This is a genomic window from Paenibacillus sp. A14 (genome assembly GCF_036864815.1).
GTDB classification, from domain to species: Bacteria; Bacillota; Bacilli; order Paenibacillales; family Paenibacillaceae; genus Fontibacillus; species Fontibacillus sanfengchensis.
This window is the reverse complement of the sequence record NZ_JBAGJD010000002.1, coordinates 230,687-288,357: the sequence shown is the minus strand read 5'-3', so window position 1 is coordinate 288,357 and position 57,671 is coordinate 230,687. Positions and strand designations below refer to the sequence as shown.

The following is a 57,671-nucleotide window of genomic DNA, read 5'->3' as shown; positions in this document are numbered from 1 at the left end:
GACCGTGACTACCATGGCCGCTTCCCGGTCCGGGCTTCCCTCGCTTTCCGCGAAGGCTTCCTCGACATCCCGGTCGTCAACGCATACGCCGAACTGCTGTGGAGCCTGCTGCTTCGCTTATGGCCGGGTTTGGAGGGGCTGCGCCGGCAGCGGCAGGTCCGGAAGGTGGTCAGCCACGATGTGGACCACCCCTTCTTTGCCCACCGGCGCCGCGGCCGGTTCAGCCTGCTCAAGGAGGCGGCCGCCGACGCGGTGAAGCGCCGGGACTTCGAGGCCGCCTGGAAGAAGAGCAGGCTGGTGCCCTGGGCCGCGGGCGGCGGCGACCGGGTCCGGGATATGGACCCGTATAACACGTTCCGCTGGCTGATGGAGCGGAGCGAGCGGGCCGGGGTGCGCAGCAGCTTTTACTTCATTCCGGAGCAGACCGACGCGCGCTATGATGAGGCTTATACGCTGAACGATCCGGAAATCGCCGGACTGCTGCGAACCATTCATGCGCGGGGACATGAGATCGGCCTCCACCCGGGGTACGGAACCTATTTGTCCCCGCCGGCCATCCGCCGGCAGTTTGAGCTGCTGCGGCAGGGGGCGGAAGCGGCCGGCGTGCGGCAGGACGCCTGGGGCGGACGCCAGCATTTCCTGCGCTGGCGGGCCCCCGATACCTGGCAGTCTTGGGAGGAAGCCGGCCTGGACTACGACAGCTCGCTCGGTTATCCCGACTCGCCGGGATTCCGCTGCGGGATCTGCCGGGAATATCCGGTTTTCAACCTGTTAACCCGGCAGATGTTGAAGCTGCGGGAACGTCCTCTGGTCGTGATGGAGCAGACCGTGCGGCATCCGGAGCATGGGGGGGACAGGTCCGAAGCGCGCGCTTTTGAGCAAATCCGCCGTTACTATCGGCAATGTGCCCGCTATGGAGGGGACTTCACCCTCCTGTGGCACAACAGCGAGCTGGTGCATGAAGCCGACCGCCGGCTGTACCGGAAGTGCCTGGATGAACTGAGTTAAGGAACGAATCCGGGTCCCAGGACAGGGGGAGGGCTGGGCGCCAATTAACGGGATTTCTTCCCGTTAATTGGATGTCTGCCCGGCAGTAGTGGGAGATTAGCTGGAAAACCTCCCGCTAATTCATCTGAAATAGGGAGTATCGGCGGTAAGGGTCGCATATTAGATGGAGTTTTTCCAGCTAAATCCGGTCCAAGGGCCCATAGGGATAAATTAACGGGAGGTTTTCCCGTTAATAAGCGGACAGCGATAATAATGGGGGAAGGGGAGGGCGAAGCCAATGAAAATCGCCTATCTGATGCACTGGAATGAAGGGCCGGAGAGCGGGGTGTTTAAAAAAGTAGCCGCCCAAATGGCCGAATGGACCGCGCTTGGCCATGAAGTTCGGCTGTTTTTATTTACCCGGCGCTGGAAGGGTGAGGGGCATGAGGGAGGTGAGGCGATCCTGGCCGATATCCCGCTGGTCACCCAAACCTACGGGAAAGGGCATAACAGGTTTGCCGCTTTCCGGATGCTCCTCACCCGCTTGGAGCAATGGGTCCCGGACGCCGTGTACCACCGGTTTGACCTTTACTACGCCGGACTCCCCCGGTTGCTTCGGCGCTTTCCTTCCATTTTGGAAATCAACACGAACGATTTGGCGGAGATGCGCCTCGGAAGCAAAATCCGCTACCTGTACCACCGGTTGACCCGCGGGCTCGTGTTGCGCAGTGCGGGGGGCTTCGTTTATGTCAGCGGGGAGATCGGAGAGGTGCCCCATTTCAAAAAATACGACCGGCCCAAAGAGGTGATCGGCAACGGTTTTGCGTTGAGCAGCGCCTCTCCGTCGCCTCCGCCTCCTTCGGACCGGGTCCGGCTGATCTTTATCGGCACCCCGGGCCAACCTTGGCATGGCGTGGACGAGATTGCGGCCTTGGCCCGGCTTCGTCCGGATTGGCATTTCGATATGGTGGGGCTTCAGCCGGGGGATGCGGCGGACGGGTCTGCACCGCACAATATGGAGTTTCACGGCAGGCTGGCCCGGATGGATTATGAACCACTGCTGCGGCAGGCGGATGTAGCCATCGGCTCCCTGGCCTTGTACCGGAACCGGATGAATGAGGCCTCTCCCTTGAAAGTCCGGGAGTACCTGGCCTATGGGCTGCCGGTCATTATCGGGTATAAGGATACGGATTTTCCGGAGCCCGTTCCCTTTATTCTGGAATTGGCGAATGAAGCGGGAAGTACGGCGAAGGAGCTGGGGGAAATCGAAAGCTTTGTGCGCAACTGGAAAGGCCGCCGCGTTCCTGCCGGTGAAGTGCTGCATCTGGATACCGCTGTGAAGGAGGCTGCCCGGGTCCGCTTTATGGAGCGGATCGTGAGGAAAGGCGGCGACAAGCCTTGAATCTGCAGCTCATTCTGATCGCGCTCTTGCTGCTTAGCGCAGGGGTGTTCTTGATTCAATGCATTACGCAAGCGGGGATGAAAATCGACGCGGCTTACGTTATCGGGTTTTGTACCTATTTTGATATGTTCGGATTCTTGTACAAAAAGGTATTGCCGGGGAACGCGCTGTTTCTGCTGATTGCCGTTCCGCTCATTCCGGCGCTTCTCGCCTGGTTCGGCAAGAGTCACGCCCCTCGCGCGCTGCTTCGCGATCCCGGAATCGGGTTATGGGGGGCGGTCTTTCTGTTATCGACGGCAAGCGTGGCCTGGGCGCCGGCCGATGCGGGGGGATTGACGAAAATCGCGATCCTGTTCATCCACGCGGCGATCCCGGGGATCTACGCCTACATCCTTTACAGGAGGTACGCGAAATTCTCCTGGACGGTGTTTGCCTTGTTCGGCCTGGCTTTTGCGGCCACGCACCTGGCGCTCGGCGAGTATTCGCCCGAATATCCCGGCCGCTTGTCTCTCCCGGGCAGCAATCCGATCTTCAATGCCCGCATGTCCCTTATCACGATCACCGTTTGCCTGTGGGCGCCGGGAATTCCGCGCCTCCTTCGGTTCGCGGCCATCGCCGCGGCGGCGGCTTCCGCCCTCGCCACGGAGTCCCGCGGACCGGTCGCCGCGTTCGCGATCGCCAATGTGATGATATTCGCTATGCTGCTCTACAGGAAGTACCGACGGGGCGAACTCCGCCACTTGGACCGCTATGCGGCGATCTTGACGGCGCTGCTGGCAGGGACGGGCTTCGCCGCCGTCAATTATTCGGCCGAGCTGGAAGCGTGGATCAGCGGGAGCCGCCTGTCCATTTTTATGAATCTTGGCGAGTTGACGGGGGACGCCAACTTCCTCGGCAGAGTGGATCTGCAGCGGCGGGCGCTGGAGCATTGGACCGAGCAGCCCTTTATAGGGGGCGGAGTGGGCAGCCTCTCGCCGCCGGCCGTCCGCGATCATCCGCACAATGTGGCGCTGGAAATCGCCGGGGAGCAGGGGGTGGCCGGACTATTGGTCTGGTCCTTCGCGTTTCTGTATGCCCTTTGGGCGGCACGCCGCCAGGCGGTGCTGCTGGTTCTTCTCCTGCAGACGATCGGAACCGCGATGATGAGCGGAGACTTCGGCTTTAATTTCGAATACGTCCTGTTTGCGTTTCTCGCCTTGGCGCTGGCCCCGGCCGGAAGAACGGCATCCGTGCCGGACTCGGGGCCGGCAGCCCTGAAGATGACGGCGGACTGGGCGTGTTCGTCGGAGGTGGCCGTGGGAAAGGCTGCCGAATCGGTCCCGGATTTCGCGAACCCGTCCCGGCCCGACTTATGGGCGGAGTGTGGGGACTCACCTTTAATTCCTGAACCAAGGAGATGCTCACGAAAAATGCGAAAAATCATGTTCCTATTAACCGGTCTCAATTATGCCGGCGCCGAAACGCAGGTCGTTCAGCTGTGCAGGGGCTTCCGGGCGCGGGGCTGCCAAATCGAGGTCGTCAGCATGCTTGAGCCCGCGGCTTATTTGGAGGAACTGCATGCGATGGGGATTCCGGTTCATTCGCTCGGCATGAAAAGAGGCGTTCCGGATCTCCGCGCCATCGCTCGGCTGCGCCGGCTTGTCGCGGCCTTCCGGCCGGAGATCGTCCACAGCCATCTGGTGCATGCCAACCTGCTGGCCAGAGTCACCCGCCTGTTTGTGCGGATGCCCCGGCTGATTTGCACGGCGCATAACCGGAACGAAGGTGGGCGGCTGCGGGAGCTCCTGTACCGGCTGACCGACCCGCTGTGCGACCTGACCACCAACGTCAGCCGGGACGCGGTCGACCGCTACATCGAGCGCCGCGTCGTTCCGGCGCGGAAAATCCGCTATGTGCCGAACGGAATCGACACGGCGCAGTTCAGGCAAGCGGCGGGCCGGCATCGCGCCGAACTCCGGGGCAGCCTTCTCCGCGAGCTTGGCGTGGGCGAAGGCGAAGGTGAAGGTGAAGGCGAGGAAGCGTTTCTTTGGCTGGCCGCCGGGCGCCTCGCCCCGGAGAAAGATTACCGCACGATGCTGAACGCCTTCGCCCTCGCCGCTGCCGCCGGAGCGGAGCCGCAAGCGTCCGCTTCCCCGGCGCTGCTCATCGCGGGCATCGGTCCCGAGCGCGCGGAGCTGGAGGCGCTGTGCCGCTCGCTCGGCATAGAGCGGCAGGTGCATTTCCTCGGGATGCGGCGCGACATTCCCGAGCTGATGGCGGCGGCGGACGGCTACGTCATGTCCTCTCTGTGGGAGGGCATGCCGATCGTGCTCCTGGAGGCCGCCGCGAGCGCCCTCCCGATCGTCGCCACGGATGTCGGCGGCAATCGGGAGGTGGTCCGGGACGGCGAGAGCGGCTGGCTCGCCGCCCCGAACGATCCCCGCCAGCTGTGCGAGCGCATGCTGGCGCTGATGGCCCTGACGCCCATCGCCCGCAGGGAGATGGGGGAGCGAGGCCGCCGCTACGTGGAGGAGCATTTCGAGCTGGAGGTCGTCCTCGACAAGTGGACGGACATCTACGAGCAGCGAGGTCATGGCCGCGGCCGCGGCAGGGTTGAACCGCCCACAGCGTCCGCTGTGGAGGAGGCCTGATGGTTTGCAAATTCCTGCAAATCTGCAGGAATTTTTTCTTTCTTCGGCCCGAAAGATGAAATGCCTGCAAAAATACATCAATTTCAACCGCCTGGTCCCGAAACGCTCTGCTGCGCCGGAAAAGGATGCAGATTTGCAGGAATTTGCGGATGGGGCCATCCATTGGCCGAAAAAAGATGCACATTTGCAGGTTTTTGAGCCTCACCCTCACCCCACCCTCACTCACAAACGCAGCATGGCGCCCGGGAGCATGGCGTATTTCACGACATGCTTGCCGCCCCGGCCCGTTATGGGGCTGAGCAGCCCTTTGCGGCAGAGCGACTCAAGATGCCGGACGGCCGTGCGGTGGTTCAGGTTCAACCGGGCCGTCACATCGCGGGGGCGTACGGGCCGGGCGAGGAGGCAGGCTAGCCGGAGAATTTCCCGCTCCGCCACATGTTCAAGCCGGTCCGGCGCTGCCGAATCGGCTTGAAACCGCCCCAGCACCAGCCTGAGTAGAGTCATGCAGAGCTCCGGGCGCTGGGCGACGTCATCATAAGCGAACGAAATGACTTGATACCCCATCGCCGTAAGGAAAGTTTCCCGGTTCAGCTCGTTGCAGTATTTTTGCCGATCCATATCGCGTACGTGCGGTCCAAACCCCTTGATTTCAAAGATCAGTTTAAGCGCCGATGTAATGTAGGCAAAGTCGCAAAAATAAGAGAGCCCCCGCCAATCCAGCACCTCAAACTCCGGGTGCAGCCCCGAAAAATCCCCTTGAACCGGCCACCAGACATTTCGGCAAAATAGCTTCTCGGCCTCCCGGTGGCCGCGTCCCAGGCGGCCTTTGCGTTCTCCCTTTCTTTTTTGCAGGTGTTCTTTGATAAATGCATCATGCGCTTCCTCGAAACGATCCAATCTCTTCATCCTCCTTTGGAAGAACAAAAAAACGTCCCGCTCCATTCGTTAAGAATGAATCGGGACGTGCTTCGTCTTTAAGGCTATTATACCGGCCGTTGTGGCGGCGTGCCAGATAGAAAAAGTTTTTTACTGTTGCTTTTCGTCGGCCGCGGGCTTTCCGTGGAGCAGCTCTTTCGCGAGTTTTTCCCAAGCCGGCGCATCGGGCATCCAGTAATAGAGTTCGTTCTTGACCAGCGGGTCCCACGCTTTGCCGCTATGGCCGGGGAGCTGGTCATACCGGAATTGCTCCTCATTCAGATCTTTGGCGAGCCAGGCCAAGCTGATCAGGTCGCTGTCGCGCAAATTGGTGTCGAGGACGTCCTCGCGGACTTGTTCGATCAACGCGGGAAGATTCTTCAGGTTTTTCGGTTGAATGACGCTGTGGACGATCTCTTTGAGTACCATAGCCTGGTTGGCTTGTCTGCCGGAATCCCCTCCGGGAAGCGACTTGCGCTCCCGGACCAGGTCCAAAGCTTCGGCGCCGCTTAAATGATTGCTCCCTGCGGGCAGGGTCATATGGGCATAGGTCAATTTGACGGGGGCGTCCAGTTGGACATCCAGTCCGCCAAGGGTATCGATAAAATGCTCGAAGCCTTCAAAATCGGTTTTGATGTAGTAATTGATCGTGCAGGAGCAGAGGTTGCTGACGGCCTGAATGGCTGCTTTTGTACCGGAGCGGGTGTTGCCGTGCAGTTCGCCCAGCGCGTGGGCATGGTTGATCTTGGTGTAGCCGATGCCGGAGAGGGGAACGCGGGTGTCGCGCGGGATCGAGACCAGGTTAATGCGCGGCTGTTCGGGATCGACATGCGCCAGCATGATGACATCGGTGCGGGAGGCTTCCCGTTCACGGGCGTCCGTGCCGAGAATCAAAATATTGAACCCCGCCGGCTGTTGTGACCGTATGGACGGGTCTTTTGCCGGCTGGCCGGGACCGTCGGAACCGTCGGAACCGGTAGATCCGTCACTACCGGCAGATCCGTTGCCCCCGGCCCTTGCAGCGGCATCGGCCCCGGCCTTTGCCATAGCGCCCGCCGGTTTGTTCCCGGCGGCATCGGCCGCAGCCGTGTCCGGCGTCGCCAGCACGGGGATCTCCGCCTGGCGGAAATGCCGGGAAGGCTCAAACTTCCCGTACGCATAAAGGCCGGCCCCCAGCAAAAGGAGCAGGAGCGCGGCCCCCCAAAGCATCGCTTTTCTCCGGAATTTCATCCTGGCGGAAATCCTCCTCTATTGATCGCTTTTGTTCCGGCGGTCGTAATAGATCGCGCCGAGCCACTGGCTCGCCGCAAACAGCACAACCAACCCGAGAACGAGCAGAAACCGATGATCTCCCTTTCTTAACAGGAGTTGGAGAAGAAACAGGGCTGCCGCAATTTCGGTCCACATGAGTCCCCGCTTGCGGAGCGCTTTGAAATCGTAGTCGCCCGTTTTCATTTTTCGCAAATTGATCCAGGCCACAACTACCAATATCACCAGAAAAATCAACGAGCCGATGAGGTCTTCTCTCGCAAAGGGGCCCATTCGTGTCAACCTCGCTTTAAGTGGTGTGAGTTACTGCATGTATGCATTGTATCTTATGGCGTAAGGGCCCGCAAACCGGAGCTTGGACAGCGTTAAAGTATCGCCGGACCGAGACCTGCTTCCTTAAAAATGCGAGTAATCATAGGTATGAAATTATTTTTTAAAAAATACCTGCAAAGAAACAAAGGCCAACGTTGTTAATGCTCACCTATTAACGGGAAAATATCCTGTTAAAATGTCCCTCTGGTCCTTTTGATCGGATTTAACTGGAAAAACTCCAACTATTACGTAGCCCGGTCGCCAATACATCCTATTTCATCTGAATTTAGCGGGAGGTTTTCCAACTAATTTACCCCTACTGGCGGGTAGCCACCCAAATAGCGGGAGAAAATCCCGTTGTTCGACGAATTGGACTCCGTTCATATGGAGGGGAACATCCCTTTGTGTAGTTTGTTTTGTCAAGGACTTTTCAGACAGCAGATATTTTAAAAATTAGATACCATCATTTTAAGAAAAGGCGATAGAAGGAATGATAGGAATGGCCATTCGGAAATTTTTCAAATTGGTGGAGATACAGACCAAAGCGGCCAGCATGATCCCGTTTTTGCTGGGAACGGTGTATGCGCTGTTCCGGTTTCAAGAGTTCCGGGCGCTGCATTTCGTGCTGATGCTGCTCTCGCTGCTGAGTTTTGATATGGCGACAACGGCCATGAATAATTATTTCGATTACAAAAAGGCGGCGAAAAAAGACGGCTACGGCTATGAAGTCCACAACGCCATCGTCCGATATAACATGAACCCCGGGGCCGTAGTGGCCGTCATTGTCATTCTGCTGCTCATCGCGACCTTGGCTGGGATCGCCTTGTTTCTCCAAACGGGTCTGCTCGTTTTGCTGCTTGGCGGACTGTCTTTTGCCGTCGGGATTTTGTATTCGTTCGGGCCTATCCCGATTTCCCGGATGCCGCTCGGCGAAATTTTCTCCGGCTTGTTTATGGGGTTCGTCATCATCTTTATTTCGGCTTATATCCACGCGGGTGAAAAGCTGGCTTCCTTGTCGCTTCGAGGCGGCACGGTACTGCTGCAGGTTCATCTCGCGGAGGCGCAGTTGATTTTTCTCGTCTCCATCCCGGCGGTGCTGGGTATCGCGAACATTATGCTGGCGAACAATATCTGCGACCTGGAGGAGGACGTGGAAAACAAGCGGTATACGCTGCCCGTCTACATCGGACGGCCCCACGCGCTGCGGCTGTTCCGGGTTCTTTACTACGCGGCCTACGCCGATCTGATCGTTTTATGGTTCCTGCGGGTGCCTCCGCTGCTTCTGCTTCTGGCTGTACTGACTTTAATTCCGGTATGTAAAAACATCTCCAAGTTCACGGCGAAACCGACCAAGCAGTTTACGTTTGCGCTCTCGGTACAGAATTTCATGCTGACGAATACGGCACGCATCGCCATTTTGGGGCTGGCCGTTTTGTTTACGATCCGGTAAACCGGGCCCGTCTCACGGGTCCCGGTTTTTTTGTAGTACAATGGAGATTAGAGACCAGTCAGTTGCGAAGAGGTTGTAATAAAGGAGATGGCAAAGATGGGGCAACATGAGGACTATGCAATCGGAAAATACGGCGGAAACGGAAGCGGGCAGCCGAGACGTAAAAAGACCGCTTTCGGAATCCTGGGCGGCGGCTGGCGGGCCGAATTTTATTTGCGCATCGCGAAAGCGCTTCCCGACGAGTTTGAAGTCGGCGAAATCTGGGTGAGGGATGAAGCGAAGGCCCGGGACTTGGAGACCCGCTGGGGCGTGAAGGCCACGGCCGATCTTGAAGGCTTTTTGGGCCGCCGCGGCTTCTCCTTCGCTGTGCTTCACGGAATACGGCACCCTCTTACATCGAGCGGCTGGCGGAGCTCGGCATTCCGGTGCTGACGGAGACGCCGCCCGCCGAAAGCCTGGAGGGCCTGCTCCGGCTCTATGACCGGGTCGGGCCGGCGGGCCGGGTGCAGGTGGCCGAGCAGTTCATCCACCAGCCGATGCATGCCGCGCGGCTGGCGGTCGCCCACTCCGGGCTGCTCGGCGGCGTGTCCCATGTCCAGGTGTCCGCCGGACATGGATACCATGGGATCAGCCTCATTCGGCATCTGCTCGGGATCGGCTTCGAAGACGCCGAAATCCGCGGAGAGCAGATCGTGAGCCCGCTGATCAAAGGGCCGAACCGTCATGGCCTGCCGCCGCAAGAACTCCTGACGGATTCCCGTCAGGACCTGGCGCTGCTGCGCTTTGGCGGCCGAACCGCCCTGTACGATTTCACCTATGATCAGTATTTCTCCCGGATTCGGGGCCAGCGGGTTCTCATCCGGGGGCACCGCGGTGAAATCGAGGGGCGTGAGGTCCGTGCTCTCCGCGATTACCGCACGCCTCTGGCCCTGGAACTGCGCCGGATCGACGCCGGGCAGGACGGAGCGTTGGAGGGCTATTTCCACGAGGGTGTCCTTTGCGGTGCGGAATGGGTGTACCGGAATCCGTTCCCGGGGGCGCGCCTAAGCGACGAAGAAATCGCTATGGCCGTTTGTCTGCGGAAAATGGCCGATTATGCCCAAGGCGGCCCTTCCTTCTACAGCCTGGCGGAGGCCTCGCAGGATCAGTACCTGAGCTTGCTTATGGCCGAGGCGATCCAAACGGGCCGTACCGTCGTTTCCGTACGTCAGCCGTGGGCGGCTACATAAGGCTGTGCCGGTGGTGGCCGGTAAAAGGCTTAAAAAAAGCCGGCCTCCCTTATAAAAAGCAGGAAACCGGCATTCCGCGCCGATGATTCGCTATCTGTTATAGTGCCTTTTCTTGGGGGCGATCATCACGCCCGCGCCGATGATAATTAAGGCAATCGCCAATACGGGTTGTCCGAAAATCATCCGGTTGTACAGCGTACCGAACGAAAATACGGCAAAGAAAAGCAAGGACAGCACGGCCAGAATGTTAATCGGGATCAGCAGGTATTTATTCCGGTTGCCGAACCAATAAAATTCAAACAGACCGACGGCGGGGGCGAGGATAAATCCGGGCCATAAATACTGCCAGCTGTCGAAGAGGGTGGCGACTTGGCACACTAAGCCGACCGTAAACAGAATACCTCCCGGGATCAACAACCCGGTGGCTCTCCTGTTCGTCATCGAGAAATACAGCCAGTGGAAGAGCAGCCCCAGCGGAATAATGAACAGGGTGGCCCAAAATGTCCCGAACAGCGTGCCCGTACTGATCGCTTCCTTGCGGAAGAAGAACAGGTAAAAACCGAGCAGGATCAGCACGGGACCGAGCCAGGTGGTTTTTTTACTCATCAAATTCGATCGCTCCTTTAGTCTTGATTCATCTTGTCACAGCATACTACAAAAATAGTAAGTCATCTTCGGTCTCTGGGGAAGTAAAATCCTGGACCTAAGTCCAGTTCATCCCGGCCTGATACCACAAACTATATAACCCTAAAAGGCCGCTATTATGATTTTCTGCGGACGCACACCGCTTTAGGGCGGAATAAAATACCCCTCCCTTTCAAATGCTAGAACCAGGCCAGAGTGCATGGAGGCTTGGTTCCGCAATGAATTGATCTCGGGAGGGCAAAAGCAAATGACGAACAAAGTCGAGAAGTACAACCGGCGGGTGGGCAACGGCAGCAGCAACGCTCAGAACGCCACTACCGGCAACGGGGGAGAAGGGCGGTCCGGAAGGCTGAGCCAGATCAAGAATCATTCCTCGACCAGCGGGGACACGCCGGACGAATTTATATCCGGCCGGGACAGCTATGATCACACTTAATTATCGGCAAAAAGCCGCCTCCTTCGCTTTATGCGGGGAGGCGGCTTCTCTTATCCTCGGCGTTCCGTTATTTTTGCGTACCGTGCTGTTTGGTCGGCAGCTGGCCCGCCGGGTTGCCTTTGGCGCGCTTGCGGTTGCGGTCGTCTTTCTCCTGTTTGTCGTGGACCTTCTCCACGAATTCATGCAAGTTTTCCACGCTGGTTCTCCCCTTTCGCAAGGATCAAAATAAGTGCTTCCCTGCGTTACTATGCCACAAACCAGCGGGTTTCATCCGTTAGCGAGGCCGTGGCCTGGCGTTTGGCGTGACCGGCGCATCAGCGGTCGGAACCGCCAGGCGCAACGCTCGGCTCCGGGGCCGCGTCCGAGTCTTCGCCGTGCCAGAGGCGGCGGAAGCTGTCGCTTGCGGCGAGCAGCTGCGGGGCCGTGCCTTCGGCCTCAATCGTGCCGTCCTTCAGCACGATGATGCGGTCCGCGTGCGAGAGCGCGGCCTTGCGGTGCGACACGACGAGGCAGGTCGCCTCGCCGCGGTCGCGGAAGAGCCGCTCCCACAGCTGCCGTTCGGTTTCGACGTCGAGCGCGCTCGACAGGTCGTCGAACACGTACAGCTGTGCGTCGCGCACGAGCATCCGCGCGGCCGCGGTCCGCTGGACCTGGCCGCCGGAGAGCTTGACGCCGCGCGGCCCGACCATCGTGTCGAGGCCGTCCGCGAGCTGCGCCACGTCGTCTTCCATGACGGCGGCGTGAAGCGCCCGCGGCAGGCTGTCCGCGGCTTCGGGCAGCCCGAGCAGGATGTTGGCGCGCAGCTTGTCGCTGTACAGGCGCGGAATCTGCGCCGTGTAGGCGCTCTGCGGCGGCACGAAGAAGTCGGCCGGCGCCTCCACCGGGCGGCCGTTCCAGCGGATCTCGCCGGATTCCGCCGGCAGGAGGCCGAGCAGCGATCGCAGCAGCGTCGTTTTGCCGGAGCCGATCATACCGGTGATCACGGTGAACGATCCGCGCTCAAGCCGCAGATCGATGCCCTCGATGCCCCGGCCCGTCTCCGGATAGCGGTAGGTGAGTCCGCGGACCTCCAGCACCCGCAGAGGCTCCGCCTGAACCGGTGCCGCCGCGCCGCCGTCTCCGGCGAACTGGCCGCCACTGCCCACGTCGGCCTCATCCTCGACAGGCCGCCGCTTCCCGATCCCGATATAGGCCGGGACGGTCAATATCCGGGCGGAGGCTCCCTGCAGCATGGTTTTCATGCGGCTGAAGCTGATCGCCATCTGTTTGTAAAAGGTCATAAAGTTGCCGACGTTCGAGATCAATTGGGTGACGAAAGTCAAATAATACACGAACAGGGACAAGTCGCCCACCGAGAACGTACCGCTGCGCATTTTGTAGCCGGCGAGAACCAGAATCAGGCCGGTGCCCAGGTTTACGGAATTCGTGAAGACGGAGGACAGCGCCTCGGTCATCAGCTTGTCTTTAACCATCGTCTGCCGCCGTTCGTCGCTGAGCACTTCAAACCGGCGCACGATTCGCGCTTCGGCCCCGGCGACCTGGATCGCCTGGACGTTCGAGAACATCTCGCTGATCGAGCTTGTTACCTTGGCCGTGGCCGCGCGGCTGGCCGCCCGGTATTTCTGGATGCGTGCCGTGGCCGCCTGCGCCGCCGTCACAACCAGAATCAAGGGGACGAACACAAAGAACGTCATCTGCGCGTCAATGGAGATCAAAATATAGCTGGAAACGATGACGAAGCCGACCAGGCCGAGCGTATCGACCGACCAGCTCACCGCTTCCTCGGTCTGATCGACATCATCCCGGAAGTTGCTGATCCCTTCGCCGGGCGAGAAAGGAATGGCCTTGGCGCCGGGCTGCTTCAGCACATGGGCCAGCATGTTCCGGCGCAGTAGAGTGCTGATGCGGAAGCGGAAACTGGCGTCGGTCCACATGCCCGCGGCGATCAGCACCACCCGCGCAAGCGCCGCTCCGACGAGCAGGGCGGCGATTCCCCACACGCCGTAAGGGAAGTCGTAGCTACCTTCGAGATCATCGAAGAAAGCCTTCGTGATCAGACCGGGAAGCAAGGGGGCCATATGAATGACGGTCCAGGCCAACAGATTGGCCAGATAGTAAACCGGTCGATAGGCCAGCAGTCTCCAGAAAAAATGCCGCGTCTTCATACCAACACCTCCTCGAGTCCGACGGCCAGCATCCGGCTGAACCGGGAATTCGGATCGGCGGCCAATTGTTCGCGCGGGCCGTGTTCGAGAATCCGCCCGTGCTCCAGGATCACAATTTCGTCGGCGCGCTGCACCGTCGCCAGCCGATGGGCGATCATAATGCACGTCCGCTCTTCGAGCAGACGGCTGATCGCCGTTTCGATCCGGTGTTCGGTCAGCGGATCCAGCCGGGACGAAGCCTCGTCCAGAATAACCAGCCCCGGATCGCTGAGGAAGACCCTGGCGAAGGCGAGCAGTTGGGCTTCGCCCGCCGAGAGGCTCCCTCCGCCGGAGGAGAGGACCGTGTCCAAACCGTCCGGCAGCGAACGGTACCACTCCTCCAGGCCGATTTCCTTCAGCACGGCGAGAATATCCTCGTCCCGAATCCGCTCGTCGAACAGGGAGAGGTTGTTGCGGACGGTCCCCTCCATAATTTCGATGTTCTGCGTCACCATCGCGACCCCGCTGCGCAGCTCATGCAGCTTGCAGCGGCGGATATCGACGCCCGCCAGCTCGATGCCGCCCTCCTGCGGGTCGTAAAACCGCAGAAGCAGCCGGGCGAGCGTCGACTTGCCGCTGCCGGTGCGCCCGAGCAAGCCGAGGGTTTGACCCGGCTTGAGCGCAAGATTTAGTCCGTGCAGGGTGGGCGCCTCGCCTTCTTCATAAGCGAAGGTCAGGTCACGGAAACGCACGGACAAGGGGCCGGGCGGCAGCGGAGCTCCCGGCCCGTCGGAAATCCGCGGCTTCGTGTCGAGCAGCTCGCGGACGCGGATCAGGCTGGCGTCGGCTTTTTGCAAATCCTCCAGTTGGCTGCGGATTTTCTCGATCGGCTTGGCCAGCAGCTCCGTATAGTAGAAGACCAGATAGATGGAGCCGATCGTCAGCTCGCCGCGCTTCCAGAGCCAGGCGCAGACGACAAAGGCGGCGGCATTGCCGAGCGCGAACACTACGATGGTGGTGCTCCACATCAGGCCGAAGCCGAGAAAAGCCCGAATCCGGACGGGAAGCATGCGCCGCGACAGTTCGTAGAAGCGGTTCATGACATAGCCGGCGGCGCCGTTGGCCCGCGTATCCTCAGTGCCCTCCAGATGCTCGCCGATGAAGCCGTACAGCTCGGCGTTTTGCGCCCGCCATTTTTTCCAGACGGGGACGTTGATCTTGCGGATCCATTGCAGAACAAAGCCCGCTCCGATGACGAACAGGGTCATGACGACGCCGATCCGGATATCTTCCCGGAAGAGCAGGAGAAGAATGCCGAGCATGAGGATCAAGTTGCCGAGTAAATGGATGATAAAGCTCGAAAAAAAGTTCGCGAGCGAGTTCACGTCGCCGTCCACCCGCTCGATCAACGTTCCTGACGTATGTCTCTTGTGAAAAGACATGTCAAGGGAGAGACAATGCCGCACCAGATCGGCCCGCAGCCGGTTGGTCGTCGTCCAGCCCAGGTTCTCGCTGTAGTAGGCGGCCCAGACGGACACGAGCTGCTGCACCAGTGAGAAACCGATGAAGACCACGGCAGCGTAATACAGCGCTTTCAGGCTGCCTTCCCCTTGGGCCGTGTCGATAAAATAGCGGATGATTTGCGGATTCACCAACTGCAGGACGATGGATGCCGTTAGAAGTACGGCAAGGGACCCAAGCAGCTTCCGCTGAGGAAAAACATACTTCCCAAGCATTTCCCGGTAATGGGCAAGGGAGCGCGTCCTTCGCTTCCGGGCTTCGTCAAGATTCTCGTTTTGTTCCGACAAAAGCGGACACTCCTTCCTCTTAATGGGGTTCCCCTATGTATGGCGATATCGAGGCACACGAAGGGCCTTCCTGATTTCTCCAATTCATTGTTCATTGTAATCAAAAACATATGTTCGCACAATAGATTATATAACCCGGTTTCCGGAACCGGGATAAAATTTTCGGGCGAAAACAATTGACAGTCCGAAAAACAGGACGGTATAATTCAATCTAGCTAATTGATAATGAATATCATTATTAATTAAAAGATCGTCTGTTCTGCCGGCAGCTCATCACTTCACCTTCCTCCAGGCCAGAGGAAGCCTAGTAAGGACGAATTCACGATGAAAAGAATATTGGCATCCTTGTTAATCCTACTGTCCGTTGCCTCCCTGTTGATCGGGGCGCAGCGCATATCTCTATCCGAACTGTTTCCATTCGGCGGAGAGGCTTGGGAATTGCTCATGATCAGCCGGATTCCGCGGCTGGTGAGCATTGTGATCGCCGGCGCGAGCATGAGCATCGTCGGTTTGATTATGCAGCAGCTGACCCGGAACAAATTTGTGTCGCCTACGACAGCGGGCACGCTGGATTCCGCCAGCTTCGGCATCATGGTGTCGCTTCTGGTGTTTACCTCCGCGGGACCGCTCGCCAAGATCGCGGTAGCCTTTGTCTTTTCCTTGGCCGGAACTTACATCTTCATGAAGATCCTGGACCGGGTGAGGTACAAGGACACGATTTTTATCCCGCTTGTCGGTTTAATGTTCGGCGGCATTGTCGAGTCCGCCACTACTTTTTTCGCTTATAAATACAACTTGATTCAAAGCATGTCCGCCTGGTTAAACGGGGATTTCTCCATGATCATGCAGGGGCGCTACGAAATGCTTTATATCAGCGTGCCGCTTGTCGCCGTCGCTTATGTCTATGCCAACAAGTTCACGGTCGCGGGGATGGGCGAGGAGTTTTCCGTCAACCTGGGCTTGAATTACAGGCAGGTCGTCAATGTGGGGCTGGTTTTGGCGGCGCTCGTCACTTCGGTCATCGTCCTGACGGTAGGCTCGATCCCTTTTCTCGGACTGATCATCCCGAATCTGGTCACGATGTACCGGGGAGACAATTTGAAAGAAAACCTGCCGCATACGGCTTTGCTGGGCGCGGTCTTCGTGCTCGCCTGCGATATTTTGGGCCGTGTGATCATTTATCCGTATGAAGTGCCGATCGGATTGACGGTCGGTGTGATTGGGAGCGGCATCTTCCTGTATTTGCTGATGAGGAGAAGGACCTATGAGCAATAGAACCAAACTTTGGCTCCTTGCCGGCATCGCCGTTCTGCTGACGGTCGTGTTTATGACGATCGATGCGGGAGGGCACTGGGATTACATTCTCCCGAGGAGGGGAAAGAAGCTGATTGCCATCCTTCTCACCGGAACGGCGATCGCCTTTTCCACGGTGGTGTTTCAGACGATTACGAACAATCGTATTCTGACGCCCAGCATCATCGGTTTGGATTGGCTGTACATGCTGCTGCAAACCTTGATCGTCTTTCTGCTCGGCGGAACGACCCTGACTCTGATGAACCAGAACCTCCGGTTTGTGGGGACCGTCGCGCTGATGGTGGTGTTCTCCCTGCTGCTGTACAGGATGCTTTTTAAGAAAGAGGGCCGCAACATTTATCATCTGCTTTTGATCGGCCTGATCTTCGGCACTTTTTTCAACAGCGTTACGTCGTTTATGCAAAAACTGCTGGATCCCAACGAGTTCATGGTCGTTCAGGACAAAATGTTCGCGAGCTTCAATAATGTGAACTCCGATCTCCTGCTGCTGTCGGCGGTGGGGGTAATCCTTACGGGGATATACTTTGCGGGCTTTACCAAGTATCTCGATGTGCTTGCTCTAGGTAGGGATCATGCGGTGAACCTGGGCATCAGTTACGAATATGTCGTCAAACGCATGCTGATTGTGGTTACGGTGCTCATTTCCATCTCCACCGCATTGGTCGGACCGATTACGTTTCTCGGACTTCTGGTGGCGAATGTCGCTTATCAGTTTCTGAACACCTTCCGCCATAAAACGTTGATCCTCGGCGCGTCCCTGATCAGCTATATCGCCCTTGCGGGCGGTCAGCTGCTGGTTGAACGAGTGTTTACCTTCTCCACTTCGCTCAGCGTAATCATCAACTTTATCGGCGGGGTGTACTTCATCTATCTGCTGCTAAAGGAGAATAAATCGTGGTAAAGGTCAGAGGAGTTTCCAAACAATATGGCGGCAAAAAAGTGATCGACAACGTTTCGCTCGACATCGCCAAAGGCAAAATCACCTCTTTTATCGGGCCGAACGGGGCCGGCAAAAGCACGCTGATGTCGATGATCAGCCGGCTGATCGCCAAGGATGCGGGCGACATTCTGATCGAGGACCGGGAAATCGGGAATTGGAAGAGCAACGACCTGGCGAAGAAAATTTCGATTCTCAAGCAGTCCAACCATATCAACATCCGGCTTACGGTCAAGGACCTGGTCAACTTCGGACGTTTTCCCTATTCCCAGGGCAGGCTGACGAAGGTGGATGAGGCCCATGTCCAGGAGGCGATCCGCTATATGGATCTCGAGCCGATGCAGCATAAATTTCTCGACGAGCTCAGCGGCGGGCAAAAGCAAAGAGCTTTCATCGCCATGGTCATCGCCCAGGACACGGAATATGTGCTGCTGGATGAGCCTCTCAACAATCTCGACATGAAGCATTCGGTGCAGATCATGAAGGTGCTGCGCAGATTGGTCGATGAGCTTGGCAAAACGGTCGTGCTGGTCATTCACGACATCAATTTCGCCTCCTGCTATTCGGACTACATCGTGGCGTTGAAAGACGGCGTCGTCGTCAAAGAGGGCACCACGGAGGAAATTATGGACACCGCGGTGTTGCGCGAGGTTTACGATATGGAGATTCCGGTGCAGGACATCGGGGGCAATAAGATTTGCGTGTATTTTGCTTAAAATAACTATGGAAAATATGGGGGTATTACAGGTGAAAAAAGGGAAAAAAATAGCTTTGATGCTCAGTACGGTTCTGATGATCGCTGTTTTGGCGGCGTGCGGGGCCGGCAAGAACAGCGGCAATGCGGGCGCAAGTTCTACGGGGGCTAAAGCCGGTACGGCCAATACGGCCGGGTCGACGGAAGCGGCTGCGACGGGCGAGGCCGGTGAACTGACGATCAAACATCAGTTGGGTGAAGCTAAAGTGAAGAAGAATCCCGGCAAGGTTGTAGTTTTTGACTACGGCGTGCTGGAAACGCTCGACAAGTTGGGCGTGGAAGTTGCCGCCGTGCCGCAGGCCAGCTTACCGACGCATCTGAAGAAATACGAAGACAGCAAATACACGAACGCGGGAACGTTGTTCGAGCCGGATTTCGAGAAGCTGAACGCACTGGAACCGGACGTGATCTTTATTTCCGGCCGCTCCTCCGAGGCTTATGAAGAGCTGAACAAGATCGCGCCAACGATCTATATGGGCGTGGACACCGCCAATTATATGGCTTCTTTTACGGAGAACGTCAAAACGCTGGGCGAGATTTTCGGCAAGGAGGCTGAGGCGGAGAAGGAGCTTACGGCGCTGAATGACTCGATCAAGGCGCTGCATGATTCGGTATCGGGCAGCGGCAAGAAGGGCCTGGTCATTCTGACGACGGGCGGCAAAGTCAGCGCCTATGGCCCGGGCTCGCGCTTCGGCATCATCCATGACGTCTTCGGCGTTCCGGCGGTCGACGAGAATATCAAGGCGGACACGCACGGGGATTCGATCTCTTTTGAATATGTCGCTGAAAAGAACCCGGACTACTTGTTTGTCGTGGACCGCGATGCGGTCGTTACGGAGGAAGGCAAGCAGGCCGAACCCGCGGCCAAGCTGGTGGAGAACGACCTGGTGAAGAAGACGAACGCGTACAAAGACGGCCACATTGTTTATCTGGACGCGAACTATTGGTATCTGTCCGGCGGCGGCCTGTTGTCCGTTCCGGAAATGCTGAAGGAAGTGCAAGAGGGAATCAAGTAACTTAATTTGGGCTATAAGTGTAACCCGGACCTGTTGGCGGTCCGGGTTTTCTCTTGTTTGGCGGCGTTTGTGGTCGTAGCGGGCAGCCCGGTGGAAATAAGAGCTGTTATTTTAACGTCCGGTTCACCTCATCTTTGAAGCTTCGATTGGTCAGGTATTCCCGCAGGAACAGATCCAGCTTGTGGTTCAGCCAGAGCAGTTCCATCCCATCGGGATCATGGATAAATACGGCAAGCTGAGCTTGATTCCCCAATGCATCCTCGCAGTACAGCGCCTGGTTAAGGATCGTCAGGGTCGAACCGCCTTTTCCGCCCAACGTTTTAAACGGAGAGTCGGGGGATTGGGGGCGGTCGAGCAGGTCGAGCAGGATCCCGGTCGCCTGGGGAGACAGCAGTTCACCACGCCGGATTCGGCAGAGCAGATTCGCATATTCCCGGGCTGTGGATCCGGGGAGCTTGGCGGACCAAATCCGCTGGGCGGCCAGGGGCGACCTGGTCCGGCTAAGTCTCGGTATCCAGGCGGAATCCTGCGAGATTCGCGTAAAAATGTCTTTCGCCAGCTCCGACATTTCCTCATAAGGCAACCTCTTCATCGCCTCCAGGACCTGGCGGTGCGACAGTTCCCGGGTCTCCATCAGATAGCTGTAGACCAGCATGGAAGAAGAAATCGGGTAGATCGGATCATGTTCTTTAAGACCCAGCAGCCCGATGCGCCGATTGACCCGATCAAGCCCCAGCTTTTCCAGCAAAAACTCGGTATTGGCGTTGGAACTGAAACGTATCATGCCTCGGGCCACTTCGAGCAGGGGGACTGTAGGTTCGTCGGGTGATAAGCTCCCCAGGCTCTTCAACCATCCGGGGTGGGCGTTTCCATCCGTACCGGGAATATAAAACCGCTCCAGATTTCTTAAGGGAACCCTTTCCTCCGCTATAATCTTCCCTTCCGCCGCTTGCTCGGCAAATTCGGCCGCAATGACAAGTTTGACTACACTGGCCAGCGGACGCTTGTGATCCGACCCGTAGGACACGGTATGTTCCCCGTTTTCGATCACGTGGATGGAGACGCGCTCGGGATGGTTCGCAATAAACTTCAGAACGTCCTGTTCCGTTTTTTGGTCGTCTTTCTTCTTAATGTACCTGCCCAACCCCATGAAAAGAAGCAGGGCAAGAACAATGAAGACAACGATGAGAACAAAAACAACCAATATAAAGCCTCCTTAATTTTGTTAAATTTATTAATATACGGTGCCGGATTAAGGAAAGATTCAAATTTTAATTTCTTTTATTCCTCATCTAACCTTCATGCAACTGGAACGTAGAGCATGTTAAAATCTATTTTAGAACTTAGATCAAGTCTAAATTCAATAATAAGCATGAAAGGATGATATAGATGAACAACAGATTGACGACAAATCAGGGGGCGCCGGTCGGCGATAACCAAAATTCGCGAACGGCGGGACAGCGCGGGCCGGCCCTGCTGGAGGATTACAATCTGCTGGAGAAGCTGGCGCATTTCGACCGGGAGCGGATTCCCGAGCGGGTCGTGCACGCGCGCGGAGCGGGAGCCCATGGTGTATTTGTGACGGACCACAGCATGTCGCGGTTCACGAAGGCGCATTTTTTGCAGGAAGCCGGGCGGGAGACACCGGTATTCGTCCGGTTTTCCACGGTGATCCACGGCCAAGGTTCGCCGGAAACGGCGCGGGATCCGCGGGGATTTGCGGCGAAATTTTACACGGAGGAAGGGAACTACGATCTGGTCGGGAATCATCTCCCCGTATTCTTTATCCGTGATGCCATCAAGTTTCCGGATATGGTTCATTCCCTGAAGCCTGCGCCGGATACCAATATCCAGGATCCGGCCCGGTACTGGGATTTCATGACGCTGTCGCCGGAATCGACCCATATGATGACCTGGGTTTTCTCCGATAATGGAACGCCGGCGAACTATCGGCAAATGGACGGGTTTGGCGTTCACGCCTTCAAATGGATCAATGCAGAGGGGAATATCACTTACGTTAAATATACCTGGAAATCAAAGCAGGGCGTGGTGAATCTGTCCGCGGACGAAGTGCGCGAGGTCCAAGGCGGCGATTTCAACCATGCGACCCGCGATCTGTACGATCAGATCGATCAAGGGAATTATCCGCAGTGGGAGCTGAACGTCCAATTGATGCCGGTGGAAGATCTGGATCAATGGGGGTTCGATCCGCTCGACCCGACCAAGGTGTGGCCGGAATCCCATTACCCGCTTATTCCGGTGGGGACGATGACGCTGAACCGCAATCCGGGCAACTTCTTCGCTGAAGTAGAGCAGTCGGCCTTCTCGCCGAGCGCCTTGGTGCCGGGCATTGAGCCGTCGGAAGATAAACTGCTGCAAGGACGGCTGTTCTCGTATCCGGATACGCAGCGATACCGCTTGGGGGCCAATTACCTGCAAATTCCGGTGAACTGCCCCTACGCCCCGGTACGCAATCATCAGCGGGACGGCTTGATGAATGTGATGCAGGATCCGTCGCCGGTCAATTACGAGCCGAACAGCTCGGAAGAGAGTCCGAAGGAAGATCCGCGCTACCGCGACAGCGTTAGTCCGGTTAGCGGACAGATCGGCCGGGAGCGGATCGCCAAGACGGATGACTTTACGCAGGCGGGAGAACTGTATCGCAGCTTTACGCCGGAAGAGCAGGCCCATTTGATCCACAACCTCGTCAACGACCTGCGTCAAACGCCGGAACAAACGCAATTGCGGGCGATCTGCAACTTTTTCCGGGCTGATATTCAGTACGGGATGCGCGTAGCTCAAGGTCTGGGCGTTGACATCAGCGGGTTTATGCCGGGTGCGGGAGCGCAGGAGTAATCGACAGAAACACCATAACTATAAAAGACGGAGCCGATGCGGGTTCCGTTTTTTTATGCGCTATGTAATTGATTTCCTTATATCGATTCGGGATAATTGGTTTTAATTGGAGTTCCCCTGAGGAGTAGTGGAAGGAGAAAAAATAAGGCGTAAAAATCACGTAGAAAGGGTTGAGAGAATGGTTGTCGCTAGCGAACCTATCATCACTATGCGGGATTTAAGAATGCGATTTGGCGAGAAATATGTGCTGAACGGGATTGATCTGGATGTGCATCCCGGACAAATTATCGGATACATCGGGCCGAATGGGGCGGGCAAAAGCACCACGGTCAAAATTATGCTGGGGCTGGTCGAAGGGTACGCCGGGGAGGTGCGGATTTTGGGGGCCAGTCCCAGGGACGGCGGTGTGGAGTACAAAAAGCGGATCGGTTACGTGCCGGAGACGGCGGAAATTTATGATACGTTGACGGCCAGGGAATATTTGACGTTTATCGGCGAGCTTTACGGCCTTCCGGGGGAGTTGGCGGAGCGGAAAGCCCGCCGGCTGATGGAACAGTTCGGTTTAAAAGACGTGTTCAATGTTCGCATTGCCACGTTTTCCAAGGGGATGAAGCAGAAGGTGCTTCTAGTCTCCAGTCTTTTGCATAATCCGGATATATTGTTTTTGGACGAGCCTCTCAGCGGGCTGGATGCGAACAGCGTGATGGTGGTGAAGGAAATCCTTGCGCGTTTGGCGGCCCAGGGGAAGACGGTTTTCTATTCCTCGCACATTATGGACGTTGTGGAAAAAATCAGCCACCGGATCATCCTGCTGGACGGCGGGCGCATCGTGGCCGACGGCAGCTTTGAGGAGTTGAAGGGACAAGGCCGGGAAGGGTCGCTGGAGCAGGTCTTTAACCAGTTGACCGGGTTTAATCAGCATCGGGAGATCGCGGATCAATTTGTGGCGATCGTGCAAGAGGTGTAGCCGATGGGTGAGATGAGACTACTAAAATTTCTCGATGGATTCCGCGGTCTGTTCGAGAGGTTTGGCGTGGATTATCCGATGATGCGCCGCATCCTACAGATCAAGCTGACGATGGACGGCCGCAGGGTGCCGACGATTATCGGGAAAACCCGCAAGAAGGCGAATAGGGACGGGCGTAGACTCTATGACGGCCAGGAACCGGAGAAAAATCAGTTCTTCAGCTCACTTTGGCTCTACCTTATTTTTGGGGCGCTAAGCTCGATGTTTGTGGCGTTGGGAGATAACTTTATTTTTCAGATGAGTCTGGTGTTCGGCATTCTCATGTTTATGGTCATGACTTCGCTGATTTCGGATTTTTCCTCCGTGCTCCTGGACATACGGGATCGGCAGATTCTGTTCAGCAAGCCGGTGGCCCGCAGGACGATCGGGATGGCGAAGACGCTGCATATCTTCATCTACATGTTTTGTCTGACCGGGGCTCTTGGCGTTGTTCCTCTCGGAGTGGGACTGTATCGACACGGGATCGGTTTCGCGCTGTTGTTTGTGGCGGAGCTGATATTAATGGATTTGCTGATCGTGGTGTTTACGGCGCTGATTTACCTGGCCGTGTTGAAATTTTTTGACGGGGAGCGGCTGAAGGATCTAATCAACTATGTGCAGATTGGCCTGACCATCGGTCTGGCTCTCGGTAACCAGCTATTGATCCGGGTGTTTGATTTTGTCGATTTGCAGTCCGCCTTCCAGCCTAAGTGGTGGCAGTTTTGGGTTGCCCCGATCTGGTTTGGAGCGCCTTATGAAGTGCTGCTTCACGGTGACGGTAACCGTATGCTTCTGGTTCTTTCGCTGTTGGCCCTGTTCGTGCCCGTGGCGGCGATTTTGATTTACGTTCGGGTGATGCCTTCCCTGGAGAAATATTTGCAAAAGCTGGCCGATCCCGGGAACCGGAAAAAAGAGGGCGCCGGAAAAAGGGTGAAGGCCATCTCCCGTCTGCTCTGCGCAAGTGCGAAGGAGCAGGTATTTTTCCGCTTTGCCTGGACGATGATGGGGAACGAGCGGGAGTTTAAGCTGAAAGTGTATCCTTCTCTCGGTTTTTCGCTCGTTTTTCCATTGATTTTCCTGTTCGCTATGGGCGAAGGCCAGGGCTTTGCCGGATTGCCGGGAACCTCGAAATACTTGTTCATTTACTTTTGCGCTTTGCTGGTCCCTTCGGTTCTGATCATGCTCCGCTACTCGGGAAGTTACAAGGCGGCCTGGATTTACCGGGCTCTTCCACTGGGAGAGGACGTGGTGCCGATCTACCGCGGCACGCTGCTCGCGGCCTTGGTACGGCTGGTTTTGCCTGTCTATGCACTGGAAGCCGCCCTGTTCGCGGTGTTGTTCGGATGGAGAATCATCCCCGATCTTATCGTGGCCGGGCTGGCGATTCTCGTGTACTCGGTGCTATGCTTCGCCTATCTGAGCAAGGCGCTGCCGTTCTCGGAAAGGTTCGAAACAGCGCAGCAGAGCGACGGCCTTCGTACGATTCCGCTCATGCTGCTGCTCGGCGGCCTGGCGCTCGTCCATTATGCGGCAACGCTGCTGAGCTATGGCATCTACCTCTACGCCGCCCTTCTATTGGCGGCCAATTGGCTGCTGTGGCAGCGGGGCTTCGCGATCAAGGAGCGCGGTTAGACGCCGGCATTCCGGAGCGCCGGGCTGGCGGGATTCCCGAGAGCGCCTGAGGGACCGCCGGGACATGCCTTGGCGAAGCCGGGCAAGTCTGGCCCAAAATGACCGTTATTTTGCGGGCCAAACTTATCATGACTGAAACTACCTACGATCGGAGGATGAGAACGATCATGAACCACATGAAAAATACGCAGCAAGCGTTGAGCCGGGAGCGGGAAGGACCGCGAATCCTCCGCGAAAAAAAGACGGTTCAGCACATGATCGCCATTTACTGCAGAAGCCGACACCGCTCGCGGGTACAAGAAGCGTATGAAGTGCAGGCGGCGGAAGGCGTGAGCGCGTCTGCGTCCCCGACATCGGCAAGTGATCCAGCGGTCCCTTCAACCCGGTTATGCCGGGAATGCGAGGACTTGCTGACTTACGCTCTCAAACGTTTGACGCACTGCCGCTTCGGCGAAAACAAAACGACTTGTGCCGCCTGTCCGGTTCACTGCTATGCGCCGGAGCCCCGGGAGGACATCAAGAAGGTGATGCGCTTTGCCGGCCCCCGGATGCTGTGGACCCACCCCGTGCTGACCGTCCGGCATTTACTGGATGGAAGGTCCCGCGTTTAGCGGGTCTTTTTTTTACCCTCTTTTACCCGGACACATATTTTTCACACATCGACATCAATGTAAAAAATACCGTCCCATCAAGGTTTTTTGCAATTTGTTCACCATTGTGACATCTGTCATGTGATTCTTGTCACAAAATTATTACTTTTATCCCGTGTATCCTCACAATTCCGTGATAGAATTCACATTAGTTAAGAATTATTAGAAAGTAGGGAAGAAAAATGTTGGATCCGTTAATGCTTGCACGACTTCAATTTGCGGCGACCACTATTTTTCACTTTTTCTTCGTGCCTCTGTCTATCGGGCTCGTTCTGCTCGTGGCGATTATGGAGACGATGTACGTCGTCAAAGGCAAAGAGGAATACAAGAAGATGGCAAAGTTTTGGGGGAAGCTGTTCCTGATTAACTTTGCCGTCGGCGTGGTCACGGGGATTATTCAGGAATTCCAGTTCGGTATGAACTGGTCGGACTATTCGCGGTTCGTAGGCGATGTGTTCGGAGCTCCTCTGGCGGTGGAAGCCCTGTTCGCGTTCTTCATGGAGTCTACCTTTATCGGTCTTTGGATTTTCGGCTGGGACCGCCTGTCGAAGAAGGTTCATTTGCTTAGTATCTGGCTGGTAGCCCTCGGGACGACGGTATCCGCGTTCTGGATTTTGGCCGCCAACTCTTTTATGCAAAGACCGGTCGGTTTTGAAATCAACAATGGCCGGGCCGAGATGAACGACTTCTTCGCCTTGATCACTAACGGCCAACTGTGGGTCGAGTTCCCTCATACGGTATTGGGGGCCTTCGCCACCGGCGCATTCATGATCACGGGGATCAGCGCTTATAAACTGCTGCGCAAGCAGGATGTTCAATTTTTCAAAAAATCGTTTACCATCGCCGTGATCGTCGGCTTGATCGCTTCCTTTGGCACGGCTATGTTCGGCCATCAGCAGGCGCAATACCTGGTGAAGACCCAGCCGATGAAGATGGCGGCGTCCGAAGGACTTTGGGGCAAGAGCGGGGATCCCGCGCCTTGGACCGTATACGCCCACATTGATCCGGGGAGCGGGAGCAATACGTTTGAAGTTAAAATTCCTTACCTGCTCAGCTTCCTGTCCTACAGTAAGTTCTCCGGTGAAGTGAAAGGGATGCACGAGCTGCAGGCGGAATACGAGCAGACCTATGGTCCCGGCGATTATATTCCTCCGGTAAGAACGACGTTCTGGAGCTTCCGGATTATGATCGCGGCCGGTTGCTTGATGATTCTTCTCGGTATGTACGGGGCATTTCTGGCTTGGCGGAAAAAGCTGGAACAGCCGAACAAATGGTTTTACCGCTTTATGCTGTGGGGTATCTCGCTTCCGTTTATCGCGAATACTTCGGGCTGGATCATGACGGAAATCGGGCGTCAGCCTTGGACGGTGTTCGGTCTGATGCAGACGAAAGACAGTGTCTCGCCGAGCGTAAGCTCGGGGCAACTGCTGTTCTCCCTGATCGCATATTGTGCGATCTATACCGCCCTGGCGATCGTGATGGTTTACCTGTTCGTGAAGACGATCAAAAAGGGCCCGAATGCCGAAAACACGAGCGACGATCATTCGTCCGATCCTTATGCGAAGGAGGGTTACCATGCTGTCTCTTAATGAACTCTGGTTTGTGCTTGTAGCCGTCCTGTTCATCGGTTTCTTCTTCCTGGAGGGGTTCGATTTCGGCATCGGTATGAGCACGCGTTTCCTCGCCAAAAATGATATGGAACGCCGCGTGCTGATCAACTCGATCGGTCCGTTCTGGGACGCCAACGAAGTGTGGCTGCTGACCGCGGGCGGCGCCATGTTCGCGGCCTTCCCGAACTGGTATGCCACGCTATTCAGCGGATACTATACTCCGCTCGTCGTTCTGCTGCTGGCCCTGATTGCACGCGGGGTGGCCTTTGAATTCCGGGGCAAAGTGGCCAACGGAAAGTGGAAAGGCACCTGGGATGTCGCGATTTTCGCGGGCAGCCTGCTGCCGCCATTCCTGCTCGGCGTCGTATTTTCCGGCCTGCTCAAAGGACTGCCGATTGACGCGGACATGGAAATGAAAGCCGGATTGTTCGACATGGTCAATCTGTATACTTTGGTCGGCGGCATTACCGTCGTCGTTCTGTGCCTTGTTCATGGTTTGATGTTCGCTTCGCTGCGTACGACCGGAAGCCTGAGAGAGCGTGCGCGCAAGCTGGCGCAAAAACTGCTGATTCCGCTGGCCGCCTTGTTCGTCATCTTCGCCGTCATGACCTACCTCCAAACGGATGTGTTTAAAGTGCGCGGCGCTATTCTGGCCGCCATGGCCGTCGTTGGCGTCGTTTGCTTCCTGCTGGCGGGCATGTTCATGTCGAAGCAGCGGGACGGCTGGGCGTTCGGGATGACGGGGGCGCTGATCGCGCTGTCCGTCTCCGGCGTATTTGTCGGATTGTTCCCGCGCGTGATGATAAGCTCGATTAATGAGACGTTTTCGCTTACAATTGATAATGCGGCATCCGGTCCATACTCTTTGAAGGTGATGACCATCGTGGCGCTGACGCTGCTGCCGTTCGTACTGGGATATCAGATTTGGAGCTACTTTGTTTTCCATAAACGGGTTCATGAAAAGGAGCATCTGGAGTACTAATGGGTCGCGGACTGATGAAATACAGGGGGATCAAGCCGGTCATGGCGATCATGGCCGGGCTGACCCTGATTCAAAGCATCGCTATCATATTGCAGGCAACCTGGCTGGCGGAGGTCGTCTCCGCCCTGTTTGCCGGCGCCAAGCTGCAGGAACAAGCCGGCGGGGTCGGTTTGTTCCTGCTTGCGTTTTTGGTCCGGCAAGGGTGCGGCTTGCTCATGCAAAAGACGGCCTACCGTTTTGCCGAGCAAACCGGCCAATCACTGCGCAGGCAAGTGCTGGCCAAGTTGTTCGAGATGGGGCCGCGGTTTGCCGGCCGGGAAGGGACGGGGAATTTGGTCACCCTCGTTTTGGAGGGAGTGACGAAGTTCCGAAACTACCTGGAGCTGTTTTTGCCGCGGATGCTGGCTACGGGGATTACGCCGGTGCTGGTGTTGGCCTATGTGTTCACGCTCAACACGACATCGGCGGTCATTCTGATGATCACGATGCCGATCCTGATCGTGTTCATGATTCTGATCGGGCTGGCCGCCCGGAAGCAGACGGAGCGCCAGTGGCAGACTTACCGGACCCTGTCCAACCATTTCGTCGATTCGCTGCGCGGTCTGGAGACGCTGAAGTTTCTGGGGCGCAGCAAAACGCATATCGATTCCATTGAGCGCGTCAGCGATTCCTACCGCTCCGCGACGATGCGGACGCTGCGCGTCGCGTTCCTGTCCTCGTTCGCGCTCGATTTCATCACGATGCTGTCTGTGGCTTCGGTGGCCGTCAGCCTCGGCCTGCCGCTGATCGAGGGACGCATCGGGCTGCTGCCGGCGCTGACCGTGCTGATCCTGGCGCCGGAGTATTTCCTGCCGGTGCGGATGGTCGGCGCCGACTACCATGCGACGCTGGACGGTAAAGAGGCGGGCGAAGCGATGGAGGCGATTGTCGGAGCCGCCGGGGAAGAGGCGGCGAAGGCGTCGCCGGTGCCGGCCGGCGCTGATTTGGCGTGGACCCCGCAGAGTACGCTAGTGCTGCGGGGGATCGGGGTGCGCCACGAGGAAGAGGGGCATCCCTCCCTCGACGGGGTAGATTTGACGTTCAGCGGGATGGGCCGGATCGGCATCATCGGCGAAAGCGGGGCGGGCAAGTCGACGCTGATCGACGTGCTCGGCGGCTTTCTGCGGCCGACCTCGGGCAGCTTCGAGCTGAACGGCTCCAAGCTGGGCGACTTGAGCCCGGAGCGGTGGCGGGAGCAGATTACGTACATCCCGCAAAAGCCATATATTTTCAGCGGTACGCTGGCTGAAAATATCCGCTTTAACAAGCCGGCTGCCGAGCCGGGCGATGTGCTGCGGGCCGCGGAAGCCGCTGGGCTCGGCGCCCTGGTGGCCAGTCTGCCGCGCGGACTGGACGAGCCGATCGGCGGCGGCGGGCGTCCGCTCAGCGGCGGGCAGGAGCAGCGCGTGGCGCTGGCCCGGGCGCTGCTCAGCGAGCGGCCGGTGATTTTGCTCGATGAGCCGACTGCCCATCTCGATATCGAGACGGAGTACGAATTGAAAGAGACGATGCTTCCGTTGTTTGCCGACAAGCTCGTCATTTTGGCTACCCATCGCCTGCACTGGATGCGGGAGATGGACCGGATCATCGTCATGGAGCAGGGGCGGGTGGCCGAAAGCGGCACCCACCAGGAACTCATGGCGCGTCGGGGAGTCTACTACGAAATGGCCAGCTTGCAACAGGAGGGGATCAAAGCATGAAGCGGCAGGAAAACTGGATCAGCCCTTATTTTAAAATGTACAGCGGCCGGTTTGCCCTGTATCTCCTTCTGGGTGTGCTGACGCTTTTGGCGGCGTCCATGCTCATGTTTACCTCCGGATTTTTGATCTCCAAATCGGCTACGATGCCTTACAATATTCTGCTCGTATACGTGCCGATCGTCGGCGTTCGCGCCTTCGGGATCGGCCGCGCGGTGCTCCATTATGTGGAGCGGCTTGTCGGACATGACGCGGTGCTGCGGATCCTTTCCAAAATGCGGGTGCGCTTGTACCGGATCCTCGAACCGCAAGCGCTGTTCATCCGGTCCCGGTATCGGACCGGCGATATACTCGGCGCGTTGGCCGACGATATCGAACAATTGCAGAACGTTTATATCCGCACGGTTTTCCCGAGCCTGATCGCCTTGGTGCTCTATGCTGCCGCTGTGATCGCGTTGGGCGCGTTTGATGTGCGGTTTGCGCTATTGGTCGCCTTGTACATTTTTATTCTGGTCGCGGTGCTGCCTTATATTTCGCTGATGCTGACGCGGAGAATGGATGCCGAACTCAAGCGGGAGCGGAACGGGCTGTATCAAAAGCTGACCGACGCGGTGATGGGGATCGGCGACTGGGTGATCAGCGGAAGATCGGCCGATTTTCTAAGCGAATATGAACGCGATGAGGAGGCTGTGCTGCGCAAGGAGCGGAAGCTGAGAGCCTGGGCGCGCTGGCGGGCCCTCATCGGCCAAATTGTCGTCGGGCTTACGGTCGTGTCGATGATATACTGGTCCGGCGGCCAAGTGGCGGCCGGACAGTTGAACCCGACGCTGATCGCCGCTTTTGTGCTGATCGTGTTCCCACTGGCGGATGCGTTCCTGCCGGTATCCGAGGCCGTCCAGCGTCTGCCGGAATACCGGGAATCGCTGAACCGGCTGGAGCGGATTTCGGGCGGAGGCGCTGGGGAAGGGGCCGCTGCGGCGGTTCCTTCTGCCGCCGAGCTTGACGCGGTGGCCCGGCGCGCGCACGTTAGGCTGGAGGGGACCTCCTTCGCCTACGGCGAGGAAGGGCCGCGCTCCGTGGACGGCGTGATGCTGGATCTCCCGCAGGGCAAGCGGGTCGCCGTCATCGGCCGCAGCGGAGCGGGCAAGTCGACGCTGCTGAAGCTGATCCAGGGGGCCCTGGTCCCGGGGGCCGGGGCCGTCACGATCAATGGGGTGCCGTCCGCTGCGTATGGGGACGGCATCCCCCGCATCATCTCCGTGCTGAACCAGAGCCCGCATTTGTTCGACACGACGGTGGCGAACAATATCCGGCTGGGTCGTCCGGACGCGGAGATGGAGGGCGTTCGCCGAGCCGCGGAGCGGGCGCAGCTCGGCGGGCTGCTTGCCGGTCTCCCGCAGGGGCTGGATACGCCGATGCGGGAGACCGGGCAGCGCTTCTCCGGCGGGGAGCGGCAGCGCGTCGCCTTGGCGCGCGTGCTGCTGCAGGACACGCCGGTGCTGATCCTGGACGAGCCGACGGTCGGGCTCGACCCGCGGACCGAGCGTGAGCTGATGTCGACCATTTTCCGGTCGACGGCAGGCAAAACGCTCATATGGGTCACCCACCATCTCGCTTTTGCGGAAGAGATGGACGAGATTTTGTTTATGGAGGAAGGCCGCGTCCTCATGCGGGGGACCCACGCCGAACTGATGGAGCGAGAGCCGAGGTACCGGAACCTGTATGAGCTCGATCGTCCCCAATGGTGAATTTAGAAGCCCAAAGGATATCGTTTCCTTTGGGCTTTTACGATGATATGCTGCGAATTGGCGCTATGGTGCCAACCTGACGCCGCTGATCCATAATTATTATCGGGAAAAACTCCCGTTAATTATGCCTTAATCGGCTTCAGTGAATCAATTAGCTGGAATTTCTCCAGCTAATTGTTCCCCCGGAGGGGAAAAGAGCTCTATACGCCCAATTTAACTGGAGAAATTCCAGTTAAATCACGGATACAGCGGGTTGGCCGCAAATTAGCGGGAGGAAATCCCGTTAATTTCCGGCAGGCGGCACTCCGCCCGTCCGCGCATCATCTCCGCCGCCCCCGTGCATCATCTCCGCCCCCCGCGCATCATCTCCGCCCCCTGCGCATCATCTCCGCTCCCCGCGCATCATCTCCGCCCCCCGCGCAGCGGTTCCGCTCCCTGCGTTGGCAGCTCCGCCCCCCCGTGCATCATCTCCGCCCCCCGCGAAGCCCGTGCAGCAAATCCGCCCGTCCGGCGCTTCATCCGGCCTGCCGGCGCGGCTCTGCCCGCCCTGGCGATTGCCCCTTGAGCGCACGATCCCGCCGGGCTTTTTTATGTGCGAATCCCGGAAGCTTCCGTTCCGGGCGCTAAGCCTATATAATGAGGATTAAAAACCTGAAGAACCTGACGTTCTTTGTTAGGGGAGGTGCGGAAAACGTGGAACTTAGGCAAATTCAATATTTTATAGAGGTCGCGAAGCTGGAGCACGTCACTGAGGCGTCGTATGCGCTTCATGTTTCGCAGTCGGCGGTGAGCAGGCAGATTTTCAAGCTGGAGGCCGAGCTGGGGGTGGACCTGTTCATTCATGAGGGACGCAAGGTGAAGTTGACCCCCATTGGCCGGTTATTTCTGGGGCACATGGAGCACTTGATGAAGGTGATTGAAAGTGCGCAGCAGGAAATCAGCGAATATTTGGACCCTGAAAGAGGAACGGTGCGGATCGGCTTTCCGAGCAGTATGGCGGCGCAAATGATTCCGAAGGCGGTTTCAAGCTTCCGGGAGCGGTATCCGGCGGTGCATTTTCAGCTGCAGCACGGTTCTTACCGGGAATTGGTGGATTGGGTGGCCAAAGGCGATCTGAATCTGGCGATTATGGGTCCCGTACCCCAGCAGGAAGCGCAAATTAAAGGGACGGTGTTGTTCAGGGAAAAATTTGTCGCGCTGCTCCCGGAGAATCATCCGCTGGCGGAAGAAGACTCCGTCAAGTTGAGCGAACTGAAGGAGGACTTGTTCGTGTTGTTTCCCGAAGGGTTCGTCCTGCGCGACATCGTTGTGAAAGCCTGCGACAATCTTGGATTTCAGCCGAAGGTAGCCTTTGAGGGAGACGATCTGGACGCGATCAAAGGACTCGTTTCCGCAGGACTTGGACTGACCGTTCTTCCGGAAATCGCCCTCAGCGAGCATATTGCCTCCAGTATCGTGATTCTACCTATTACGGAGCCGCAGGTCACCCGGGACGTAGGTGTTATCGTGCCAGCGACGCGGGAGCTGCCGCCCACGGAAAAGCTTTTTTATGATTTTTTACAAGAGATCGCGACCGGGTTTGGGTATCAAAATTGAGCAGCACCGCATACTCCTCTTAAAATCGGACAAACTATGATAAAAATCTCAGATTATAGTCATTAAGTTAAAACTTAATGACTATTTTTGTTGAAAGTATGTTACAATCTATATCGGGTTGTTTACTGATTAAATGTTCAATTTTTCACTAACTCTAGCGAGTTTGGTGGGGGAATTGGGACCCTATTAACCCAAAATTCAAGCACTGTGGCTTAATGTAAAGGAGAATTGGTATGTCGGAAGCGAACACGGAAACAAAATCTGTACAAGAAACGACGGTCACGTCCAGCGACCAGGCTCAACGCGATATCGTTGATCAACTGCTCAAGCCTGAGGTTCAGGAATCCTTGACAGTCCTGGTTCAACAGCTGCCGAAATTAACCGAGCTGGTGAATATTCTGACGAAGTCTTACGATTTTGCCAAAACCGTTGCGACGGATGAAACTTTAAAGAGCGATACGGTGGGTGCGATTTCTGAAATTGCCGGTCCAGTTGTAGGCACGGTTAAAAATATTGCAGCCACCGTCATTGAGGCCAAAGACCGCGCTGATGCAAGTCAGGAAGTCATCGGTCTGTTTGGGCTGCTCAAAATGCTCAAGGATCCGGAAGCGCAAAAGCTGTTCCGTTTCGTGAACGCTTATCTTCAAGTCGCGGGTGAGAAGAGCAGACAACAAAAATAGACGCGCTATCTTTAAGGTTTTACCATCTTAATTTGTCAGAACGGAGGACGGAGAATTACTATGTCTAAACATATTGTCATCCTGGGCGCCGGTTACGGCGGCGTACTGAGCGCTTTGAATATTCGGAAATACATGACCAAAGAACAAGCACGGGTTACGGTTGTCAACCAATATCCGACACATCAAATTATTACCGAGCTGCATCGTCTGGCTGCGGGAAGCATCGCGGAACGCGCGGTGGCGCTGCCTCTCGAGAAACTGTTCAAGGGCAAAGACATCGATCTTCGCATCACCAAGGTCGACAGCTTCTCGGTCGACAACAAGCAAGTCAAATTGCACGACGGTACGGTTTTGACTTATGATGCATTGGTTGTAGGGCTTGGCAGCATCACGGCTTACTTCGGGATTCCGGGGCTGGAGCAGTACAGCATGGTGCTGAAATCGGCCGACGACGCCAACCGCATTCATCGCCATATCGAAGAGAAGCTGGCTGAATACGCGAAATCGAAGAATCCGGCGGACGCTACGATTCTGATCGGCGGCGGCGGTTTGACCGGGGTCGAGCTGGTGGGCGAAATCGCCGACAAGCTGCCTGAGCTGAGCAAGAAATACGGCATTAAACAAGAAGAAGTTCAGTTGATGCTGGTCGAAGCCGGTCCTAAAATTTTGCCGGTACTGCCGGACAACCTGATTGAGCGAGCAACGAATAGTTTGGAGAAGCGCGGCGTCAAATTCCTGACCGGGTTGCCCGTTACGAATGTGGAAGGCAATACGATCGATCTGCAGGATGGGCAAAAAATAGTGGCGAACACGTTCGTATGGACAGGCGGTGTGCAAGGAAATCCGCTGGTCGGCGAGTCGGGCCTTGAGGTCAACCGCGGCCGGGCCACGGTCAACGAATTCCTGCAATCCACGTCGCATAAAGACGTATTCGTCGCTGGCGACAGCGCCGTATACTTCGGTGCGGACGGCCGTCCATACCCGCCAACCGCACAAATCGCTTGGCAAATGGGCGAGCTGATCGGCTATAACCTGTACGCTTACCTGACCGGCGGACATCTGGAAACGTTCAGCCCGGTAAACTCGGGTACACTGGCAAGCCTGGGCCGCAAGGATGCGGTAGCTACGATCGGCGCAAGCAACAGCCAATTGCGCGGATTGCCGGCAACGCTGATGAAGGAAGCGAGCAACATCCGCTACCTGTCTCATATCAAAGCCCTGGACGCTTTGGCATACTAATTCAATAGCCAAACCCCAAAAGAGCCTTCCCTCGTCAGTTAGAGGGGAGGCTCTTTGTGCAGACTTGCCAATAATCCAGCGGGAGGTTTTCCCGTAAATAAAAAGTGTCCGCCAGCCTGATTGGCCGACGGACACCCTGTCTTATTATGATATTAGATGACGCCGTGCGCTACCATCGTGTCGGCTACTTTCAGGAAGCCGGCGATGTTCGAGCCAACCACCAGGTTGCCCGGATGGCCGTATTCTTCAGCCGCGTTTACGCTGTTTCTGTAGATGTTCTTCATGATGTCTTTCAGTTTGGCGTCCACTTCCTCAAAGGACCAGGCGAGTCTTGCGCTGTTTTGCGCCATTTCCAGAGCGGAAACGGCAACCCCGCCGGCATTGGCCGCTTTGGCCGGTCCGAAGTACACGTCATTGCTGAGGTAAACTTCGATCGCTTCCAGGGTGGAAGGCATGTTGGCGCCTTCGGCCACGAATTTTACACCGTTGGCTACCAAAGTTTTGGCCGCTTCTTCGTTAATTTCGTTTTGCGTGGCGCAAGGCAGAGCGATATCGCAAGGAATGCTCCAGATATTTTCGCAGCCTTCATGATATTCGGCCGACGGATGCTCGCTCACATATTCCTTGATCCGTTTTCTTTCCACTTCTTTCAGACGCTTCACGGTATCCAGATTGATGCCGTTCTTGTCGTATACGTATCCGTTCGAATCGCTGCAGGCCACGACTTTGGCGCCGAGCTGCTGCGCCTTCTCGATCGCATAGATCGAAACGTTGCCCGAACCGGAGACGACGACCGTCTTGCCGGCAAAGCTTTCGCCCTTGGTCTTCAGCATTTCGTCCGTGAAGTAAACCAGGCCGTAGCCGGTTGCTTCGGTCCGCGTCAAGCTTCCGCCATAAGTGAGGCCTTTGCCCGTCAGGACGCCGGCTTCGTTGCCGCCGCGGAGGCGTTTGTATTGGCCGAACATAAAGCCGATTTCACGCGCGCCTACCCCGATATCGCCCGCCGGTACGTCGGTGTCCGGACCGATATATTTGGACAGTTCCGTCATGAAGCTCTGCGTGAATTTCATGACTTCATTATCCGATTTGCCCTTCGGATCGAAGTCGGAACCGCCTTTACCGCCGCCGATCGGCTGCCCGGTCAAGGAGTTCTTGAAAATTTGCTCGAAGCCGAGAAATTTGATGATGCTGGCATTCACGGAAGGGTGGAAGCGAAGTCCGCCTTTATAAGGGCCGATGGCGCTGTTAAATTGCACGCGGAAGCCGCGGTTGACCTGCACGTTCCCTTGATCGTCAATCCAAGGAACGCGGAAGGAGATCAGTCTTTCGGGCTCGACGATTCTTTCCAGAATCGCATGGTCCTTATACTTGGGATTCTTCGCAAAAACCGGCACAAGGGAGTCAAGAATTTCCTTTACGGCCTGGTGAAATTCGCTTTCCCCCGGGTTGCGCTTCTTGACGGTTTCATACACTTCATTCACATAGGACTGGGCCACTTGAAGTTCAGGGCTCGATTGTGTTGTAATAGCCAATCTTTTCTCCACCTTTCGTTTTGTCACAATATGGTTTGTTCCATTTTTCACGATTTTTCTAACTCCTATTGTAATATCCATGTAAGATATAAACAAAACTTTATTTAGATGAAGTTGATGACCATTTGAGATGAACTTCACAGTCTATGTCAGCTTTTTCCGGGAATTTAAACGTTCATGAAGGAGAGAACGGCAGGTTTTTACCGTTATTTTTTCTCCTTTATTTATCCGTATGCTTCCCAATGTTCTCATTTATCCTGTTAAAAATGGAAAAAGAAAACCGGCCCCCATTGGCCGGTTTTTGGAGTTTATTTCATATTTATTGATATCCGCGACTTATATTGCGTTCCAATGCGTGATCTGCCCGATCGGCAAGCGAACCGTGCTGTGTGCCGGTTTGGCCGCCTTGCCCACGGCGATCAGCAGAATGGGTTTCAGCGTTTCCGGGAGGTTGAAGGCTTCGGCAAATTTAACGGCGTCGTAGCCGCCCATAGGAATGGTATCATAGCCCTTTGCTTTGGCAACGAGCATAAATTGCATCGAAATAAGGCCCGCGTCAAGCACGTTCACCTGGTGGAGAATCTCGGGTTTCAGTCCGCCATACATGGTTTGCAGCCGTTCCACAAAGGAACTTTTCGTTGGTTCGTCCATGTACCCGGCTTCGACCGCTTTGGAGTAAATCGCATCCGCCTGTTCATAGGATTTCAAGTCTCCAAGCACGGCAACGACCGCCGCGGCGTCGACGACCTGCTGCTGGTTGTTGGCGATAGGCAGCAGCTTTTCCTTCAAGCTTGGGTCGTCGATGACCAGAAAGCGCCAAGGCTGCAGATTGGAAGAGGAAGGGGCGGACGAAGCAAGCTCCAGCATCTCCGTCATTTCTTCTTTGGAAATTTTGACGCTGGGATCGTAAGCTCGAACCGAATGCCGCTCTTTCAATACCGTATAAAAATCATGCAAATTTACGTTCTCTGTAACTCTCATCTCTCCGCATCCTCCTTGATATTTATAATTCAATTTTTAAGGTAAATTTAGTATAAGGTCTAACTGTTAACTTTTCAAGTACAGTTCTGAGGAAAGCTGATAAGTTTTTGGATTTCTCCGCTTGTGATTCTGCGACAGAATCGCTACGCTTAAAGAAACCTATATATCGAGACAAAGGAGGTTATCGATTGGAATTAAATATCGGAATCATTGGGACGGGCTGGTTCAGTAAAGTTCACGGCGACATATTGGCCGGAATGGACGGGGTGCGGGTAGCCGCCATTTTGGGGACAAGCGGGGCGAAGGCGGAAGAGATGGCAAGCCGGTACCCCGGGGCTCGCGGGTATGCCGGCTTGACGGATATGCTGGACCGTGAAAAGCTCGATGCCGTCTATATTTGCGTCCCGCCCATGGCGCACGGAGAGATCGAGTCTGAGCTGATCGGCAGGGGCATTCCGTTTCTGGTGGAGAAGCCGGTCGGCACGAATCTGGATACCCCGTCGGAAATTCTCGGCAAGTTGGAGGACAAGCCGTTAATTCATGCGGTAGGATATCACTTCCGTTACAAAGCGACCATCCAAATGCTCAAAGAGCGTATGGCCGGACAAACGCTCGCCATGGCTTTAGGCACCTGGATGGGGGATATGCCGCAGGTTTCCTGGTGGAGACGACAGGAGGGCTCCGGCGGACAGTTTATTGAGCAAACGACTCATATCGTCGACTTGTTGCGCTATCTGGCCGGTGAAGTGGAAGAAGTGTACGCCACCTATGCCAACCGCGTAGTCCATACCCAATTCGAGCAGGTGGGTGTTCCGGATGTAGGCACCGTCACTTTGAAGCTGCGCAGCGGAGCCATCGCCAACATTTCCAACACCTGCGCGTTACCCGGCGGCGTTGGGGAAGTCGGCTTGAAGCTGTACACCGGGGCGGGAATGTTGGATTGGAATCCCGACCGGCTGAACATCATCGGAACGGGTGAAAAAACTTCTTATACCATTGGAGATAGTCCGTATCTTAAGGAGAATGAAGCCTTTATTCACGCCTTACGGACCGGCGATACCTCCGGGATTCTATCCGACTACGCCGATGCCGTGAAGACCCAGCGCGTGACTTGCGCGGCTCTGGAATCGGCTTCGGCCGGCAAACCGGTTAGAATTGAAGCTTAATACGCAAAAGGGGCGATTCCGCGCACTCGCGTGCTTACGGAATCGCCCCTATTTTTTAGAAGGACAAGTCGTAATTGAGGAAGTAAGGACCGTCCGTTTCCGTTTCGGTCACTTGGCCGCCCAGCAGTTCGGTGATTTGCTTCACCGGACCGACCAACCGCTCCTTAACGATGACCGCCGGTGCCTTCAGGTCGACAGCCTGTCCATTCAGACTGGCGATCGGATCGCCTACGCTGAACACAAGCTCGTTCCCTCCCTTAACAAGGGTCGCTTTTTTGGTGCCGGTATCGTAATCGAACTCCGCTCCGATCCCCTGCGCAAATTCTTTCAGCGGAACCCGCACCTGGTCTTTGGAGGTCGTCGGGACTTGACTGAAGGTGGCTGGCTGCCCGTTCACCGTGAGCGTCAGCGAGAAAATCGGCCCGTTCTCATTGATGACCAAAGTTTTCACCTGCTGCTCCAAGTCCTGATTAATCTGCTCCAGATTGGAGGCGGTAACCTTGTGCGTCCCCGCGGCAATTTCATCGACGATCCGCTGATTGATCGACCCCGAGTGGTGAGACAGGTCTTTATACTTCGTAAGGTCGTAAGTGATCTTGCTGTCGCTTTGGAAATCATGGATGCTGACATTGTCAAAAGCGCTTAACTGCTCGTACATATATATTTTCATTTCCTGTTGATTGGCGAAACGCTGCGGGTTCAGGCTGTACCAAACCTGCTGGCGGATGACGGAGTACGGCGGATAATAGAAAATAAATTCGATTTCGGGATGCGCCTTGACCAAACTGAGAATGTTCTCCTGGAACCGCTGCTTGACGAGGTCAAGCGAAGGTTCGCTTTCTCCGGAAGTCTGCTCGGCGAGCCAGGCCTCCTTCCATTTGGCCATCACCCGCTTCGCTCCATAGTAATTCATGGAGCTCCAGTTGTTCAGCGTCTCCAAATTGCGGTACTGCGGCTTCTTGTCTTTGGGCAGGAACAAGGCGCCAAAGGCATGTTTTACGTTCGAAATGTTAAAGATGTATTTATAGTCATTCAGCAGATTGTCATCATACAGATAGAACGGAAAGGACGCTTCGTCCCTTACCGAATTTTCGCGGAGGGAGAAATAGTCCAGCCCCCAGAGAATTTTTTTGACCTGTCCCGTCCCTACGGCCAAGTCGGCCATCATCCGCTGCTCTTTGGCGGTCGATCCTTCTGTGGAGAGCTTGAGCACGTCGCCGCCCAGCTTTTTGCCAACCTCGGTGGGCAGGAAATTCTCCGTCATGGAACTGCCGATAATGACCATGTTGTAGTCATAATTTTTGGCCAGGCCCGGGTTCTGATATCGCTGCTCTCGCGAAAAAAGAGGCGGATAGGACGCCTTACGATACAATTGCAGAGGATCCACGGCAAAGACAAACGTTCCGACAATGGCCCCAAACAGCAGCACAAAGGCCAGAAACGTAACAATAAAACGCAAGTTCTTCAAGAGGTGATCTCCCTTTCTAAATCACAGAGAATTTATACGTCCAAGCGCGCATTAAAAGGTAAAGTACAGGAATTCGCTAACCTGGTTAAAATAAAGCACTGAAAATACGAACAGAAACGCGATGAACGCGGCATACCGGACATTGGGCCGGAATTTCATTTTCATCTCCATCGAGTTCCGGGCGAACACGGCAACCAGCAGGGCGGCACCGACCAGGGCAACCTGTCCCAGCAGCGACGTGGACACGCCGATATGGCCGAAATTGAACATGCCGCGGAGCACCTTGAGCGCGTCGTCCCAATCCTTGGCGCGGAAGAACACCCAACTGAAGTTGATAAACATAAAGGTAATAAACCAGGCAATCCAATGTGGAAGGACGATGCCGGTTTTTTTCCACAGCCGCTGAATCACCTGCGCGATCCCGTGCAAGAGCCCCCATATAATAAAGGTCCAGCCGGCTCCATGCCAAATCCCGCCGATGACAAAGGTGGCGACCAGGTTGAAGTAGGTGCGGTAATGCCCTTTGCGGTTGCCGCCCAGCGGGATATAAATGTAGTCTTTTAGAAAACGGCTTAGGGTCATATGCCAGCGGCGCCAAAAGTCCTGAATGCTGACCGCTTTATAGGGCGAGTTGAAGTTGATCGGCAGCTTGATATTAAAGAGCAGGGCGATCCCGATCGCCATGTCGGAATAACCGCTGAAGTCGAAATAAAGCTGCATCGTATAGGCCAGCGAAGTCGTCCAGCCTTCCACTAGACTCAGGTTCTGCGACACGTCAAAACCTTGGGTGGCGATAGGCGCCAGCGTGTCGGCGATCACCACTTTTTTGAACAGGCCGATACAGAAGATGAACAACCCCCGGGCGACGTTGCCGGGAATAATGACTTTGCTGCGGGCGCGGTCAAACTGGGGCATCATCTCTTTATGATGCAGAATAGGTCCCGCGATCAGATGCGGGTAGAAGGTCACGAATAGAACATAGTTAACGATGCTGTATTCTTTGGCCGTTCCCCGGTAAGCATCGACCAGATAGGCGATTTGCGTAAAGGTAAAGAAACTGATTCCGAGCGGCAAAGCCAGCCGAAGCAATTCGATCTGCGCGGAGAACAGCGAGTTTACGTTGTCGATCAGGAAGTCGGCATATTTATAATAGCCCAGGAAAAGAACGTCCCCGACGATCGCCAGCGTAAGAAGCAGCTTTCGAGTTCGCATCTGGCGGGCGTGGCTGATGCTTCGTCCCATAATGTAGTTAAAAGCAATCGAAGCGAGAATCAGAGGCAGCGATTTGATGCTCCACCAGGAATAAAAGAACAGAGATGATGCGGCGAGCCAAATTTTGCCCGCAATAGGCGGACAAAAACGGTTCATCAAAAAGTAGACGACAAAGGTAATGGGCCAAAAGGCGAATAGAAATTCATAAGAGTTAAAAAGCAAACTTTAGTACACCTCTTTACTGGAATCAAAATCATACCCAAATAATATGATCATACCCTAGTTGGCCCGATTCGACAATGTGCGAGCGCCAACGGGAGCGATACATATATCTAGACAAAAGGAACCCGCAAAAAGTTCCCTTTTTTTTAAGAAAAAAGTGTGAACTTTGCGGGTTCGTTTATTTTTTGTTCAGCTTGTCTCTAGCCTATTTTTTTACGGTTTTGTTGTAGTTGCCGATTTTCTCCGTAATCGCCTTGGCCGCGTCATCGAGGGCTTGCCGGGTCGTTTTGGAGCCGCCGAGCGCCTCTTCGATCGCACCCTCCACGATTTGGCGGGCCTCCGGGAATACGCCTATGACAGCGCCTTGTGTGGCCTGGCTTGGCTTGCTGGCATGGAGTTGGTCGATGGCCGTTTGGAACTGCGGATACTTGGCGAGATTGTCCTTGACGATCTGCTCGTCGTAAGCTTTTTTCGTAATCGGGAAGTATCCTGTAGAAATATGCCATTTTGCTTGCGTTTGCGGTTCGGCCAAATATTTGATAAACTCCCAGGCCGCTTTTTGCTCGGCTTCCGGCTTGTTGTTCAGAATCCACAGGCTGGCCCCGCCGACCACGACCCCGCCGTCCGCCGCACTGTCCGGCTTCGGAAGAAACGCGGTCCCGACTTCGAACTTGTCGGCTACGCCGTCGACGATGCCTCTGAGGCTGGCCGTGGAGTCCAGCGTCATGCTGACCTGCCCGGCGATGAAGGCCTTCTTCGTGTCGTCCGTTTTCCGGCCGAGGTTGATGGCCGCTTTACTGTCGATCAAACTTTTCCACCAGTCCAGGGTCTTAACCCCGGCATCGCCGTTCACCAGGGATTGCCCGGCCGGAGCCGTCCGCCCGTTGCCGTTATCCACGTACTCGGCCCCTTGGCCTGCGAAGAACTGCTCCATAAACCAGCCGTAGATCGCAAAGGAGGCCGGCGTTCCTTTTTGAGCCAACGCCTCGGCCGCTTTCTTCACTTCCTCGTAAGTGGCGGGAGCTTTGTCCGGATCAAGTCCGGCGGCTTTGAAATGATCCTTATTATAATAGAGAATCGGATTCGACGTATTGAAAGGCATCGAATACTGCTGGCTGTCGAACGTATAGTAGCTGGCGATGTTTTCCTCCAGTTGGCTGACATCGTAGTTTTCTTCATCGATAAATTTCTGAACCGGCGTAATGGCCCCGGAATCGATCATGAAGCGTGAGCCGATCTCGTATACCTGAATCAGGGAGGGACCGGTTTTGGAATCCATAGAGGCTTTCATTTTGTTCAAACTTTCGTCGTAGGTGCCCTGATAGATCGCTTCGACTTCGACCCCATCCTGGGAAGCGTTGAAATCGGCGACCAATTGATCGGCCGCTTTGCCGAGTTCCCCGCCCATGGAATGCCACCAGGTTACTTTCGTCTTGTCGGCGGGCGTCCCCTGCGTCGTCCCTTCCGAACCGCTTTGAGCGCCGCCCTGGTTGCCGGCCGCACCCGCGGTTTCCGCCGTATTCGTGCCGGCACCTCCTCCGCAGGCCGAAACCACCAGGGCCAGCAAAAGTACGGTTACCAGTAAGAATGAACTTTTCAGCTTGGATTGTTTCATTTCGGTTTATTCTCTCCCTTGGATTATGGATTATTGTCGGAATGTATATAAACCGTCCTTGAGCGGACGGGGATTGTAAGGCATACCCTTTATCCTTTGACCGCGCCCGCCGTAAGACCGCGAACAAGCTGCTTTAATCCGATAACTATGAGCAGGAGCGAAGGCAGCAGCACCAAGGCGACTCCCGCCAATACAAGGTTCCAGGCGGTAAATTCTTCGAATTGAAGCATGCTGACTCCGATTTGGACCGTTCGCATCTCCGGTGTGTTGGTGATGAGCAGCGGCCACAGGTACATATTCCATGTGTTCAAAAAGACATAGACGGCAAGCGTAGCCATTCCCGGGCGGGACAGCGGCAGAACGACGGATGCGAAATAGCGAAAGTGACCGCACCCGTCGATTCGGGCGGCTTCAAACAACTCCTTGGGCAGCTGCAGATAAAACTGGCGCAGCAAAAACACGCCGAACGCCGTGGCCAAGAACGGAAACACGAGTCCGGGGTATGTATCCAGCCAGTTCCAGGATCTGATCAGCAAAAAATTGGGAATCATCGTGACCTCCCAGGGGATCATCATCGTGGACAGGAAAACGGCGAACCAGATCGCTTTGCCACGGAACGAGATGAACGCGAAGGCGTAAGCCGCCAGACTGGCGGTCACAAGCTGGCCCAGCATCACGATGGCCGAGATGATAAAGCTGTTCCATATGAAGCGGCCCACCGGAATCAAGTTGAGGACCGTCTCCAGACTCCCCAGGTACAGGCTGGAAGGAAAGAGCTTAGGCGGATATTGGCTGGCTTCCTCCGGCGTCATAAATACGGACAGAAACGTATAAAGCAGCGGATACACAATAAACAGCGACAGAAGTCCGAGCACAAGATAGATCAGGCTGTTGCGCAGCGGGCGGGCAAGTGTCATTGGTAATGCACCTTCTTTTCCACAAAGGTAAATTGGAGAATCGTGAATACCAAAATGATCAGGAACAGAACGATCGCATACGCGCTTCCCGTGCCAAACTGGTAGTTGACGAACGCCTCTTTATAAATGGAGTAGACGAGCACTTCGGTGGACCCCGCCGGGCCTCCTTTGGTCAAAATGTGCATTTGGCCGAAGGCTTGAAAGGCTCCGATGAGCGAGACCACCGTCAGGAAGAAAATGACGGGGGAGAGCAGCGGCAGGATAATGCGTACATAAGTCCGGATCGGCCCGGCTCCGTCCACCTTGGCGCTGTCGTACATGTCTTCGGAAATTCCTTGAAGTCCGCTGAGCAGGACGATGAAGTTAAAGCCTGAATTCATCCAGACCGTCATGATGGAAATGGAGAGAAGCGCCCATTTCGGATCGGTCAGCCACTGGATCGCCGGCATTCCGGCCAAATCGAGAAAGTAGTTGAACATGCCGAGCGTAGGATGAAACAACATCATCCAGATGACGGCGGACGTACTCACCGATAAGGCCAGCGGCAGCGAAAATATAAACTGGAACAACCGCATCCCCTTTAGCCGGGAGTGTGCCAGCGCAGACATGACGAGTCCCAGCAGAATGCCGCCGGGAACGGTCAATAAGGCGAATTTGCCGGTGACCGCCAGGCTGCTCCAGAAGGAGGGCGAAGCCAGAAGCTGCCTGAAGTTGTCCAGTCCCACATAAGCGGCGATTTGGCCGCGGGGGTCGGTCAGGAACAGGCTGAGATAGATGGAGCGGGCCAGGGGGTACAGCAGGAATAATCCGAACAGCCCGATCGACGGGGCCAGGAACAAGTAAGCTGTGGCGGGTTCCTTTATCCGGGAGATCCAGCGTTTTCGCTCGACCGGATAGGCTGGGGCTATGGTTTCAGTTGCGGATGCGGATGTTGCAGCCGGGGAAGTCGTGTTTTGGAAAGAAGTGTCCACGGATATTTCTCCTCCCTTAGAGTAAGATCTCTCTCAGTTTAGAGAAGGGGGGTTATCCGGGCGTCAACGCGAAGTAAATCGATCGTTAAATTACAAGAGAGATCCAAAAATGCAGGAGTCTATTAAAATCGTAAAAATATGCAAATATATCAATCAACTCGTCCATTCCGAATCTAGTGGCCCTTCATAGAATGTAGTAATTCCAGGAAGGAGTTGAAGAAAAAATGGCAGAGCTTTTGGATCATGTCGTTAACGTCCCTACCCCAATCACAAACGGTGCCGCCATTAACGTGCCGCAGACGCCGGCGGGGCAAGGGATTGCCCTTGTACGGGTGACGATTCCGGCGGGCCGTCCGGTGAACAAGGTACAGTTGGACGCTACAGTCGGCTTGCAGGGAATTACGGGAATTCCGAGAGTGCTTTTCCGCATTTTCCGGGATGGCCAAGAGATTTATTATGCGGTTCAAGCGGTTGAAACCGACTTTGAAAATGTGAACCTCACTTCTCTGATTGCCGCTGACGTGAATGTAGCCCCAGGGGTTCATGACTATGTACTGTCCGTAGAAAACCTGGTGGCAGGCACGCAAGCCAGAGTCATCGGCCCGATTGTCTTTACGGCTTTGGCTACGGCTTAAGACGAGCATCGGATTGACGATGGACCGCACCACAGGGGCCGCGCTTTCTAGCGCGGCCCCTGTGGTTTTTGCTTCACCGATGATTTCGACAGCATTTTGGCGAAATAAGGCCGCAAAAATCACTGACGTTGCATTGCATCAAACCTTCCCTGGTGCTGCCCATTGGGGCCTATCCGCCGCTTCGGCAAGCAACGTGGCGAACTCAGGTCCCCGTCTCCACCTCTAAACCATTCTAACGGTCGTCACAGCCGTTATTTGCCCAGTTTACGCTGACTCCAAATTCTAACGGCCGCCACAGCCCCTATTTCATATAAGCATGGCTGGTTTGGTCGAAATGAAGGTAAATAACGGCCCACACGACCGTTAGAATCCCAAAACGCGATTCAATCGCAAAATAACGGCTCTGACGACCGTTAAACTTCCTGCAGGAATTCGCACCATGGCCGAAGGCGCAAAATAAAAAATGACCCCGCCAATAGCGGGGTCCATAAGAGAAATCTATATGCTAAACATTAGGAGGAAACAATAGTTGTACCGTACTTAACGAAGCAATACGGAAATCAGCACCGGGGCAACGCCCAGCGTGAACAGGGCGGCGACAATCATCGAGATGCTGGAGATCGTGCCCGTAAGCGAGCTGAGCTCAAACGCCTTGGAGGTGCCGGTGCCGTGAGCGCTGGTGCCGAACAGTACACCGCGGGCCACCTCGCCTTCGATGCGGAACATTTTTACGACCAGCGGTCCGAGCATCGCGCCGAGCAGACCGGTTATGATCACGAAGACAGCCGTAATGTTCGGTACGCCCCCGATGACCTGGGACACGCTCATCGCGATCGGCGTCGTGACCGAACGGGGGACTAGGCTGCTGATCAGCCGGCTGTCCAGGTGCATCCACTCCGCCAAAATCACCGAGGTGCACATGGCGACGACAGAGCCGGTCAGCACGCTGACGAGAATTTCGACGGCGTGTTTTTTCAAGACGTTATAGTATTTGTACAGGGGAACGGCAAAGGCGATCGTTGCCGGCTGTAACATGGCGCTGAGCCATTTCCCCCCGGCGTGGTAGGTCTCGTAAGGAACATCGACCAAGAGCAGGCCGATCACCAGCACAAGCGGCGTAATCAGCAAGGGCGACAGGTAGACCCGCGGCCGGATGCGGTAAATCTGCTTGGATACGGCATAGACGGCAAGGGTTACGATAAGGCAAATCCAGCCCTGAATCATGATGTCTTATGCTCCTTTCTTTTGGCGATGCGCGCGGCGATTAGCCCCGAACTGACCATAACGGTCACCGTACTGAGAATGACGACGGTCAGAATGCGGAACCCGTCATGCTCCAAAAGCGGAATGTATTTCATCACGCCGACCGCGGCCGGAATGAAGAACAGCAGCAATTCGGCAAGCAGCCAATTGGCCCCCTGCTCGATCCAGACCAGCTTGATCACGCCCGTCTTCAATAAAGCAAACAGAATAATGATGCCCAGTATAGAGCCCGGAATCGGCAAATGAAGCGCCTGCGCAAGGAAGTTCATGGCCAGGGAGAACAAGACGAGAATGGCGATTTGCAGCACAATGCGGCAGATCATTTTTAGATTTCCCATGATACTTACGGCTCCTTTGATGTTGTAAACTTGGTAATGAAATATTACATCAATTGCTTTCATGAGTAAAATGAATATACTGAATAGATAAGATTCGATTTGGTTATGGGAAAAGAGTTAATAAAGGAGTTGTTTGGCGATGGATATTCGGCAAATGCAATGCCTGATCGAGGTGGCCCGCCTCAAAAGCTTTACCAAGGCGGCCGATGCCCTTTATATTACGCAGCCTTCCATCAGCAAAACGATAAAAGGGATGGAAGAGGAACTCGGGGTCGTACTGTTTGACAGGGTCGGAAAAAGAGTCGAGTTGACCGACGCGGGACAGCTGATCGTGGCCCAGGCCCAACAAATCGTCGCCTCCTTTCAAAACTTGACGGCCGAACTGGACGATTTGCGCAATCTGAAAAGGGGCCATATCCGGATCGGCCTGCCGCCCATGGTGGGTTCGAGTTTTTTTCCGCGGGTCATCGGCCAGTTTCATCAACGTTACCCGGAGATCACGATTCAGCTGTTTGAAGACGGAGCGAAAAAAGTCGAGTCCGATGTGGCGGACGGGCTCCTGGAGGTCGGCGTGGTCGTGCTGCCCACGGTGCAGGAGGGGCTGAGCAGCTTCCCGTTCGTGGAGGAGAAGCTGAGGCTCGTTGTGCCGAGAGATCATCACCTCGCGGACAGGAAACGCGTCGAGCTGTTCGAGCTCGCGGAGGAGGGATTCGTCCTGTTCCGCGAAGATTTTACACTGCATGACCGGATCATCGGCGAATGCGGGAAGGCGGGCTTTCAGCCGCGCGTGATTTACGAAAGCTCGCAATGGGATTTGATCAGTGAAATGGTGGGGGTTGGGCTGGGGATTACGCTTTTGCCGGAAACCATCTGCCGTGAAATCGATGAAGAGCGCGTGCGGATCCTATCTTTAATTAACCCGGTGATTCCCTGGAAGTTGGGCATTGTTTGGCGGGAAGACCGGTATTTGTCGTTCGCGACCCGGGAATGGATCCGATTTGCGCAGGAGGTTCTTTCCTCTCCTTCAAGCGGCTCGGGAGAAATTTACAAGGGTAAAAAACCATAAAATGTTCACGTATTGGAGAGACTACCCATGAAGTTTGAACTTTCCACACGGGCTTAGTTTTTATATAATAGCGGAATGTGATTTCAAATCCGGTTAACTAGGGGACAGAGCCTGAATGAGTTTTTTTAGAAGAAAATCAATTACATCCATGCTACAAGAAAAAGAGGCGGCGGGTACCGGAGGATTGAGAAAGGAACTCGGCGCGTTCGATCTTACGATGCTCGGTGTCGGTTGCGTCGTAGGAACGGGGATCTTCGTGCTGACCGGGGTGGCCGCGGCCAAACACGCGGGTCCCGGGTTGGTTCTATCCTTTTTGCTGGCCGGGATTGTCTGCGCTTTTTGCGCACTGTGCTATGCCGAATTCGCTTCGATGGTTCCCGTATCGGGCAGTGCATACACCTACAGCTACGCGACTTTTGGGGAGATCATCGCCTGGGTGCTCGGCTGGGACTTGATTCTGGAATACGGCTTTGCCGCTTCCATGGTCGCCAGCGGCTGGTCCGGCTATTTCCAGGGCCTTCTGGCCGGATTCGGTATGGAGATTCCCAGGGCGCTGAGCAGTGCCTTTAACCCGGGGGCAGGCACGTATGTCGATTTGCCCGCCGTCATTATCGTACTTCTGCTGACATATATCGTATCGCGCGGAGCCAAGGAATCGACGCGGCTTAATTCGATCATGGTGATCCTGAAGGTGGCCGTCATTCTCCTGTTCATCGTTATTGGAGCCTTCTTTGTGAAGCCATCCAACTGGACACCGTTCATGCCGTTCGGCTTCGGAGGCGTCGTGACAGGGGCAGCTACCGCATTTCTGGCATATATCGGCTTCGACGTTGTGGCCACGGCCGCCGAAGAGGTGAGAAATCCGCAAAAAGATTTGCCCAAGGGGATCATTTGGTCGCTGGTCGTTTGTTCTCTGTTGTACATTGCGGTGACGGCCGTTTTGACGGGAATCGTTCCTTATACTTTGCTCGATGTAAAAAATCCGGTCGCCTTTGCCCTCCAGTTCATCCATCAAAACTGGGTGGCCGGCTTTATTTCGCTGGGGGCGATCGTCGGCATCACTACGGTGCTGTTCGTTCTCCTGTTTGGACAGACGCGGCTCTTTTTCGCCATCGGTCGCGATGGCCTGCTTCCGGAGAAACTGTCCCGGCTGAATCCGAAAACCGGGGTGCCTTCGGTGAGCACCTGGGCTACCGGGATCGTTGTCGCCGTGTTTGCGGGAATGATTCCCCTGAACAAGCTGGCGGATCTGGTCAGCATCGGAACATTGTTCGCGTTCGTTTCCGTTTCGATCGGGGTCATTATTCTGCGCAAGACCCGTCCGGACCTGAACCGTTCTTTCAAGGTGCCGCTTGTGCCCTGGATTCCGCTTTTAGCGGCGGCGGCCTGCGGTTACTTGCTTATCAGCCTGCCGGGAATCACCTGGATCGCTTTCCTGGTGTGGATGGCGCTGGGACTGATCGTTTATTTCTCTTACGGGCGCAAGCATAGCCACTTGGCGGACAAGCCGGCAGAATAATGCATATTCCGGAAGAAAAGTGTTGAAATTAAGGCGAGTTACGAACAATCCAAGAAGATGAGGAGAGAACTTTCCTAATGAAAGGATCCTTGATTTTGGGGCTGCTCGCCGCTTTTCTTCTGGGCCCGGTGACCGGAGGGGTCGCATACGGTGCTGGAGCCCCGGCTTTGCCCGACAAACCGGATCAGGCTGTCGCCCTCGCGGCCTCCGCCGATCATCCTTATCACTTCGGCTTCAAAAAAAGCGTCGGCGGACAGCTTCCCTCCATCGACCAAGAGGGGTTTAAAGAGATCGTGGACAAGCACGGGGCGGTCTTTCTCGCAGACACGACCCGCAAAGATCTGTTCCTTACCTTTGATAACGGGTACGAGAACGGTTACACCGCGCCGATTCTGGATACCTTGAAGACGAAAAAGGTGCCGGCGGTCTTCTTTATTACAGGCCATTACGTAAAGGATCAGCCGGAGCTGGTCAGACGTATGGCCGCGGAAGGTCATTTGGTGGGGAATCACTCCTGGAGCCATCCGGACATGACGACGATTTCCGACAGCCAAATCAAGGAAGAATTGGACCGGGTGAAGGAGGCTTCCGCCAAGCTCACGGGGACGGAGCGTATGGCCTATCTCCGGCCGCCGCGGGGAATATTCAGCGACCGGGTGCTGAGGGTCACCAAGGAGCTCGGATATACGAACGTCTTTTGGTCGGTCGCTTATAAAGACTGGGACGTGAACGACCAGAAAGGGGCGCCCTATGCCTACCGGAAGGTCATCGACCAACTGCATCCCGGGGCGGTGATCCTGCTGCACTCGGTATCCAAGGATAACGCCGCCGCGTTGGGCGCGATCATCGACGAGGCCCGACGCCAGGGCTATGAGTTCCGCAGCCTGGATGAGCTGATGCGGAGCCGGTCGGAGAAACAACCCTCCGCGGGCCCCGGACAACCGACAAACTGAATCATGGACCGCTTGAGCCGGATGACCGTTGAATCCGCGCCAGGCGGTCTTTTTTTGTGGGAAAATCCGGTTTCTTGACATTGGTTTGAACGGCTCCTATAATTAGGTTTGCTAATAAATATTGTACCTAATTATTAAATTGTATAAATAATAGGAGGGATCGAGTGAATATGGGCGATGAACCGGGAGCCCAGCGGTTAATGGAGGCGATAGCCCGATTCCGAAGGGCGGACTGGCACAAGAAGGTGCTGGAAGGCTATAAGCCTAGCGAGCTCCGCGTCCTGTCCATGATTGAAAAAGGGGGCTTGGAAGACGCGCGGGGCGTCACCATTTCGGCGATCAGCGAGATGATGCGGGTCAGTGCCCCCACCGTAACTCCGCTCGTCCGCAGTTTGGAGTCCATGGGCCTGGTCGTCCGTTTGCATGACGAGGAGGACCGGCGGGTTGTCCGGGTCAGACTGACGGAGAAGGGGGAGCGGATCCGCGAGGAGAGCCGGGAAGTTTATACCCGTCATTTCAAGGAGCTGCACGATTATTTAGGCGAAACGCGGAGCGATCAACTGGCCGATTTGCTTGAACTCGTATATCGCTTTTTGGAACAGAAGCATGAGCGGGATCGCCGTACGGAACAAAACGAAATATAAAGAAAAAGTGGAGATGATGGAGAATGATCAAACTTTTCCGGCATTTGAAACCATACTGGCTGCTGGTGGGGGCGGTTTTGGTCCTCGTATTTTTTCAAACGCTCTCCGAGCTGTACCTCCCGACGCTGATGTCCGATATTGTGGACACCGGGGTCGTCAAGGGCGACACGCCGTACATTTGGCGGGTTGGACTTTTCATGCTGCTGGTGGCGCTCGGGGGAATGGCCTGCTCGATCGCGGCCAGCTACTATTCGTCCAAAGCGGCTTCCGGGTTCGGCATGAGCCTGCGGGCCAAGGTGTTCGGCCATGTGACCAATTTTTCGCTGGAGGAGTTCGATAAGCTGGGAACAGCCTCGCTGATTACCAGGACGACGAACGACATCACCCAGGTTCAGCAGGTGCTGATTATGATGCTGCGGATGATGGTCATGGCGCCGATGATGTGCATTGGCGGGATCATTATGGCCGTATCCAAGGATGCGAAGCTGTCGCTCATCTTCGTCGTTATTATGCCCGTGCTTGCGGGCGCCATCTTCCTGATTGCCGGCAAAGGGATCCCGCTGTTCAAGGCGATCCAGAAAAAGATCGACCGCCTCAACCTGGTCATGCGCGAAGCGCTCACCGGAATTCGGGTCATCCGGTCCTTCAACCGGATCCCGCACGAGCAGAAACGGTTTGCCGCGGCGAACGCCGATTTGACGGAAACGTCGATCAAGGTCAACAAGATCATGGCGTTCATGATGCCGGTGATGATGCTGGTGTTGAACGTGTCTTCCGTAGCGATCATCTGGTTCGGCGGGTTAAGAATCAATGGGGACCATATGCAGGTCGGCGACCTCATCGCCTTTTTGCAGTATGCCATGCAAATCATGTTCTCGCTGATCATGGTTTCCATGATGTTCGTCATGGTGCCCCGAGCTTCGGCCTCGGCGGTACGGATCAATGAAGTGCTGGAAATGGCGCCGGTCATCAAGGACACGGGGGTAACGAAAACGCCGGAGTCCCGCAAAGGCTATGTGGAATTCCGCGATGTGACCTTCAGTTACCCGGGGGCTGAGGAGCCGGCGGTACAGCAAATTTCCTTTAGCGCCAGCCCGGGAGAGGTCACGGCGATCATCGGCGGAACGGGCTCGGGCAAATCGACGCTCATCAGCCTGATCCCGCGGTTCTACGACGTGAAGAGCGGCCAGGTGCTGGTCGATGGCGTAGACGTCAGAGAGATGCCGCAGGCGGATCTCCGGGCCAAGATCGGATTTGTGCCGCAGAAGGCCGTTCTGTTTACGGGGACGATTCGGGAAAATATCCGCTACGGCAAGGAGGACGCCACGGACGAGGAATTGCGGCATGCGGCGGAAATCGCCCAGGCGGCCGATTTTATCGGTGAAATGGAGAACGGATATGATTCCGTTATCGCCCAGGGTGGCACGAATGTTTCGGGCGGCCAGAAGCAGCGTCTGTCCATCGCCCGCGCGCTGGTGCGGGGCGCTGAAATTTACATTTTTGACGACAGCTTCTCGGCGCTGGATTTCAAAACCGATGCCAGGCTGCGCGCCGCCTTGAAGGCGGAAACCCGCGAATCGACAGTTATCATCGTGGCGCAGCGCGTCAGCACCGTCATGGATGCGGACCGGATTATCGTGATGAACGAGAGCCGGGTGGCCGGGATCGGAACGCACCGCGAACTGATGGAAACTTGCGACGTTTACCGGGAAATCGTGTATTCGCAGCTTTCGGAGGAGGAGATCGCATGAGCCGGGAACAATCGGAAAAGATGCCGCAGCGCAGCGGAGGAAGACGCGGAGGACACGGCCCGGGCGGGCCCGGCATGGCGATGCCGGTGGAGAAGGCCAAAGACTTCAAGGGGACATTGAAGAGACTCATCCGCTATTTGCGTCCCCATAAAGTGCAGCTCGGCGCTGTTTTGGTGATGGCTATCCTGAGCACGGTTTTCAGCATCCTCACCCCCTGGGTGATGGGGAAGGCGACAACCAAGCTGTTCGAAGGATTTTACGGAAAGCTGCAGGGAGTACCGGGAGCAAGCATCGATTTTCAATATATTTGGGAAATCATTCTATACCTGATCGGTTTATATGTGCTCAGTTCCCTGTTCAGCTATTTCCAGCAGTACTTAATGGCCGGCGTGGCGCAGAAGACCGTCTACGATTTGCGCCAGGATGTGAACGGGAAGCTGAACAAGCTGCCTCTTAAATACTTCGATGCCCGCACACATGGGGAAATTTTAAGCCGGGTGACGAACGACGTGGACAATATCAGCAACACCTTGCAGCAGAGCTTGACCCAGTTGATCACTTCAATTCTGACGATCATCGGCGTCATCGTTATGATGCTGAGGATCAGTCCGCTGCTGACGTTGATCGCCGTTCTGACTTTACCGGTCAGCGTGCTCGCGATCACCTCGATCGCCAAGCGCTCGCAGAAGCAGTTCGTCCGGCAGCAAAAAGAGCTGGGCCAACTGAACGGCCATGTGGAGGAAATGTACACAGGGCACAAAATCATTAAAGTGTTTGGCCGCGAGCGCAAGTCGCAACAGCAATTCGACGAGATCAACGGCCGGCTGTACGAGGCCGGCTGGAAGGCGCAGTTTATTTCCGGCGTGATCATGCCGATCATGAGCTTCATCGGGAACATCGGCTATGTGCTTGTCTCGGTGGTCGGCGGTATTCTCGTCACCAAACGGACGATCGAGATCGGCGATGTGCAGGCGTTTATTCAATACGCCCGGCAGTTTACGATGCCGATCACCCAGACCGCGAACATCGCCAATATTATTCAATCCACCGTGGCTTCGGCGGAACGCGTGTTTGAAATCCTTGACGAGGCCGAGGAGACGCCGGAAGCCGCGAAGCCGGCCCGGATCGGGGAGCCGAAGGGGAACGTCGTGTTCGATCATGTGAAATTCGGCTATGAGCCGAACCAGACCTTGATCGAGGATATGAACATCCGCGTGTCCCCGGGGCAAACCATCGCCATTGTCGGACCGACGGGAGCGGGCAAAACGACGCTGATCAACCTGCTGATGCGCTTCTACGAAGTGAACGGCGGTGCGATCACCATCGACGGCGTGAACATTACCGAAATGAAGCGCGGCGATTTGCGCAGCCTGTTCGGTATGGTGCTTCAGGACACCTGGCTGTTCAACGGTACGATCCGTGAAAATATCGCCTACGGCCGGGAGGGAGCTACGGAGAAGGAGGTGGTCCAAGCCGCCAAGGCGGCCCATGCCGACCACTTCATCCGCACGCTGCCCGGCGGGTATGACACGGTGCTGAATGAAGAGGCGTCCAACATTTCGCAGGGACAAAAGCAGTTGCTGACAATAGCGCGGGCGATTCTGGCCGACCCGGCGATTCTGATTCTCGACGAGGCGACCAGCAGCGTCGATACGCGGACGGAAGTCTACATCCAGAAAGCGATGAACGAGCTGATGAAAGGCAGAACGAGCTTCGTCATCGCCCACCGGCTGTCGACGATCCGGGATGCCGATCTCATTCTCGTGATGAACCACGGAACGGTGATCGAGCAGGGGACGCATGAGCAACTGCTGGAGCAAGACGGATTTTACGCCGACCTGTACAACAGCCAGTTTACGAAAGGCGGCATGGATCAGGAGGCCGGGTAACCTGCCTCCCCCGTCCGGTTTTATAGGACAATGAATAACGGAAGACCCCTGGACGATGAACTAGGCACGGCATACGTGTGTCCATCTAGGGGTCTTTTCTTTTTTGTCTGAAAAAGGAGTTGGCGTAGCCGGCCGCGCTCCGGGTGCTAGTCCTCCCCCGCGAGGCGGCGCAGCTCGGTCTCCTTCCGAATCCGGATCAGCCTACGGTTGACGGACACGATTCCCGCGTCTGTCAGCTGTCCCAGCTTGCGGCTGAGGGTTTCCGGCGTGGTGCCGATCACTCCCGCAAGCTCTTTTTTGCTGACCGGCAGCTTGAATTCTTCCGCGCGCGGGGCGGACTTTTGCCGGAAATAGAGCAGCATCTTGGCCAGCCGCCGATCGGCCTCCAGCAGCGTCAGCACGGAAGCCCAACTGTCAGCCTCCTCCAACTGGGCGCTCAGGGCACTCATAAACCGGGCCGCCGTGTCGGGACTCCGCCGCAGTACCTCCAGGAAATCCGTCCGATGGATGCGGCAAATATCGGCCTCATCGATCGTGCTTGCGCTGGCATAGTGGGGCTTCTCCTGCAGCAGCGAGAATTGACCGAAGAAATCCCCGGGAAAAAGCAGGCGTAAAATATGCTCTTTGCCGTTGTCCGCCATTTTGGTCAGCTTGACGACTCCCCGGCTTAAGACATAAAGGGTATCCGATCGCTCCCCTTCCCGGAAGATCACCCGCCCCTTGGGCGCATGCCGGGACCGCATCAGGGAGTGAAGCATATGAACCTCCTCCGGCCGAAGCTGACTGAAGACCGGAACCCGGGAGAGGCAGGAGGGAACGGAATGCTCGGAGCAGCGGGAGATCGCGCAGGCTGTCGAAAACGAAGGGGCCCCCGTATTATCAAGGCCGGCAATAGGGTCATGAGTGTGAGTATCAACCATTTTTCATCATCTCCGATGGCATCTTTTCCTTAAATCTATCAGCGGATATGCCATGCCCTTGTGACTGGAATCACAAAGTAGATGAAACAGCCATACCGCTAAGAGCGAGCCAGCAGGTACACACCCACAAGGATGACGGCCACTCCGGCCAGCTTGGTCGGCGTAATCGTCTCGTTGAACATGAAATAGGCCGGTATCATGGCCAGTACGTACGCAAAGGCCTGCATCGGATACGCCACACTTAACGGCATCCGCGTCAGCACCGCGAACCAGAGCAGAGTGGCGATGCCGTACAGCGCGACCCCTCCGATTACGGCGGGCGACGTCGCCAGCTTGGCCCAGTTCAGGCCGCCCGAACGGCCGAGCCCAATTTTAAACAGCATCTGGCCGGTGACCAGAAGCACAATATTGCCGAGCAAAAGAAGGTAACTAATCGTTTTGTCCATGAAGAGCCTCCTGTTCCTGAAGAATCGCCGATTCCAGAGTAAGGCGCAGGGCCTGCGCCCCATTATATCAGTTTATATCCATAAAAGAAGGGGCGCAATGGTACAACGCTCGGGAACGTCATGGGATGGGAATCAATCGACCATGGCCAAGTACTGCTCCAGCATCGCGTCGATCATGCTGAAGCTCATCGCGGGCCGCCTGCAGCTCGGTCAGCTGCCCCGCGTCGCAGGCGGCCTCCGGCGCCAGCATGGCGGCGTCGATCGCGGCCAGCTCCACCTCGGCGGCGTCGATGTCGCGCTCCAGCTTGCTCACCGCCGCCGGATTGGCCTTCGGCCTGCCGTTCCCGCCGCTGTCGCCAGCCCTCGGCCCGTTGCTAGGCCCGTTGGTTTCGCTGTCCGCCCGCCGCTCCGGTTCCGCGGGGCGCAGTGCCGTTTCCGCCACGGCTCCGGCCGTCGCTGTCGCCTCCTGCTTCATCCGCTCCGCGCGGAAGTCGTCGAAGTTGCCGATCGTGACGCCAAGCTGCCCATGCTCCAGATGCCAGACCTGCCCGGCGATTTTATTGATGAAATACCGGTCGTGCGAAACGGCGAGCAGGGTGCCGGCATACTCCTCCAGCGCCTCTTCCAGCGCCTCGCGCGAGTCGATATCCAAATGGTTGGTCGGCTCGTCGAGCAGCAGCAGATTTGGCTTGCGGTGCATCAGGATCGCCAGCCTTAGCCGCGTCCATTCTCCGCCGGACAGGCTGCTCACCTTTTTGAACACGTCACTGCCGTAAAAGAGGAAGCGCGCCAACTGATTCCGGGCCTCTCCGGTTTCCATGCCGAGCTCGTCGCGGAAATATTGCAGCACCGTGCCGTCCTCGTCGGCAGGGGCGGATTCCTGCGCCAGGTAGCCGGTTTCCACCCGCGACCCGAGCCGGATTTCCCCTTCGTCAGGGCTTTGCCCGCCAAGGATGCTTTTCAGCAGCGTACTCTTGCCGGTGCCGTTGGCACCGATCAGAGCGGCAGCTTCCCCGTACCGCAGCGTTCGGGTAATCCCCCGATACAGCACGCGCCCGCCGGCGGATTGGCCGACCTCGGACAGAATGATCGCGTCTTTGCCCGAGCGGTCCGACTGTTCCAACTGAAGATCGATTCGCTTGCGCTCCAGAATCGGCTTTTTCAGCTTGACCATCCGGTC

Annotated in this window: 51 protein-coding genes (2 of these 51 running past the window's edge); 30 read left to right on the top strand and 21 right to left on the bottom strand. The window is 56.0% G+C overall.

Annotated elements, in window-relative coordinates:
- The 3 genes from V4U88_RS05740 to V4U88_RS05730 form a co-directional block, all read left to right on the top strand.
- Positions 1-1,008, top strand: partial view of a polysaccharide deacetylase family protein gene (locus tag V4U88_RS05740; protein ID WP_334072304.1) — the 3' portion only. The gene continues 450 nt to the left of window position 1, outside the view; the window shows 1,008 of its 1,458 coding nt (coding positions 451-1,458); its start codon lies beyond the left edge, outside the window; it ends in the stop codon at positions 1,006-1,008.
- Between the two features lie 277 nt (positions 1,009-1,285).
- Positions 1,286-2,389, top strand: a complete 1,104-nt coding sequence (locus V4U88_RS05735; RefSeq protein ID WP_334072303.1) for a glycosyltransferase — start codon at positions 1,286-1,288, stop codon at positions 2,387-2,389.
- Complete coding sequence (locus V4U88_RS05730; protein WP_334072302.1) at positions 2,386-5,019, top strand: glycosyltransferase; 2,634 nt, start codon at positions 2,386-2,388, stop codon at positions 5,017-5,019. Before V4U88_RS05735 ends, V4U88_RS05730 begins: the two co-directional genes overlap by 4 nt.
- Before the next feature lie 222 nt (positions 5,020-5,241).
- Here the strand turns inward: V4U88_RS05730 and V4U88_RS05725 are convergent, their stop codons facing one another.
- The 3 genes from V4U88_RS05725 to V4U88_RS05715 form a co-directional block, all read right to left on the bottom strand.
- Positions 5,242-5,925: a DUF559 domain-containing protein gene (locus V4U88_RS05725; RefSeq protein ID WP_334072301.1), complete on the bottom strand. Its 684-nt coding sequence runs from the start codon at positions 5,923-5,925 to the stop codon at positions 5,242-5,244.
- Positions 5,926-6,045: 120 nt separating this feature from the next.
- Positions 6,046-7,164, bottom strand: coding sequence for an LCP family protein (locus V4U88_RS05720; protein ID WP_334072300.1), 1,119 nt, complete (start codon positions 7,162-7,164; stop codon positions 6,046-6,048).
- Positions 7,165-7,182: 18 nt separating this feature from the next.
- Positions 7,183-7,476 carry a hypothetical protein gene (locus tag V4U88_RS05715; protein WP_334072299.1) on the bottom strand — a complete coding sequence of 98 codons (294 nt, stop codon included), beginning with the start codon at positions 7,474-7,476 and terminating at the stop codon, positions 7,183-7,185.
- A gap of 538 nt (positions 7,477-8,014) precedes the next feature.
- Between V4U88_RS05715 and V4U88_RS05710 the strand changes: the two genes are divergently transcribed.
- The 3 genes from V4U88_RS05710 to V4U88_RS05700 all read left to right on the top strand — a co-directional run bounded on the left by V4U88_RS05710 (position 8,015) and on the right by V4U88_RS05700 (position 10,194).
- Positions 8,015-8,965: a 1,4-dihydroxy-2-naphthoate polyprenyltransferase gene (locus V4U88_RS05710; RefSeq protein WP_334072298.1), complete on the top strand. Its 951-nt coding sequence runs from the start codon at positions 8,015-8,017 to the stop codon at positions 8,963-8,965.
- A gap of 96 nt (positions 8,966-9,061) precedes the next feature.
- Entirely contained in the window at positions 9,062-9,397 is a 336-nt protein-coding gene (locus V4U88_RS05705; protein ID WP_334072297.1) for a hypothetical protein, read from the top strand.
- Positions 9,391-10,194, top strand: a complete 804-nt coding sequence (locus V4U88_RS05700) for a gfo/Idh/MocA family oxidoreductase (protein ID WP_334072296.1) — start codon at positions 9,391-9,393, stop codon at positions 10,192-10,194. Before V4U88_RS05705 ends, V4U88_RS05700 begins: the two co-directional genes overlap by 7 nt.
- A gap of 90 nt (positions 10,195-10,284) precedes the next feature.
- Here the strand turns inward: V4U88_RS05700 and V4U88_RS05695 are convergent, their stop codons facing one another.
- Complete coding sequence (locus V4U88_RS05695) at positions 10,285-10,800, bottom strand: hypothetical protein (RefSeq protein WP_334072295.1); 516 nt, start codon at positions 10,798-10,800, stop codon at positions 10,285-10,287.
- A gap of 286 nt (positions 10,801-11,086) precedes the next feature.
- On the opposite strand from V4U88_RS05695, the gene V4U88_RS05690 reads away from it, so the two are divergent.
- Positions 11,087-11,275 (top strand): hypothetical protein, encoded by a 189-nt coding sequence (locus V4U88_RS05690; protein ID WP_334072294.1) that lies wholly within the window; start codon positions 11,087-11,089, stop codon positions 11,273-11,275.
- Between the two features lie 67 nt (positions 11,276-11,342).
- Here V4U88_RS05690 and V4U88_RS05685 read toward each other — a convergent pair whose 3' ends face one another.
- The 3 genes from V4U88_RS05685 to V4U88_RS05675 all read right to left on the bottom strand — a co-directional run bounded on the left by V4U88_RS05685 (position 11,343) and on the right by V4U88_RS05675 (position 15,155).
- The gene (locus V4U88_RS05685) at positions 11,343-11,471 is read right to left on the bottom strand and encodes a DUF4023 family protein (protein ID WP_334072293.1); all 129 of its coding nucleotides are present in this window, start codon (positions 11,469-11,471) and stop codon (positions 11,343-11,345) included.
- A gap of 118 nt (positions 11,472-11,589) precedes the next feature.
- Positions 11,590-13,440, bottom strand: a complete 1,851-nt coding sequence (locus V4U88_RS05680) for an ABC transporter ATP-binding protein (protein WP_334072292.1) — start codon at positions 13,438-13,440, stop codon at positions 11,590-11,592.
- A complete protein-coding gene (locus V4U88_RS05675) occupies positions 13,437-15,155 on the bottom strand; it encodes an ABC transporter ATP-binding protein (protein ID WP_334072730.1) in 1,719 nt (572 codons plus the stop codon). The genes V4U88_RS05680 and V4U88_RS05675 overlap by 4 nt, the downstream gene beginning before the upstream one ends.
- Positions 15,156-15,551: 396 nt before the next feature.
- Between V4U88_RS05675 and V4U88_RS05670 the strand changes: the two genes are divergently transcribed.
- Genes V4U88_RS05670 through V4U88_RS05655 form a run of 4 tightly spaced genes read left to right on the top strand, consistent with a single transcriptional unit; the run spans position 15,552 to position 19,248 of the window.
- Complete coding sequence (locus V4U88_RS05670) at positions 15,552-16,502, top strand: ABC transporter permease (RefSeq protein WP_334072291.1); 951 nt, start codon at positions 15,552-15,554, stop codon at positions 16,500-16,502.
- Positions 16,492-17,442: an iron chelate uptake ABC transporter family permease subunit gene (locus tag V4U88_RS05665; protein ID WP_334072290.1), complete on the top strand. Its 951-nt coding sequence runs from the start codon at positions 16,492-16,494 to the stop codon at positions 17,440-17,442. Before V4U88_RS05670 ends, V4U88_RS05665 begins: the two co-directional genes overlap by 11 nt.
- Complete coding sequence (locus tag V4U88_RS05660; RefSeq protein ID WP_334072289.1) at positions 17,436-18,194, top strand: iron ABC transporter ATP-binding protein; 759 nt, start codon at positions 17,436-17,438, stop codon at positions 18,192-18,194. The genes V4U88_RS05665 and V4U88_RS05660 overlap by 7 nt, the downstream gene beginning before the upstream one ends.
- 58 nt (positions 18,195-18,252) lie before the next feature.
- A complete protein-coding gene (locus V4U88_RS05655; RefSeq protein ID WP_334072729.1) occupies positions 18,253-19,248 on the top strand; it encodes a siderophore ABC transporter substrate-binding protein in 996 nt (331 codons plus the stop codon).
- Positions 19,249-19,354: 106 nt separating this feature from the next.
- Here V4U88_RS05655 and V4U88_RS05650 read toward each other — a convergent pair whose 3' ends face one another.
- Entirely contained in the window at positions 19,355-20,452 is a 1,098-nt protein-coding gene (locus tag V4U88_RS05650; protein WP_334072288.1) for a serine hydrolase, read from the bottom strand.
- 185 nt (positions 20,453-20,637) lie between these two features.
- On the opposite strand from V4U88_RS05650, the gene V4U88_RS05645 reads away from it, so the two are divergent.
- The 8 genes from V4U88_RS05645 to cydC all read left to right on the top strand — a co-directional run bounded on the left by V4U88_RS05645 (position 20,638) and on the right by cydC (position 31,468).
- The gene (locus V4U88_RS05645) at positions 20,638-22,104 is read left to right on the top strand and encodes a catalase (protein WP_334072287.1); all 1,467 of its coding nucleotides are present in this window, start codon (positions 20,638-20,640) and stop codon (positions 22,102-22,104) included.
- A gap of 178 nt (positions 22,105-22,282) precedes the next feature.
- Entirely contained in the window at positions 22,283-23,071 is a 789-nt protein-coding gene (locus V4U88_RS05640; RefSeq protein WP_334072286.1) for an ABC transporter ATP-binding protein, read from the top strand.
- 12 nt (positions 23,072-23,083) lie between these two features.
- Positions 23,084-24,742: a hypothetical protein gene (locus V4U88_RS05635; RefSeq protein WP_334072285.1), complete on the top strand. Its 1,659-nt coding sequence runs from the start codon at positions 23,084-23,086 to the stop codon at positions 24,740-24,742.
- Between the two features lie 167 nt (positions 24,743-24,909).
- Positions 24,910-25,353: a nitrous oxide-stimulated promoter family protein gene (locus V4U88_RS05630; protein WP_334072284.1), complete on the top strand. Its 444-nt coding sequence runs from the start codon at positions 24,910-24,912 to the stop codon at positions 25,351-25,353.
- Positions 25,354-25,577: 224 nt separating this feature from the next.
- Positions 25,578-26,981, top strand: a complete 1,404-nt coding sequence (locus V4U88_RS05625; RefSeq protein WP_334072728.1) for a cytochrome ubiquinol oxidase subunit I — start codon at positions 25,578-25,580, stop codon at positions 26,979-26,981.
- A complete protein-coding gene (gene cydB, locus V4U88_RS05620; protein WP_334072283.1) occupies positions 26,968-27,984 on the top strand; it encodes a cytochrome d ubiquinol oxidase subunit II in 1,017 nt (338 codons plus the stop codon). The genes V4U88_RS05625 and cydB overlap by 14 nt, the downstream gene beginning before the upstream one ends.
- Positions 27,984-29,723, top strand: a complete 1,740-nt coding sequence (gene cydD / locus V4U88_RS05615; protein WP_334072282.1) for a thiol reductant ABC exporter subunit CydD — start codon at positions 27,984-27,986, stop codon at positions 29,721-29,723. Before cydB ends, cydD begins: the two co-directional genes overlap by 1 nt.
- Positions 29,720-31,468, top strand: coding sequence for a thiol reductant ABC exporter subunit CydC (gene cydC / locus V4U88_RS05610; protein ID WP_334072281.1), 1,749 nt, complete (start codon positions 29,720-29,722; stop codon positions 31,466-31,468). The genes cydD and cydC overlap by 4 nt, the downstream gene beginning before the upstream one ends.
- 382 nt (positions 31,469-31,850) lie before the next feature.
- Here cydC and V4U88_RS05605 read toward each other — a convergent pair whose 3' ends face one another.
- The gene (locus tag V4U88_RS05605) at positions 31,851-32,039 is read right to left on the bottom strand and encodes a hypothetical protein (protein WP_334072280.1); all 189 of its coding nucleotides are present in this window, start codon (positions 32,037-32,039) and stop codon (positions 31,851-31,853) included.
- 122 nt (positions 32,040-32,161) lie between these two features.
- On the opposite strand from V4U88_RS05605, the gene V4U88_RS05600 reads away from it, so the two are divergent.
- The 3 genes from V4U88_RS05600 to V4U88_RS05590 all read left to right on the top strand — a co-directional run bounded on the left by V4U88_RS05600 (position 32,162) and on the right by V4U88_RS05590 (position 34,983).
- Positions 32,162-33,064 (top strand): LysR family transcriptional regulator, encoded by a 903-nt coding sequence (locus V4U88_RS05600; RefSeq protein WP_334072279.1) that lies wholly within the window; start codon positions 32,162-32,164, stop codon positions 33,062-33,064.
- 233 nt (positions 33,065-33,297) lie between these two features.
- The gene (locus tag V4U88_RS05595; protein ID WP_334072278.1) at positions 33,298-33,744 is read left to right on the top strand and encodes a DUF1641 domain-containing protein; all 447 of its coding nucleotides are present in this window, start codon (positions 33,298-33,300) and stop codon (positions 33,742-33,744) included.
- 60 nt (positions 33,745-33,804) lie between these two features.
- Complete coding sequence (locus V4U88_RS05590) at positions 33,805-34,983, top strand: NAD(P)/FAD-dependent oxidoreductase (RefSeq protein WP_334072277.1); 1,179 nt, start codon at positions 33,805-33,807, stop codon at positions 34,981-34,983.
- Between the two features lie 152 nt (positions 34,984-35,135).
- Here the strand turns inward: V4U88_RS05590 and gdhA are convergent, their stop codons facing one another.
- Together gdhA and V4U88_RS05580 are read right to left on the bottom strand one after the other, a co-directional pair.
- On the bottom strand, positions 35,136-36,515 hold the full coding sequence (gene gdhA, locus V4U88_RS05585) for an NADP-specific glutamate dehydrogenase (RefSeq protein WP_334072276.1): 1,380 nt from the start codon (positions 36,513-36,515) through the stop codon (positions 35,136-35,138).
- Between the two features lie 336 nt (positions 36,516-36,851).
- Entirely contained in the window at positions 36,852-37,496 is a 645-nt protein-coding gene (locus V4U88_RS05580; protein WP_334072275.1) for a nitroreductase family protein, read from the bottom strand.
- A 188-nt stretch (positions 37,497-37,684) separates the two neighbouring features.
- Between V4U88_RS05580 and V4U88_RS05575 the strand changes: the two genes are divergently transcribed.
- Complete coding sequence (locus V4U88_RS05575) at positions 37,685-38,662, top strand: Gfo/Idh/MocA family protein (RefSeq protein WP_334072274.1); 978 nt, start codon at positions 37,685-37,687, stop codon at positions 38,660-38,662.
- 55 nt (positions 38,663-38,717) lie between these two features.
- On the opposite strand, the gene V4U88_RS05570 is transcribed toward V4U88_RS05575, so the two are convergent.
- The 5 genes from V4U88_RS05570 to V4U88_RS05550 form a co-directional block, all read right to left on the bottom strand.
- Positions 38,718-40,130, bottom strand: a complete 1,413-nt coding sequence (locus tag V4U88_RS05570) for a stalk domain-containing protein (RefSeq protein WP_334072273.1) — start codon at positions 40,128-40,130, stop codon at positions 38,718-38,720.
- A gap of 51 nt (positions 40,131-40,181) precedes the next feature.
- Positions 40,182-41,564, bottom strand: a complete 1,383-nt coding sequence (locus tag V4U88_RS05565; RefSeq protein ID WP_334072272.1) for an MBOAT family O-acyltransferase — start codon at positions 41,562-41,564, stop codon at positions 40,182-40,184.
- Positions 41,565-41,769: 205 nt separating this feature from the next.
- On the bottom strand, positions 41,770-43,179 hold the full coding sequence (locus V4U88_RS05560) for an ABC transporter substrate-binding protein (RefSeq protein ID WP_334072271.1): 1,410 nt from the start codon (positions 43,177-43,179) through the stop codon (positions 41,770-41,772).
- 89 nt (positions 43,180-43,268) lie between these two features.
- A complete protein-coding gene (locus tag V4U88_RS05555) occupies positions 43,269-44,096 on the bottom strand; it encodes a carbohydrate ABC transporter permease (protein WP_334072270.1) in 828 nt (275 codons plus the stop codon).
- Entirely contained in the window at positions 44,093-45,004 is a 912-nt protein-coding gene (locus V4U88_RS05550) for a carbohydrate ABC transporter permease (protein WP_334072727.1), read from the bottom strand. The genes V4U88_RS05555 and V4U88_RS05550 overlap by 4 nt, the downstream gene beginning before the upstream one ends.
- A gap of 287 nt (positions 45,005-45,291) precedes the next feature.
- Between V4U88_RS05550 and V4U88_RS05545 the strand changes: the two genes are divergently transcribed.
- A complete protein-coding gene (locus V4U88_RS05545; RefSeq protein WP_334072269.1) occupies positions 45,292-45,702 on the top strand; it encodes an exosporium protein C in 411 nt (136 codons plus the stop codon).
- A gap of 540 nt (positions 45,703-46,242) precedes the next feature.
- Here V4U88_RS05545 and V4U88_RS05540 read toward each other — a convergent pair.
- Together V4U88_RS05540 and V4U88_RS05535 are read right to left on the bottom strand one after the other, a co-directional pair.
- Positions 46,243-46,926, bottom strand: coding sequence for a CidB/LrgB family autolysis modulator (locus tag V4U88_RS05540; RefSeq protein ID WP_334072268.1), 684 nt, complete (start codon positions 46,924-46,926; stop codon positions 46,243-46,245).
- On the bottom strand, positions 46,923-47,303 hold the full coding sequence (locus V4U88_RS05535; protein ID WP_334072267.1) for a CidA/LrgA family protein: 381 nt from the start codon (positions 47,301-47,303) through the stop codon (positions 46,923-46,925). Before V4U88_RS05535 ends, V4U88_RS05540 begins: the two co-directional genes overlap by 4 nt.
- 139 nt (positions 47,304-47,442) lie before the next feature.
- Here V4U88_RS05535 and cidR point away from each other — a divergent pair, with 139 nt between their 5' ends.
- The 6 genes from cidR to V4U88_RS05505 all read left to right on the top strand — a co-directional run bounded on the left by cidR (position 47,443) and on the right by V4U88_RS05505 (position 55,125).
- Complete coding sequence (gene cidR / locus V4U88_RS05530) at positions 47,443-48,369, top strand: cidABC operon transcriptional activator CidR (RefSeq protein ID WP_334072266.1); 927 nt, start codon at positions 47,443-47,445, stop codon at positions 48,367-48,369.
- Between the two features lie 115 nt (positions 48,370-48,484).
- Entirely contained in the window at positions 48,485-49,888 is a 1,404-nt protein-coding gene (locus V4U88_RS05525) for an amino acid permease (protein WP_334072265.1), read from the top strand.
- Between the two features lie 77 nt (positions 49,889-49,965).
- The gene (gene pdaA, locus V4U88_RS05520; RefSeq protein WP_334072264.1) at positions 49,966-50,841 is read left to right on the top strand and encodes a delta-lactam-biosynthetic de-N-acetylase; all 876 of its coding nucleotides are present in this window, start codon (positions 49,966-49,968) and stop codon (positions 50,839-50,841) included.
- Positions 50,842-51,011: 170 nt separating this feature from the next.
- Positions 51,012-51,485: a MarR family winged helix-turn-helix transcriptional regulator gene (locus V4U88_RS05515; RefSeq protein WP_334072726.1), complete on the top strand. Its 474-nt coding sequence runs from the start codon at positions 51,012-51,014 to the stop codon at positions 51,483-51,485.
- A gap of 23 nt (positions 51,486-51,508) precedes the next feature.
- The gene (locus tag V4U88_RS05510; protein ID WP_334072263.1) at positions 51,509-53,236 is read left to right on the top strand and encodes an ABC transporter ATP-binding protein; all 1,728 of its coding nucleotides are present in this window, start codon (positions 51,509-51,511) and stop codon (positions 53,234-53,236) included.
- On the top strand, positions 53,233-55,125 hold the full coding sequence (locus V4U88_RS05505; protein ID WP_334072262.1) for an ABC transporter ATP-binding protein: 1,893 nt from the start codon (positions 53,233-53,235) through the stop codon (positions 55,123-55,125). The genes V4U88_RS05510 and V4U88_RS05505 overlap by 4 nt, the downstream gene beginning before the upstream one ends.
- A gap of 146 nt (positions 55,126-55,271) precedes the next feature.
- On the opposite strand, the gene V4U88_RS05500 is transcribed toward V4U88_RS05505, so the two are convergent.
- The 3 genes from V4U88_RS05500 to abc-f all read right to left on the bottom strand — a co-directional run.
- Positions 55,272-56,045, bottom strand: coding sequence for a Crp/Fnr family transcriptional regulator (locus V4U88_RS05500; protein WP_334072261.1), 774 nt, complete (start codon positions 56,043-56,045; stop codon positions 55,272-55,274).
- A gap of 98 nt (positions 56,046-56,143) precedes the next feature.
- Entirely contained in the window at positions 56,144-56,491 is a 348-nt protein-coding gene (locus V4U88_RS05495) for an EamA family transporter (protein WP_334072260.1), read from the bottom strand.
- A gap of 118 nt (positions 56,492-56,609) precedes the next feature.
- On the bottom strand, positions 56,610-57,671 hold the 3' portion of the coding sequence (gene abc-f, locus V4U88_RS05490; RefSeq protein ID WP_334072259.1) for a ribosomal protection-like ABC-F family protein. 921 nt of this gene lie beyond the right edge of the window; 1,062 of the gene's 1,983 nt are visible here — the last part of the coding sequence; its start codon lies off the right edge, out of view — the gene reads right to left on this strand; its stop codon occupies positions 56,610-56,612.

What these genes read in the sequence shown, in the direction of transcription:
- V4U88_RS05735 (WP_334072303.1), top strand. Translation starts at nt 1,286, where the DNA reads ATGAAAATCGCCTATCTGATGCACTGGAATGAAGGGCCGGAGAGCGGG.
- V4U88_RS05535 (WP_334072267.1), bottom strand. Translation starts at nt 47,303, where the DNA reads ATGGGAAATCTAAAAATGATCTGCCGCATTGTGCTGCAAATCGCCATT.
- V4U88_RS05540 (WP_334072268.1), bottom strand. Translation starts at nt 46,926, where the DNA reads ATGATTCAGGGCTGGATTTGCCTTATCGTAACCCTTGCCGTCTATGCC.
- V4U88_RS05715 (WP_334072299.1), bottom strand. Translation starts at nt 7,476, where the DNA reads ATGGGCCCCTTTGCGAGAGAAGACCTCATCGGCTCGTTGATTTTTCTG.
- V4U88_RS05515 (WP_334072726.1), top strand. Translation starts at nt 51,012, where the DNA reads ATGGGCGATGAACCGGGAGCCCAGCGGTTAATGGAGGCGATAGCCCGA.
- V4U88_RS05595 (WP_334072278.1), top strand. Translation starts at nt 33,298, where the DNA reads ATGTCGGAAGCGAACACGGAAACAAAATCTGTACAAGAAACGACGGTC.
- cydC (WP_334072281.1), top strand. Translation starts at nt 29,720, where the DNA reads ATGAAGCGGCAGGAAAACTGGATCAGCCCTTATTTTAAAATGTACAGC.
- V4U88_RS05705 (WP_334072297.1), top strand. Translation starts at nt 9,062, where the DNA reads ATGGGGCAACATGAGGACTATGCAATCGGAAAATACGGCGGAAACGGA.
- pdaA (WP_334072264.1), top strand. Translation starts at nt 49,966, where the DNA reads ATGAAAGGATCCTTGATTTTGGGGCTGCTCGCCGCTTTTCTTCTGGGC.
- cidR (WP_334072266.1), top strand. Translation starts at nt 47,443, where the DNA reads ATGGATATTCGGCAAATGCAATGCCTGATCGAGGTGGCCCGCCTCAAA.
- cydD (WP_334072282.1), top strand. Translation starts at nt 27,984, where the DNA reads ATGGGTCGCGGACTGATGAAATACAGGGGGATCAAGCCGGTCATGGCG.
- V4U88_RS05630 (WP_334072284.1), top strand. Translation starts at nt 24,910, where the DNA reads ATGAACCACATGAAAAATACGCAGCAAGCGTTGAGCCGGGAGCGGGAA.
- V4U88_RS05495 (WP_334072260.1), bottom strand. Translation starts at nt 56,491, where the DNA reads ATGGACAAAACGATTAGTTACCTTCTTTTGCTCGGCAATATTGTGCTT.
- V4U88_RS05655 (WP_334072729.1), top strand. Translation starts at nt 18,253, where the DNA reads ATGCTCAGTACGGTTCTGATGATCGCTGTTTTGGCGGCGTGCGGGGCC.
- V4U88_RS05635 (WP_334072285.1), top strand. Translation starts at nt 23,084, where the DNA reads ATGAGACTACTAAAATTTCTCGATGGATTCCGCGGTCTGTTCGAGAGG.
- V4U88_RS05695 (WP_334072295.1), bottom strand. Translation starts at nt 10,800, where the DNA reads ATGAGTAAAAAAACCACCTGGCTCGGTCCCGTGCTGATCCTGCTCGGT.
- V4U88_RS05510 (WP_334072263.1), top strand. Translation starts at nt 51,509, where the DNA reads ATGATCAAACTTTTCCGGCATTTGAAACCATACTGGCTGCTGGTGGGG.
- V4U88_RS05590 (WP_334072277.1), top strand. Translation starts at nt 33,805, where the DNA reads ATGTCTAAACATATTGTCATCCTGGGCGCCGGTTACGGCGGCGTACTG.
- V4U88_RS05725 (WP_334072301.1), bottom strand. Translation starts at nt 5,925, where the DNA reads ATGAAGAGATTGGATCGTTTCGAGGAAGCGCATGATGCATTTATCAAA.
- V4U88_RS05690 (WP_334072294.1), top strand. Translation starts at nt 11,087, where the DNA reads ATGACGAACAAAGTCGAGAAGTACAACCGGCGGGTGGGCAACGGCAGC.
- V4U88_RS05500 (WP_334072261.1), bottom strand. Translation starts at nt 56,045, where the DNA reads ATGGTTGATACTCACACTCATGACCCTATTGCCGGCCTTGATAATACG.
- V4U88_RS05670 (WP_334072291.1), top strand. Translation starts at nt 15,552, where the DNA reads ATGAAAAGAATATTGGCATCCTTGTTAATCCTACTGTCCGTTGCCTCC.
- V4U88_RS05545 (WP_334072269.1), top strand. Translation starts at nt 45,292, where the DNA reads ATGGCAGAGCTTTTGGATCATGTCGTTAACGTCCCTACCCCAATCACA.
- V4U88_RS05555 (WP_334072270.1), bottom strand. Translation starts at nt 44,096, where the DNA reads ATGACACTTGCCCGCCCGCTGCGCAACAGCCTGATCTATCTTGTGCTC.
- V4U88_RS05560 (WP_334072271.1), bottom strand. Translation starts at nt 43,179, where the DNA reads ATGAAACAATCCAAGCTGAAAAGTTCATTCTTACTGGTAACCGTACTT.
- V4U88_RS05525 (WP_334072265.1), top strand. Translation starts at nt 48,485, where the DNA reads ATGAGTTTTTTTAGAAGAAAATCAATTACATCCATGCTACAAGAAAAA.
- V4U88_RS05710 (WP_334072298.1), top strand. Translation starts at nt 8,015, where the DNA reads ATGGCCATTCGGAAATTTTTCAAATTGGTGGAGATACAGACCAAAGCG.
- V4U88_RS05580 (WP_334072275.1), bottom strand. Translation starts at nt 37,496, where the DNA reads ATGAGAGTTACAGAGAACGTAAATTTGCATGATTTTTATACGGTATTG.
- V4U88_RS05645 (WP_334072287.1), top strand. Translation starts at nt 20,638, where the DNA reads ATGAACAACAGATTGACGACAAATCAGGGGGCGCCGGTCGGCGATAAC.
- V4U88_RS05505 (WP_334072262.1), top strand. Translation starts at nt 53,233, where the DNA reads ATGAGCCGGGAACAATCGGAAAAGATGCCGCAGCGCAGCGGAGGAAGA.
- V4U88_RS05720 (WP_334072300.1), bottom strand. Translation starts at nt 7,164, where the DNA reads ATGAAATTCCGGAGAAAAGCGATGCTTTGGGGGGCCGCGCTCCTGCTC.
- V4U88_RS05680 (WP_334072292.1), bottom strand. Translation starts at nt 13,440, where the DNA reads ATGAAGACGCGGCATTTTTTCTGGAGACTGCTGGCCTATCGACCGGTT.
- V4U88_RS05640 (WP_334072286.1), top strand. Translation starts at nt 22,283, where the DNA reads ATGGTTGTCGCTAGCGAACCTATCATCACTATGCGGGATTTAAGAATG.
- cydB (WP_334072283.1), top strand. Translation starts at nt 26,968, where the DNA reads ATGCTGTCTCTTAATGAACTCTGGTTTGTGCTTGTAGCCGTCCTGTTC.
- V4U88_RS05675 (WP_334072730.1), bottom strand. Translation starts at nt 15,155, where the DNA reads ATGCTTGGGAAGTATGTTTTTCCTCAGCGGAAGCTGCTTGGGTCCCTT.
- V4U88_RS05665 (WP_334072290.1), top strand. Translation starts at nt 16,492, where the DNA reads ATGAGCAATAGAACCAAACTTTGGCTCCTTGCCGGCATCGCCGTTCTG.